Annotated in this window: 44 protein-coding genes and 3 tRNA genes (1 of these 47 running past the window's edge); 40 read left to right on the top strand and 7 right to left on the bottom strand. The window is 26.3% G+C overall.

Going from position 1 to position 57,671, the window contains the following annotated elements; translation table 4 throughout:
* The 8 genes in view from C4B24_RS01065 to C4B24_RS01030 are tightly spaced (at most 9 nt apart) and all read left to right on the top strand, a layout consistent with a single transcriptional unit that may run on beyond the window.
* Nucleotides 1-515, top strand: partial view of a PDxFFG protein gene (locus C4B24_RS01065; protein WP_131598503.1) — the 3' portion only. 1,540 nt of this gene lie to the left of the window's left edge; 515 of the gene's 2,055 nt are visible here — the last part of the coding sequence; its start codon lies off the left edge, out of view; it ends in the stop codon at nucleotides 513-515.
* Nucleotides 515-1,510, top strand: a complete 996-nt coding sequence (locus C4B24_RS01060) for a hypothetical protein (protein WP_131598501.1) — start codon at nucleotides 515-517, stop codon at nucleotides 1,508-1,510. Before C4B24_RS01065 ends, C4B24_RS01060 begins: the two co-directional genes overlap by 1 nt.
* A gap of 9 nt (nucleotides 1,511-1,519) precedes the next feature.
* Nucleotides 1,520-3,895 carry an ABC transporter substrate-binding protein gene (locus C4B24_RS05200; protein ID WP_246005065.1) on the top strand — a complete coding sequence of 792 codons (2,376 nt, stop codon included), beginning with the start codon at nucleotides 1,520-1,522 and terminating at the stop codon, nucleotides 3,893-3,895.
* Nucleotides 3,896-3,898: 3 nt separating this feature from the next.
* Nucleotides 3,899-4,918 carry an ABC transporter permease gene (locus C4B24_RS01050; protein WP_246005064.1) on the top strand — a complete coding sequence of 340 codons (1,020 nt, stop codon included), beginning with the start codon at nucleotides 3,899-3,901 and terminating at the stop codon, nucleotides 4,916-4,918.
* Between the two features lie 2 nt (nucleotides 4,919-4,920).
* The gene (locus C4B24_RS01045) at nucleotides 4,921-5,874 is read left to right on the top strand and encodes an ABC transporter permease (RefSeq protein ID WP_131598499.1); all 954 of its coding nucleotides are present in this window, start codon (nucleotides 4,921-4,923) and stop codon (nucleotides 5,872-5,874) included.
* The gene (locus tag C4B24_RS01040) at nucleotides 5,874-6,959 is read left to right on the top strand and encodes an ABC transporter ATP-binding protein (RefSeq protein WP_131598497.1); all 1,086 of its coding nucleotides are present in this window, start codon (nucleotides 5,874-5,876) and stop codon (nucleotides 6,957-6,959) included. Before C4B24_RS01045 ends, C4B24_RS01040 begins: the two co-directional genes overlap by 1 nt.
* Nucleotides 6,937-8,211: an ABC transporter ATP-binding protein gene (locus C4B24_RS01035; RefSeq protein WP_131598495.1), complete on the top strand. Its 1,275-nt coding sequence runs from the start codon at nucleotides 6,937-6,939 to the stop codon at nucleotides 8,209-8,211. The genes C4B24_RS01040 and C4B24_RS01035 overlap by 23 nt, the downstream gene beginning before the upstream one ends.
* Nucleotides 8,212-8,769 (top strand): hypothetical protein, encoded by a 558-nt coding sequence (locus C4B24_RS01030; RefSeq protein ID WP_131598493.1) that lies wholly within the window; start codon nucleotides 8,212-8,214, stop codon nucleotides 8,767-8,769.
* 508 nt (nucleotides 8,770-9,277) lie between these two features.
* Here the strand turns inward: C4B24_RS01030 and C4B24_RS01025 are convergent.
* The 3 genes from C4B24_RS01025 to C4B24_RS01015 form a co-directional block, all read right to left on the bottom strand.
* Nucleotides 9,278-9,661, bottom strand: coding sequence for a hypothetical protein (locus C4B24_RS01025; protein WP_131598491.1), 384 nt, complete (start codon nucleotides 9,659-9,661; stop codon nucleotides 9,278-9,280).
* A 385-nt stretch (nucleotides 9,662-10,046) separates the two neighbouring features.
* Nucleotides 10,047-11,192, bottom strand: coding sequence for a hypothetical protein (locus C4B24_RS01020; protein WP_131598489.1), 1,146 nt, complete (start codon nucleotides 11,190-11,192; stop codon nucleotides 10,047-10,049).
* 13 nt (nucleotides 11,193-11,205) lie between these two features.
* Nucleotides 11,206-11,583, bottom strand: a complete 378-nt coding sequence (locus tag C4B24_RS01015) for a hypothetical protein (RefSeq protein WP_131598487.1) — start codon at nucleotides 11,581-11,583, stop codon at nucleotides 11,206-11,208.
* A 507-nt stretch (nucleotides 11,584-12,090) separates the two neighbouring features.
* Here C4B24_RS01015 and mnmA point away from each other — a divergent pair.
* Complete coding sequence (gene mnmA, locus C4B24_RS01010; protein ID WP_131598485.1) at nucleotides 12,091-13,200, top strand: tRNA 2-thiouridine(34) synthase MnmA; 1,110 nt, start codon at nucleotides 12,091-12,093, stop codon at nucleotides 13,198-13,200.
* 210 nt (nucleotides 13,201-13,410) lie between these two features.
* Nucleotides 13,411-13,614, top strand: coding sequence for a hypothetical protein (locus tag C4B24_RS01005; protein WP_131598483.1), 204 nt, complete (start codon nucleotides 13,411-13,413; stop codon nucleotides 13,612-13,614).
* A 584-nt stretch (nucleotides 13,615-14,198) separates the two neighbouring features.
* On the opposite strand, the gene C4B24_RS01000 is transcribed toward C4B24_RS01005, so the two are convergent.
* The gene (locus C4B24_RS01000; protein WP_131598481.1) at nucleotides 14,199-14,825 is read right to left on the bottom strand and encodes a histidine phosphatase family protein; all 627 of its coding nucleotides are present in this window, start codon (nucleotides 14,823-14,825) and stop codon (nucleotides 14,199-14,201) included.
* A gap of 41 nt (nucleotides 14,826-14,866) precedes the next feature.
* On the opposite strand from C4B24_RS01000, the gene C4B24_RS00995 reads away from it, so the two are divergent.
* Nucleotides 14,867-16,249 carry a Sapep family Mn(2+)-dependent dipeptidase gene (locus C4B24_RS00995; RefSeq protein ID WP_131598479.1) on the top strand — a complete coding sequence of 461 codons (1,383 nt, stop codon included), beginning with the start codon at nucleotides 14,867-14,869 and terminating at the stop codon, nucleotides 16,247-16,249.
* A gap of 7 nt (nucleotides 16,250-16,256) precedes the next feature.
* Here C4B24_RS00995 and C4B24_RS00990 read toward each other — a convergent pair whose 3' ends face one another.
* The gene (locus C4B24_RS00990; RefSeq protein ID WP_131598477.1) at nucleotides 16,257-17,123 is read right to left on the bottom strand and encodes an Abi family protein; all 867 of its coding nucleotides are present in this window, start codon (nucleotides 17,121-17,123) and stop codon (nucleotides 16,257-16,259) included.
* A gap of 815 nt (nucleotides 17,124-17,938) precedes the next feature.
* Here C4B24_RS00990 and C4B24_RS00985 point away from each other — a divergent pair.
* The 27 genes from C4B24_RS00985 (at nucleotide 17,939) to C4B24_RS00855 (ending at nucleotide 52,916) form a co-directional block, all read left to right on the top strand.
* Nucleotides 17,939-18,274, top strand: a complete 336-nt coding sequence (locus C4B24_RS00985) for a hypothetical protein (protein WP_131598475.1) — start codon at nucleotides 17,939-17,941, stop codon at nucleotides 18,272-18,274.
* A gap of 478 nt (nucleotides 18,275-18,752) precedes the next feature.
* On the top strand, nucleotides 18,753-21,365 hold the full coding sequence (gene alaS / locus C4B24_RS00980; protein WP_131598473.1) for an alanine--tRNA ligase: 2,613 nt from the start codon (nucleotides 18,753-18,755) through the stop codon (nucleotides 21,363-21,365).
* A complete protein-coding gene (ruvX, locus tag C4B24_RS00975; RefSeq protein WP_131598471.1) occupies nucleotides 21,358-21,774 on the top strand; it encodes a Holliday junction resolvase RuvX in 417 nt (138 codons plus the stop codon). The genes alaS and ruvX overlap by 8 nt, the downstream gene beginning before the upstream one ends.
* A gap of 36 nt (nucleotides 21,775-21,810) precedes the next feature.
* Complete coding sequence (locus tag C4B24_RS00970; protein ID WP_131598469.1) at nucleotides 21,811-22,080, top strand: DUF1292 domain-containing protein; 270 nt, start codon at nucleotides 21,811-21,813, stop codon at nucleotides 22,078-22,080.
* On the top strand, nucleotides 22,073-22,753 hold the full coding sequence (locus tag C4B24_RS00965) for a BC85_0335 family putative methyltransferase (RefSeq protein ID WP_131598467.1): 681 nt from the start codon (nucleotides 22,073-22,075) through the stop codon (nucleotides 22,751-22,753). The genes C4B24_RS00970 and C4B24_RS00965 overlap by 8 nt, the downstream gene beginning before the upstream one ends.
* 52 nt (nucleotides 22,754-22,805) lie before the next feature.
* Nucleotides 22,806-23,276: a transcription elongation factor GreA gene (gene greA / locus C4B24_RS00960; protein ID WP_131598465.1), complete on the top strand. Its 471-nt coding sequence runs from the start codon at nucleotides 22,806-22,808 to the stop codon at nucleotides 23,274-23,276.
* A 56-nt stretch (nucleotides 23,277-23,332) separates the two neighbouring features.
* On the top strand, nucleotides 23,333-23,878 hold the full coding sequence (gene hpt, locus C4B24_RS00955) for a hypoxanthine phosphoribosyltransferase (RefSeq protein ID WP_131598463.1): 546 nt from the start codon (nucleotides 23,333-23,335) through the stop codon (nucleotides 23,876-23,878).
* A 39-nt stretch (nucleotides 23,879-23,917) separates the two neighbouring features.
* The gene (locus tag C4B24_RS00950) at nucleotides 23,918-24,715 is read left to right on the top strand and encodes an energy-coupling factor transporter ATPase (protein ID WP_131598461.1); all 798 of its coding nucleotides are present in this window, start codon (nucleotides 23,918-23,920) and stop codon (nucleotides 24,713-24,715) included.
* Nucleotides 24,706-25,611: an energy-coupling factor transporter ATPase gene (locus C4B24_RS00945; protein WP_131598459.1), complete on the top strand. Its 906-nt coding sequence runs from the start codon at nucleotides 24,706-24,708 to the stop codon at nucleotides 25,609-25,611. The genes C4B24_RS00950 and C4B24_RS00945 overlap by 10 nt, the downstream gene beginning before the upstream one ends.
* A 9-nt stretch (nucleotides 25,612-25,620) precedes the next feature.
* Complete coding sequence (locus C4B24_RS00940; RefSeq protein WP_131598457.1) at nucleotides 25,621-26,451, top strand: energy-coupling factor transporter transmembrane component T family protein; 831 nt, start codon at nucleotides 25,621-25,623, stop codon at nucleotides 26,449-26,451.
* A 49-nt stretch (nucleotides 26,452-26,500) separates the two neighbouring features.
* On the top strand, nucleotides 26,501-27,166 hold the full coding sequence (locus tag C4B24_RS00935; RefSeq protein ID WP_131598455.1) for a 16S rRNA (uracil(1498)-N(3))-methyltransferase: 666 nt from the start codon (nucleotides 26,501-26,503) through the stop codon (nucleotides 27,164-27,166).
* A 160-nt stretch (nucleotides 27,167-27,326) separates the two neighbouring features.
* On the top strand, nucleotides 27,327-27,761 hold the full coding sequence (rplM, locus tag C4B24_RS00930; RefSeq protein ID WP_131598453.1) for a 50S ribosomal protein L13: 435 nt from the start codon (nucleotides 27,327-27,329) through the stop codon (nucleotides 27,759-27,761).
* Nucleotides 27,761-28,153 (top strand): 30S ribosomal protein S9, encoded by a 393-nt coding sequence (rpsI, locus tag C4B24_RS00925; protein WP_131598451.1) that lies wholly within the window; start codon nucleotides 27,761-27,763, stop codon nucleotides 28,151-28,153. The genes rplM and rpsI overlap by 1 nt, the downstream gene beginning before the upstream one ends.
* Nucleotides 28,154-28,429: 276 nt before the next feature.
* Nucleotides 28,430-28,506: transfer RNA gene (locus tag C4B24_RS00920), tRNA-Ile, on the top strand.
* Nucleotides 28,507-28,532: 26 nt separating this feature from the next.
* Nucleotides 28,533-28,609: transfer RNA gene (locus C4B24_RS00915), tRNA-Ala, on the top strand.
* 749 nt (nucleotides 28,610-29,358) lie between these two features.
* A tRNA-Ser gene (locus tag C4B24_RS00910) sits at nucleotides 29,359-29,451 on the top strand.
* 69 nt (nucleotides 29,452-29,520) lie between these two features.
* On the top strand, nucleotides 29,521-38,325 hold the full coding sequence (locus C4B24_RS00905; protein ID WP_131598449.1) for a hypothetical protein: 8,805 nt from the start codon (nucleotides 29,521-29,523) through the stop codon (nucleotides 38,323-38,325).
* A 20-nt stretch (nucleotides 38,326-38,345) separates the two neighbouring features.
* Nucleotides 38,346-39,125, top strand: coding sequence for a hypothetical protein (locus tag C4B24_RS00900; protein ID WP_131598447.1), 780 nt, complete (start codon nucleotides 38,346-38,348; stop codon nucleotides 39,123-39,125).
* Between the two features lie 20 nt (nucleotides 39,126-39,145).
* Nucleotides 39,146-42,118, top strand: a complete 2,973-nt coding sequence (locus C4B24_RS00895; protein WP_131598444.1) for a hypothetical protein — start codon at nucleotides 39,146-39,148, stop codon at nucleotides 42,116-42,118.
* Nucleotide 42,119: 1 nt separating this feature from the next.
* A complete protein-coding gene (locus C4B24_RS00890; RefSeq protein WP_131598442.1) occupies nucleotides 42,120-45,755 on the top strand; it encodes a hypothetical protein in 3,636 nt (1,211 codons plus the stop codon).
* A 304-nt stretch (nucleotides 45,756-46,059) separates the two neighbouring features.
* Nucleotides 46,060-46,851 (top strand): hypothetical protein, encoded by a 792-nt coding sequence (locus tag C4B24_RS00885; protein WP_131598441.1) that lies wholly within the window; start codon nucleotides 46,060-46,062, stop codon nucleotides 46,849-46,851.
* A 361-nt stretch (nucleotides 46,852-47,212) separates the two neighbouring features.
* Nucleotides 47,213-48,046 (top strand): hypothetical protein, encoded by an 834-nt coding sequence (locus tag C4B24_RS00880; RefSeq protein WP_131598438.1) that lies wholly within the window; start codon nucleotides 47,213-47,215, stop codon nucleotides 48,044-48,046.
* Nucleotides 48,039-48,611, top strand: coding sequence for a hypothetical protein (locus C4B24_RS00875; protein ID WP_131598436.1), 573 nt, complete (start codon nucleotides 48,039-48,041; stop codon nucleotides 48,609-48,611). Before C4B24_RS00880 ends, C4B24_RS00875 begins: the two co-directional genes overlap by 8 nt.
* A gap of 2 nt (nucleotides 48,612-48,613) precedes the next feature.
* Nucleotides 48,614-49,525: a hypothetical protein gene (locus C4B24_RS00870; RefSeq protein WP_131598434.1), complete on the top strand. Its 912-nt coding sequence runs from the start codon at nucleotides 48,614-48,616 to the stop codon at nucleotides 49,523-49,525.
* Nucleotides 49,516-49,836, top strand: a complete 321-nt coding sequence (locus tag C4B24_RS00865) for a hypothetical protein (RefSeq protein ID WP_131598432.1) — start codon at nucleotides 49,516-49,518, stop codon at nucleotides 49,834-49,836. The genes C4B24_RS00870 and C4B24_RS00865 overlap by 10 nt, the downstream gene beginning before the upstream one ends.
* A gap of 94 nt (nucleotides 49,837-49,930) precedes the next feature.
* Entirely contained in the window at nucleotides 49,931-51,475 is a 1,545-nt protein-coding gene (locus C4B24_RS00860) for a F0F1 ATP synthase subunit alpha (protein WP_131598430.1), read from the top strand.
* Nucleotides 51,476-51,494: 19 nt separating this feature from the next.
* Nucleotides 51,495-52,916 (top strand): ATP synthase beta subunit C-terminal domain-containing protein, encoded by a 1,422-nt coding sequence (locus C4B24_RS00855; protein WP_131598428.1) that lies wholly within the window; start codon nucleotides 51,495-51,497, stop codon nucleotides 52,914-52,916.
* A gap of 220 nt (nucleotides 52,917-53,136) precedes the next feature.
* On the opposite strand, the gene C4B24_RS00850 is transcribed toward C4B24_RS00855, so the two are convergent.
* Both C4B24_RS00850 and C4B24_RS00845 read right to left on the bottom strand, forming a co-directional pair.
* A complete protein-coding gene (locus C4B24_RS00850; RefSeq protein WP_131598426.1) occupies nucleotides 53,137-54,027 on the bottom strand; it encodes a hypothetical protein in 891 nt (296 codons plus the stop codon).
* A gap of 877 nt (nucleotides 54,028-54,904) precedes the next feature.
* Nucleotides 54,905-56,257, bottom strand: a complete 1,353-nt coding sequence (locus C4B24_RS00845) for a M17 family metallopeptidase (RefSeq protein ID WP_131598424.1) — start codon at nucleotides 56,255-56,257, stop codon at nucleotides 54,905-54,907.
* Nucleotides 56,258-56,341: 84 nt separating this feature from the next.
* Here C4B24_RS00845 and C4B24_RS00840 point away from each other — a divergent pair, with 84 nt between their 5' ends.
* Nucleotides 56,342-57,211, top strand: a complete 870-nt coding sequence (locus tag C4B24_RS00840; RefSeq protein ID WP_317133706.1) for a UTP--glucose-1-phosphate uridylyltransferase — start codon at nucleotides 56,342-56,344, stop codon at nucleotides 57,209-57,211.
* 100 nt (nucleotides 57,212-57,311) lie between these two features.
* A complete protein-coding gene (locus C4B24_RS00835) occupies nucleotides 57,312-57,530 on the top strand; it encodes a hypothetical protein (RefSeq protein WP_131598422.1) in 219 nt (72 codons plus the stop codon).
* Nucleotides 57,531-57,671 lie beyond the last annotated feature (141 nt).

Genomic DNA, 57,671 nt, shown 5'->3' with positions numbered 1-57,671 from the left:
CCTCTGATTGAGACAAATATCCAAGTTTATTAGATTTAATTTCTAATTCTTCAAATATGCCAATTATATTAAATAACATTACACTTCCTCCTAAGACGCCAAGTAAAAAAAATATAGACACGAGAGCACTAGTTACAAAAAAAGTTTTAGGTAAAATATATAATGGACAACCATACAAAGGATACTTATTAAATGCTTTTGATAATAACTCAGGAACATTATCAGAAGATATTGATGCTCCAGCGGAAGTATTATCAAATGGACATTATATAAAAGCTAATGACCTTCCAATAAATCCTAATTGAAATAAAGAAGAGCTGAAAATATGAAATGATATGCCCTTAGACTATAATTTAAGTGGATATAATTATATAAATCTTGATGGTAAAAAAACCATTGACTCCGCTATTGCAAAACAAGGAAGAGGTAAATTTACTTCTGATGATATTAAAAGTATTTTTACAGATTACACAATGACTTTTCCGTTACATATTTACCAAGTAAAGAACCATTAATGCCAGGATTTACAAAACATAAAAATTCTGAGGAAAATATTTCTGAATCCAATACTGGGTTTGAATACTATATTCCAAAAGAATTTAATTCGAAATGAGTTAGATATAGAAAATTATTTTATGGGGATGCTATTAGAGAATTTGGTGAGGATGAACATTCATCTAGGTTCTGAGAGCAATTTAAAGGTAAATATGCGGTTAATAAATTGTTAGCGGGTAATGAAATAGATTCAAAAACTAAAGAATCATTAAAAAATATGTCATTTTCAATTACAACTCCCAAATATACAGATACACACTATCTAACACCTTTTTCTGAATTTGAAAAATCAAGTCATACATATATTGGACAAAATTTATCTATGGCAAATGGATACTTTAAAGATAGATTTATACGTAAATCAATGAAATGAAGTATTTACAAAGATGACGGTTCTCAAGAACCATATGTTGGTGATATGACTGATTTAAATGGTAAAAAACCAACAGGGATTGCAGATGCTTATTGATATTATTTATTAAAATCTAGAGGTATTGGTGATAGAACAATTACAGGTATTTGAAGATCACAATCGCGTGATGCAATTTATGCTTATGGTTATGTACCAACATCTTTATCTAAAAAAATTAAGTATTTAGCTATGAAAAATAGAACAACTGGCAAAGTTGAATATATTCAAATAAATACAAATCAAGATAATCTTCATTATTATACAAATCAAGCAAATGCAAAAATTAAAACGTTGGCTGATGAGGGTTATACTTCATGAACTTCAAATTTCTTTTCTTCAGGTTCTTATTCAGATGCTATTGCAAAACCAGGTGAATATACACTATATTTTACAGATAGTTCAAAAAATAAAGTTGATGGATTAACATTAGGTTCAAAACCATTAATTACTGAAAATGGGAAGTTAAGCAGTGAGGCTGCAACAAAAATTACAGAAAGTAAAAATGGGCTTTTATTTAAAGTATATAGTCAATTTAAGAAATAGGAGGAAAATATGAAAAAAATATTTACAAAAGTTATAATACCCATAACGGGTGCAGCAGCAGCAATATCTGTTCTTCCATTAACTTTATTTATTTCTAATAAATATTCACATAAGGAAAAATATGATTTTGGTTTAGCGGTTCCCACTATAAATTCGCTTAATTATATTAAATATGATGGGCCTACAAGTACTGTTGCTAGTTCATTAATGGACGGATTATTTTCTCATGGTCCATCTGGTGATTTAAAATCTCAACTTAGACTTGATCCTTTATCTGTGGAACTTTATCATGTTGATGATGGAGATGGAAGTGTAGTAAGTAGTAGTCAATCTTATGAAATTTCAGATTCTGGTTATACATCTAGTTCAGTATTTTTAGGTAAAAATTCAAAATCTTTCATCATTATTGTAAACGGCCAAGGGTTAATCTTAGACATGTTTTTCCGTTTAAATGGAAAATCAAAATGAAGAAGTGGTGATAAAAAATGAGATGAAAAAAATGCAAGAGTGGTGCAAGGTTCTGATTATGTGGATTCAGCAAAAGCAATACTTAATTTAAAAAATGGTTCCCAAAAAATTGCAAAAATCAGAAATTTAAATATTAGAGGTGTAAATGACGTTTATAATGCGCAATACGAGTATTATAAAAAGAACAAGAAAATATATCCATCTCCATTTGACGGCAAATTAAGAAAAGACGGAACAATTGGGAAAAGTGATTTTAAACTGGGTGTTTCTTCAGGGATGAAAAGTTTAAAAAATGAAATTGTTTATAATTCTAAAGAAACTTCATTGGATTTTGTTAAAAGTCTTGTTCCTGAAAATGAAAGAGATGCCAAAGGAGAATGGGCTAATTCCATAGTTCATTATTCTTTTGCACAACCTATAGACATTAATACTGCTATAGGTGAATTTGAAAGACCAGGATTTTTACCAATTAATAAAAAATTTATTGAAGATCATGGTGGAATTATGCATTTTGGAGATTCAGCAAAAAACTTCATTTGAAATGGTCCATTTGATATCAATTCATTAATTTTAGGACAACGAGGTTCTCTTACACTTAAAAAATCTGAAAAGTATTTTGATGAAAAACATGTTATACCTAATAAAATTAAACTTTATTTTCAAGAAGATGAAGTTATAAAAGGTACTTTATTTGATGATGGTAAAATTTCTCGTACAAAAGTTCCTAGTATTTATCAAATGAAATTTTGGTCTGACCTTAAAAAACGTAGATATATGAAGAAAAAGTCAGGATATGGAACAATTGCACTTTCATTAAATTTAGATAAAAGTACAAATTCTAATTCACCTTTGCAAGATGAAAATTTAAGAAAAGCTATTTCATATGCAATAAATAGAGAACAAATGCTTAGATATGCAGGATGACAAACATCATTTCCGGTTGTAAAATGAACTTCATTTAATTCAGCTAAGGATACAAAGTCAAGAAATGTAGAGACTCATTGAGATGTTTATAAAAATTCTCATAATATTTGAGAAGGAGAAGTTTATAAAGCTGGAAATGGTAAAAAATTCCCAATTGAAAATATTGATTGACAAGGGCATTTATCTGGAACACATATGTTTGAACACTCAAATAGGGTAGATAGTGGATATGATCCAGAGACTGCAAAATATTATATTGATCAATATAAGAAAGCACATCCAAATCAAAAACAAGTTACTTTAAAATTCGTTGATCCAAGTACTCCTGAGACTAGAAAAATATTTATTGGTCTTTCAAATTTCTTTAGAAGACAATTTGGTGATTATGTTAAATTAGAAGAAAAATCGTTGCCTCAGAATGTTTTTGTACAACAACAATTAACTGGTAATTTCGATATAATTTATGGGAATTATGATAAATACGATACAACTTCTGGTTCTGCATATATTAAAAGATTCTTACTTCCTGATGGTATAAATAAAGAGCAATTTAAGACAACTGGATTTAGAAATAATCCTGCAGGTTCTTGAACGTATACTACTTTTAAAAACAAAAGGAAAAAACAAAAAACTTGAGATATGCTTAAAGATCAATTGGAAATTTCTTCAAAAGTTTGAGATAAAATTAATGAGTTAATACCAAATGCGATACCTAAAAATCAAGATGAAAGACAGAAAATTATGGATAAATTTGAGAATTTCTTTATTGGAGAAGGTGGCAATTTTAGTGATAGTTTTGTTGCACAAACATTAGCAGGATTTGAAAAATTAATTCGTGAATCTGTGCCGATAATACCTTTGATGGAAGTTGATAAAGAATGAGATATTAGTAGATTAATGGGTGCTAGTTTTGGTAAATCAATGAGTTTGAAATTTGCTTACGACGTTGATAATAAACCAAGACCTAATTTACCAGGATTGGAGGAAGACTAAAATATGACAAAACAAGTAAAAAATAAACAAAATCCAAAAGAAAAAACAAATATTTTTCATAATATTTATTCCAAATATTTTTTAATAACTAGGAATAAATACATGTATCCAATTTATTTCCTTTTAAAACTTATTGCTGAATTCTTAGTAATATCATTTTTGGTTATAACAATCGTTTTCTTCTTAATTGATAGTATGCCAGGAGAAAATGGCTTATTGAAAGGTCTTGATGATGCTCAAAGGCAAATTGTTATAGTTAAGTATCACTTGGACTACCCAAGTATAAAAAGATTTATCATGTATATTGGTAATCTTATTCACGGAGATTTTGGTGTTTCATCAACGTTATTTCCGGAAAAACCAATAAATGCATTTGTTTGAGGAAGATTTGGAACATCATTTGTAATAGGTTCTATATCTGTGATTCTAACATTGCTTATTGGTATTCCATTAGGAATCGTTGTTGGTAAAAGACCCGGGAAAATTGTAGACTCATTTGCTACAATTATTATCGCAATATTAATCTCAATTCCTTCAATGGTTTTAGGATTATTTATGTTATTATTAGCGAAATCTGTTAGTTTGCCTTATATCTATGATGCAACTAATATAGCTTCATGATTTATGCCAGCTATTTCACTTTCGCTTGTTGGATCTATAACTTATGTTAGATTCATCAGAACTGAATTAAATTCTGAATTAAATTCAGTTCATGCTAAATTCGCTTACTTAAAAGGAGTAAGTAGAAATAGATTTGTTTGAAGACATGCTTTAAAACCTTCATTGTTCCCAATTGCAACTTTCTTCCCAATTGTTGTTCTTAGTTCATTTATTGGTTCAATTTTCATTGAGAAAATATTCCAAATTCCAGGTTCAGGAGCAATGTTTATTAATGCAATTCAATCAAAAGATCAGAATATTATTTTATTCTTAGTAACAATATTCTCGCTATTGACAATTGTTTCATTTATTTTACGTGATGCATTATACGCAATAATGGATCCAAGAATTAGGAGGAGGTAAATATGACTAAAATTAAAGATGAATTTGTAAGTTCGGCACCAAATAAATATTTACAGCCTTTTGCTTATAAACAATGGGAAGCTATTGGTAATGTTTTTGAATTACGTGATGAAAAAACACTTAAACCAAAAGGAAATCCATTTGTTGAATTTGTACATAGATTTTCTAAAAATTTCGGAGGATTAGTAGGGTTCTTTATATTAATTTTACTTATTGCACTTGCACTAATAATTCCGTTTACATCACAAGATCCTAAAACAACAGATATTTCAAATGCATATGCAAATATGTTTAGTAAAGGTCATATATTTGGAACTGATGATTTAGGTAGAGATGTATGAGCTAGATTATGAACTGGATTAAGATTCTCACTAGGAATTGCTGTTATGGCAACATTAATCGATGTTTTTATTGGTTTAACAATTGGTGTTTTAATGGGATATTTTGAAAAATTCGATATTGTTATGCAATTTATAATAAAAGTTATTTCAAATATTCCTACAATTATTATCATGATTATTGCTATGGTTGCAATTAAACCATCATTTTGAATCATGGTTATGGCATTGTGTTTAACAGGATGAATTGGAATGTCCCAACAAATTCGTGCTCAAGTTAAGCGTGCTAAAAACTATGAATGAGTTACTGCTTCAAGAGTTCTTGGTACACCTGCTTGAAAAATTGTTCTTAACTTTATCCCTGTTACGGTTCCTATTTTAATAACACAGTTAGTGTTTACAATTCCGGGGGCAATTTTAGCTGAAGCTGGATTAGCTTTCGTTGGTCTTTCTATTCCAAATGAAGCAACACTGGGTAATTTATTAACTGATGGTTCCACTATGATTACTTTATTCCCAAGATATACATTAATTCCAGCTTTCCTTTTAATTTCATTAACAACTTCAGTTCAATTAATTGGTAATGCAACTCAGGATGCTTTAAGGAGGCAAAGATAATGGAAAAACAAAAAAATGTAGTGGAAATTCATGATTTATGATTATCCTTCAAAAATCCTGCTAACCCAAAAGAAATCAATAAAGTTATTAGGGGGGCTTCTTTAAAATTAAAACAAGGTGAAATCCTTGCTTTAATTGGAGAATCAGGTTCTGGTAAATCTGTTATTACATCAACTTTATATGGTTTAACAGGTGATAATTCAATTATTGAAAAAGGAACAATCATTGTTGATGGCCATGAAGTTCAAGATTTTAGTAATAAAAAATGAGAACTTTCTAAATTGAGGGGTACTACTATTTCAGCAGTTTTCCAAAATCCTATGACTACATTAACTCCTACTATGAAAGTTGGAAAACAGATTATGGAAGGCATGTTAGTTAATAAATTAGTAAAAAATAAAAAGGAAGCAAAAGCAAAAGCAATTGAGTATCTTAAAAAGACAAAAATTAATAATCCTGAATTGGTAATGGATATGTATCCGCATCAAATGTCTGGTGGTATGAAGCAACGTGTTGTTATTGCATCTATTATTGCTTGTCAACCAAAAATATTGATACTTGATGAACCAACAACCGCACTTGATCCAACAGTTCAAGCACAGATACTTGATATTATTAATGACTTAACAAAAGAATATAATATTTCTGTTATTTTCATTACTCATGATTTAGGTGTTGTTGCATCAATTGCAGATAGAATTGCAATTATGTATGCAGGTCAAATTGTTGAATATGGTACTTCTGATGAAGTTCTATGAAATTCACAACATCCATATACTTGAGGACTATTATTATCTACACCAGATATTAACCAAGGTGAAAGACTTGAAACAATTCCTGGTTCTGCACCTGCTAATTTAAATAATATTGTTGGTGATGCATTTGCGCCTCGTAATGAGTGAGCAATTGGTATTGATTTTGAAAAAGAACCACCATTATTTAAGATTTCTGAAACACACTATGCAAAAACATGGTTACTTGATAAAAGAGCTCCAAAAATAAATGTTCCGAAAATAATTTTGGAAAGAAGGGCTGCATTTAAAAAAGAGAAAAGAGGAAAAGATGGCAACAACAATAAAAAATAAATATATACCAACTATTTCTCCTGTAACTCTTGAAGAAAGATTGGATAATGATGGAAGAGAAATAATTTCATATCTAAGGAATGTTTCTGTTACCTTTGGTAAAGGTATTAGGGCAATTCAAGCAGTAAAAGGTATTTCCTTCAATATTTATGAAGGTGAGGTGCTTGGTCTTGTTGGTGAATCGGGTTCTGGTAAATCAACTACCGGAAATGCAATTATGGGTTTGGTAAGCAGAAAAGAAGGTCAAATTAATATTCTTGGTAGAAATTTACCTAAGAATATTAATAAACTTAAAGGTGAATTAAATAAATTTATTGTTAATAAAACACAAATGATTTTTCAGGATCCTGCTAACTCACTTAATCCTCATAAAAATATTTATAAAGTTATTTCTGAAGGGTTAGATAATATTGATGTTAAAAGTGCTTATATGAAAATATTTGACAATAAAACTCTTGTTAATGTCCTTAAAATTATTAAAAAAGAAAAGTATAAAATTGATTATTTCAATACTTTTGATAAAATTAAATATAATGAATACCAAAATAATAAGGAATATTTGAAAATTAAGGAATTACTTTATGTAAATCCTCTTGGATCGATAGAACCTATTAATAAAATGGTAATTACATATTTAAAATTAAGAATGGAAGAAAGAAACATCTTTACACTTGGTAAACTTGGTACAAAAGCAATTAAGAGAAAATTAGTAATTGATATTTTGGGATCAGTTGGTTTATCTGAGAGAATTTTAAATAGATTTCCTTTAGAATTCTCAGGTGGTCAACAACAACGTATTGGTATCTCAAGAGCAGTTGTACTTAGACCAAAATTATTAGTTGCCGATGAACCTATTTCAGCACTTGATGTTTCAATTCAAGCACAAGTTATTAATATTTTCAACGATTTGAAAAAAAACTTTAATCTTTCGATTTTATTAATTGCTCATGATTTACGTATGGTTGAATATATTTCTGATAGAATTGCAGTTATGTATAAGGGTGTTGTAGTAGAAATTGGTACAACTGATGAAATTTCTAAGCACCCTATTCATCCGTATACTAAATCATTATTAGCTGCGGTTCCATCAATTGATTCTCATAAAAAGTCTCTTTCTGATGTACAATATGACTCAACACAACATAATTATGATGAAAAAACACAACCTTCATGATTTAAAGTTGGATCTACTGGAAAACGTTTTGTACTTGGTACAAAAAAAGAGATTGAAAAATGAGCGAAGGAGGCTTAAATGTTTAAAAAAGAAACAATGCACTTAAGTGTAAGTATATTTTCAGCTATTTCATCAGCATTCACACTACTTTGGTTATCATTTGCCCTTGCTCATTTACGTTTAGGATTACATATTTTTGCGATACTTTGATTAGTCGCTTGTTGAATAATAACATCCATTTTAGCGATTAAAGCATATAGGGTCACACCTGCAAAATATAAAAAATTAAATTGATTTGGAATATTAATTGCACCTTTATTCATTCCTATTTTTACCTCTTTTAATTTATATAAAAATTCAGGTGTTGATAAAAAAATAGTTGATAAAACAATAGAAGAATGGGAAACAAAACATATTTTTGATTATCTTAAATATTACGACACAATAAATGGGGTTAATTTTTCTAAAGATTTTATAGAGGAGATTTCAATTACAAAAAATCTGTATAAAAATAAAATTATCGATAAAAAATCTATGAGACAATATATTAGAAGAATACTTATGGAAGAGCTAAAGATAGAAAAACTTCCAATTATATATACCAATGAACAAATTAAAGTGGAATTACCTGAATAAGGTTTTGAATTTTGGTAAATATTAATTATTTTATATTTTAATTGAAAAATAAATAATTTATAATTCAGGCTATAATGCCTGTTTTTTAATCAATGCTAATTTTCGGAGAGATACAAGAACTTGTTAATATGGGAATTGTTATAATTTAGACTTGTTTTTTTAATGTCATCGCTTGTTGCGATAATTTCAAAACTATTATCAATATATAAGATTCCATATAATTTATTAATTAATTGATTTAAACTATAGATTCCAATTATTATATATATGACATTTTCATTTTAAAAAACAATCTCTTTTAGCACTTTAAATGTCATTTATGCATATAAAAAATTAGTTTCAATAGAATTTATAATATTTTTGAAAATTATATCTTTAAAAATTCAATATTATTCAACCACTTATATTAATTACAGAAGGTGTTCCTTATTTTTTTAATGCTAAAAAAGGTTTTTCTTTTATAGATAATTATAAAAATAAAAAAAGGGTCTCCCCCTTAAGTTTTATATTAAATGAAAGCAAAAATTAAAGAAATACTAAAACAAACTAGTGTAGGTAAAATAATTATTGTTAAAAATCTTATTGCTTGCCTTGTTTTTGCTTGTCTAAAAGAATCCATATTATATTTTTGAGAAAAAGTATAATGTTCTATAATTCTCTTATCACTATCTGTGATCTTTTTATTACCTTTTTTATATATTGCATTATCCTTTTTACGCGATATTCATGAAAATAGTATTCCACAAAATCCAACTATTGTTAATCCAAAATAGACATGTGAAATCAATTTATAAGAGCAATGTGCAAGCATCATTGACATTAATGTTATGGAAATAGCTAAGAATAGCACTATAAACCATCCAAGGTCATATTTATTAAATAATTTCTTCATAAAAATATTATACTAAATATACCCTTTATAATACTAATGAATGTATTAAAAATGTTTTACGAAAAGGTGGAGATAAAATAAAACTAGAAAATAATTGATTATTAATAATCATCTATTTCAAAAATATTTTTTATACACTATTAATTTTATTGATTTAAGATTCATTATTTCTTTTAGTTATTGTCCACATAAAAAAAACATACCACCCATTATTTTTTTGGAGATATGTTTTAAGTTTTGATATTGGGTACAAATTAAATGCATTAACATTACAATTTATTTCGAATTATACTTGCGATATCTAATGAAGGATATGAATCAGTTTTTGTTCAAACACTTCCATCCATATTAAATTCTTTATTCCAATGTTTAACTTTTAAATATATTAAATAGGACTATTTTTATTGTTAGTGTTTTTCCCAAATAAGATTTCTCATCCACTTGGAAGATTGGCATATATATCTTGTAAATTTGTCTTAAGAACTGTATTTATCAAGTCTTTATTTTTATTATCATATTTTGTATAATATGATATATTTTTTGATACAAAATTATAATAATATACTGATGTATTTCCGGTATTTTCAATTTTATTTATAATTTGTGCAAATATATCTTTAGCAACTTCTTTTTCCGACATAAATTTAATATTAATCATTACTTTTGTCTTATATCCTGCAATGTTTTCTGCTGTTAATGTAATAGTTTGAATTGAATTTATATCACTTGAATCTACTGGATTAGTTGTAAAATTAGATGAAATTGTTATTCCAGAAGGAATTATGAATAAATCTTTAAGCATTTGCTCATTAATATTTTCATCTTTATATAAACTAATATTAAACGAGTTGGATTTTGAATCATGACTTAATGTTCTAGATCCTATTTTGGCATCGTCTTTCATTTTTATCATTGGTCCAGTACCATTTATTCCTGTTGCATTAACTTTTACTGATTTAGTTACAGAAGTTCCAAATCCTTTTGAAATTGTCAATGTAACTACTAATTCACCATTGGCATCGATTCCGTCATGAGAATATGTTATATTTGTGCCTTTTAAATCGTTAGGAAGTGTTATTCCAAGGTTGCCGCTAACTAATTTCACATCTTTTGCAGAAGTTATAGCTCCGAATGTTGAATTATAATTAGCTCCTAAATTTATTGAGTTCACTATTTTATTTATATCTAATGAATCAGTTTTGTTTCTCTCTCTATTTGTTATTATGCTTGCAATATTGATATCTTGCGCTCCACTTCTATCATTTTTATCTCAAATAACACCATTAAGGTCATATCAATCAGAACGTTTATATATAAGCTTAATTCAAAGTAAAACAGGAGTACCACCAGTAACTGTTCGTTTTCCTAATTGAATTTCTCAACCTGGATCTAAGTTGTTATATATATTCATAAAACTTGTTCCAATTATAGCATCCAATGACTTACTGTTGGAACTTTGATATGTAGTATAGTATGGTATTGCGCCACTTTTATTGTAATCTTCCACTTTTGTAAAACTTATATTTTTCAATGCGTCCGATATTTTATTGAAAGTCTGTTTTAGCTTCTTCTTTAATTTTATTTTTTTGAGCAACATCCATACCTGTAACTGTTAATTTAACAACAACTGAATCGGTCGCACCGTTCTTACTAAAGCTTAATGTAACATCATAAGTTCCATTGTGGTCAATCTTTTTGTGTGTATATTTAACATCAACACCTTCTAAATCATCAAGAATATCAATGCCAAGAGTTTTATCGACAAATGCAATATTTTTTACCGCTGCAATTGCTTTATTTGAATTATAATTTGCCGTCTTCGAAATTTGCTTAGAAATATTTTTTATTGTCTCAGGAACTTTTGCTTTATTAATACCTTTAATGTGAACAATAATCTTATGTTCTACAATTTTTTCAGACACTTTGCTTATTTTGAGGATAACTTCTAATTTTCCATCTTTTTCAATTTAAGGGCGTGAATAAGTAACTTTAGTTCCCGATAGGTCTTTTGGTAATGTAATTCCTAATGTCCCATTTTTAAGTTCTTCATTTTCTATTTTTTCAATTTTAACTAAAGTTGTATTGTAAAAATAATTATCCTTAAATTGCTCAGAAATTTTATTTGAGTTAGTCTTATGATTTTCAATTTTTGTAATTATGCTAACTGTTGACTAATAATCGTTGCTCCTGCCACCGCAACTGCTGTCCCTCCTAAAATATAAGTAAAGTATTTTGATTTTATTTTCTTCATTTTACCCCCTATCATTGCTTATTTAAATTTATATTTTGTATTTTAACCATATTTATTACTAATTAATTAGATGTATTAATCTAAGGGTATTTTTCTTGTTTTTTTGTACTTATTTTTTAAATAGTTTATAATTTACACATTAAAATACTAAAGTGTATTTCACTCAAGGAGTAATAAAATGGCAAAAGTAATTATAGGTATGTCAGGTGGAGTTGATTCATCTGTAGCTGCATTTTTATTAAAGGAACAAGGGCATGAAGTTGTTGGTGCTTTTATGCGTAATTGAGATTCGGTTGCAAATAACGATATTTTAGGTAATAAAAACGCAACTAATCAAGAAAAATGTCCTGAAGAAAAAGATTGAGCAGATGCTCAAGAAGTTGCGAAAAAGTTAGGTATTGAAATTCATAGAGTTGATTTTGTCAAGGAATATTGAGATTATGTTTTTGCTTATTTTATTAAAGAATATAAAATGGGTAGAACTCCAAATCCGGATATTTTATGTAATAAATATATTAAGTTTGATAAATTTATGGAATACGCATTCAATGAATTGGGTGCTGATTATATTGCAATGGGTCACTATGCAAAACAAAAGGATGGAGAATTATTTAGGGCTAAAGATATGAATAAAGATCAAACTTATTTTCTTTCACAACTTTCAAAAGAACAAATATCTAAATCTCTTTTCCCCTTATCTGATTTAACTAAACCAGAGATTAGAAAAATTGCTGTAGAACAAGGTCTTGTAACTGCTAATAAACCTGATTCAACTGGTATTTGTTTTATTGGTGAGAGAAATTTTACACAATTTTTACAAAACTATATTGCAACGCAACCTGGTGAAATTAGAGATATTACAACCGGAGAGATAATTGGTAATCATATTGGGGTTATGTATTATACTATTGGTCAAAGAAAAGGTCTTAATTTAGGAGGGATGAATGAGCCTTATTTTGTTGCTGGACATGATATGGATAAAAAAATTATCTGAGCTGCTCCAGCGTCTAAAAATGAATATCTACTTTCAGATAAATTAGAAGCAGTTGATGTAAATTTTAATACTGATAATTTTAATATCGATAACATCACTGTTAAATTTAGATATAGACAAACTGATGTTAAGGCTAAATTAGAAATTCATGAAGATAAAATAATATTGTCTTATGATTTATTTGAAGCAGTTACACCGGGTCAACAAGTAGTTCTCTATGATGGTGAAAAATGCATTGGTGGTGCTACAATTGACAAGATATTTAGAAATGGCAAAAAAATAGAATATGTTTAGTTAAATAAAAAATAGAATAAAATTTATACCTTCATTAAAGGTAGAAAGATAATGTGAGTTCCATAATAAGGAGTTCACTTTTTATTTTTGAATAATTAATAGTGAAACAATGAACAATAATTTTTAAGGAGTGTGAAAGTTTTAGAATATATGCATCTTGATACACCATGCCAAAATTAAAGGTGAGACAATCTCCAACGAGCAAAAGGGGTGATTTGGTCAAGAACTTATGTTATAAAAAATGGCGATACTGATATAGTTGGAAGTATAACGGGCAAAAAAGCAATGGAAAAACCAAAAAAAGCTATAGATTGAGATGAATTTACAAAAAATCTTATTAGAATCACTAAAAGATATAAAAGGATGCAAAAAAATAAGAATACTACTTATAAGTTGCAAAGAAATCCAATTTAAAAAAAGTTACTACTCAATCTTTCTTAATGAATAAAAAACATTGTATAAGGAAAGACAAGTAGTGTTCATTAATAAAATACGCAATAAATGCTTGGCATAGGGAATAGGTACCTAGTTAAAGGCCTTGGGGTGCTTGTTCATATAATAAGGCAAATCAAAAAACATTATTATTGAATAAAAAAATTAATTAAAAGGGAATACGATGATAACAACCTGGTTTTGGAATATATTAGAAACACAGATTTAAAACGAAAGATTATTTACTCAGATCATGAGAGTTAATAATCTTCTAATGATTTTGATTAATGATACACAAATTAGGTGAGGCTATTTCAATGTCTAGAATTGGAACTCTTTAGATAGTGGGGAAGTTGATTTTCTTTAATGTCAAATCAGAATGTTTGAACATATTCAAAAAGATATTATCATTTGACTAAGTTGAAGCATATATTCAGGAATGCTTAAAATTATATAATTACAAAATAGATTAACATTAAAAACTCTTGCAGAAGCAAGAGTTCAAAAAGTCCACTTTATCTTTCGCCTTTACAAAGTATGCGAGTTTTACTCTTTTTTTAAATCTACTAAACAAATGTCTCTAAATTAAAATCCTTTAAATGATCAATATTAGAGAAATCCTCAATTGTAAACTTACCTTTTTCATAATTAATTGTTGTTATGCTTGTATTGTGTAAGAAGGCTTCTTTTTCCATATCTTTTCAAGATTTATTTTTAATTATTTTAAACAACACCTTTAAAATAACTCCGTGAGTAACTATCAATGAATTTTTATTTTCTTTTATTATTAAATCAAGCGCTCTTCTTGCCCTTATTTCCAGTTCTTCATAAGTTTCTCCGTTAAAGTATGAAGGATTATATTCAAGAGTATTGTTTCAAAGATTATTTAAAAGTTTTGGATATTTTATCTGTATATCATCTTTTTTCATGCCTTCAATATCACCAAAACTCATTTCCTTTAAATCATCTACTAAAATTAGGTTAGTTGTTTCTTTTTTTAATAAATTTGATGTTTCAACAGCTCTACCTAATGGACTTGAAAATATTTGGGAAAAATCATATTTATACATTTCATTTTTAAGTGAAATTGTCTGTTTTATACCTTCTTCTGTAAGTCGTGAATCTAGTTGCCCTTGAAATTTCTTAATTTTATTTCATTCTGTTTGTGCGTGCCTCACAAAAAATAATTTCATTTTAGCTCCTTTATTTGTATAAATTATACTAAAATTATTTTATGGAAAAACAAATAAAACAGAAATTAGAATTCTATAATGATGAGATGAAAAAATCATTAAAAGAATTGGTAAAAATAAATTCTACTAGGGATTATAAAACTGCTGGAAAAAATAAACCTTTTGGAGATGGTGTTAAATCAGCAATGGAATATATGATTAATAAATCAAAAAAAGAAGGGATGTTGGTTAAGGAATACGAAGGATATGCTCTAGATATTAGAACAAAAAAAAGCGATGATGATTACATAGGGGTAATTTGCCATATTGATACAGTACCTGCAAATCCTGAAAAGTGAATCCAAAACCCATGAGATCCACTAGAAAAAGATGGATTTATATATGGTAGAGGTACACAAGATGACAAAGGTCCTTTAATTGCAGTTTACTATGCTCTTAAAGTTATAAAAGACTTAAAAATCAAATTAGCAAAACCAATTAGATTAATAATAGGAGGTTCAGAGGAGACAAATTATGAAGGAATTAAAAAATATTTTTCATTGAATAAGCAACCTTTAGCAGCCTTCACTGCTGACAATGCATTTCCAGGTATAAATAATGAAAAAGGTGGTGCGAAAGGGAAACTAACATTAAATTTCGATAGTGAAATTATCAAAAAATTTAATGGGGGTAAGACAATTAATATTGTTCCTGATTATGCAGAGGCTGAGATAACTTTAGATTTAATGGAGGTATCTACACCATTTTTTGAATTTTTAGAAAAGAATAAATTAGAAGGTAGTGTAGATTCTCAAGGTGAAAATACATTAATTTCAATTAAAGGTATACCAGCACATGGGTCAACTCCAAAAAAAGGTGTTAATGCAGTGTTATTCTTAGCAAAATTTCTTTATGAATTAACTAATGATAATGTAATGAAAATAATTACAGAAAACTTTTTCAATGAAACTGACGGGACAAAAATTGGGATTAATCCAAAAACTTTAGAATTTGGAGATGTTAGTATCAATGCTTCTATAGCTAAAATGGTTGAAAATAATTTTGAACTACAAATGGATATTCGCTTCCCATATGGTATGACTTCAAGTGAAATAGAAGAAAAAGTATCCGAACATTTTTGTTGTTTTGATTTTAATATAATTAATGCTAACGAGCCTCTTTATTATGCGCCTGATAGTAAGATAGTTTCCACTTTATATTCAACATATCAAGAGTTAACAGGTGATTATAAGTCTGAATTAATTACATCTGGTGGCGGTACATATGCAAAAGTTACTAATAATTGTATAGCTTTTGGAGGATTGTTCCCTGGTTCTGAATGAAGAATGCATGCTATTGATGAGAGAGTTAAGTGAGATGAAATAGTTAAGCAAGCAGAAATATATATTCATGCATTGATAAAAATGGGAAATCAAGAGTGATAAAAAAACACTATAGTTCACTAAAATCTGTAGTGTTTTTTATTTTTTTATAAGGCGAATTAGCTTGTAGGAATTTATTCAGACTAAACTTATCAGTTTTTTTATTGGAGTATTTATTCCAATCAAAACTATATGGCGTATTTGATCCAATATACCTTTTGCATATTAAAACATTTAATTCATTTGTAGAAAAAGGTCTATTCTCAAAAATGTCAATTAAATTTTCTTTAAAATCCAATACAGAACCCCTTGTTGAACCATTTAAAAGTTGCAAAAGATCATATTTAAAGTAATATTTTCCAACACTTCTATAAGTTCCTTGAGAATAATCTGAATTCCAATTGTAATATTTAGCTTTGTTGAATCCATGTGCACAAAAATTTCTTATCCTCTTTACAGACTTTAAGAAATTTTGAAAATCTTTCACCGTTTTAAAATCAGTGTTAACAATTTTTACAAAGTGATTCATTATTTTATAACGCTGAGAATCATCAAGATGTTTCTTGCTATAAAATTCAACCTTCGATCCAAGAGTTTTAGACTTTTCCTTTAAGAATATACTCGGAATTTCTTCCAACATAGAAACTTTTAAATACCTTTCTATTTTTTGACACATAACTAGCAAATCATTTTTAATTATGAAATCAATATAATATATGTTGAATAAATCATAAATCGTTACATTTTTAAAGAATTTTTTATTTTCATCATCCAATAATAGTGGTCCTAAAAAATTTATAATGTAATTAATTTCATGTTTTTCACTTATTCACTTTCAATATTCACTTGTTTTAATTTTTTTCTTTATTTTTTTTGAGGCTTCTTTAATAGTTAAATTGCTTAATGTGAAATTCTCTTGTTTATATTTAATTTTCATAAGATAATTTTACCATTTATATTTTTTAATTTATTGAAGTATCCATATTTTTTTAATTAGAGATACTCTCGATATTTTTTTATTTTATCCAATAAATTTTTATAGAGGATTAAATTTTCATAAGATATTAGAATAGATGTAATAATGGTGAAAATTCTCTTGAATGCAGTCCGTTTATTAGTTAAAATTTAAATAAAAGAAAACAATAATTATAAGTACTTTTAAAATGATGATATTGATAAAGAGATGTTCCCTTTCTTAATTATAATAAGCTATTTTATATAATTGAAAATTAGTAGTTCTTTCTGATGTTGTATCTATTTTTTTTATAACTCATAATGTACAATGTTTGTTACTACTATATGTTTATTATTTTGAAAATTTTGCAGAAAACGATTGAATGTTTAGGGAAAATTCTTTGAATAAATAGAAACTATTATTTTCTAACTTAATATCCTATATAGATAAAATTATTTTCAATAAATATCTTAAATAGATATTATTTGTGATAAATTCAGACAATGCCAAGAATATACTAGATTACGTTAAAAGATTCTTTCATATATTTTTAAAGGTTCGAGGAAAAGGATTTCATAAAATTTATATATTTGACACAGTTACGCAATACCTTTTTATGGCCAATATTCATACAATAAAGAATGTAAATAAGATTTTTAAAAAGTAATATTGTTGAAAATAATGCTTTATAGATGCTATCTTACTAAAAATCAAAGTAAAAAGTGATAAAAATGAGTTGATTTTACATTAAATGTTATAATTTTTTTTGCATATATAAAAATGAAAGAGGTAATATTATGGATAAAATTCAAAAAAACATAGCAAAAGTAGAAATGACAATGGGGAAAAGATTTTTAGCGGGGCTTATTAACTTAGTTCTAGCTTTTACAATCGTATTCCCAATTTTAAACTTGTATTTCATGCTTACAAGAAATTGAACAATTGGTTCAAAATTAATGGGATATTCATTTAAAATTAGAGAAGATCAAAAAATTGTATACATTTTACTAGCAACTATTTCAGTAGCATTTTTCTTCCCTATTATATTAATTCTAAATCTTGTGTTTTTATCACAAGGTTCAAAATTAATGACTGAAAAATTCTCAAATGTTAAATTTATAAAAGCTATTTAATCATTAATATGACAATATAATTTTAAAAATAAAAACCTTCGCTTTTTAAATAAAAGGCGAGGTTTTTTAAATAAAATACAGGAGTTTTTGATGGTGTATGTTCCTTATAAATTTTAATTTTATAAAAACAAAATAAAACCACTAAATTAATTTAATATAAAAATATTAGGTGTTGTTATGAAAATTCAAAAATAATTTATTAATATTAAATGCCAAAATATAGGTTTTACCAAAATGTGCACTAATTTAAATAACAAAAATTTATGACGATATTTAGAATTTCTATTTGTTTTAAATAGATTTTTAATTTATTATTTTTAATATATAATTATTTTATTAAATGAATATATGTCTTTGATAAGGAAGTGCAAACCTTTGAGACACTAAAAAGCGAATAACTCACGTTACGAGTAAAGAGTCCGGATAAGGGTGGTACGTTGGCCCCTTATCAGGGCTTTTTATTATCAAAGGAGATAAAATGAAGAAATTAACATCAATGGAATTAAGGGAAGAATGATTGAAATTCTTTGAATCAAAAGGGCATTTAAGAGTTGAATCTAAATCGCTTATACCTGTAAATGATCCATCATTACTATGAATAAATTCAGGAGTTGCCACACTTAAGGATTTCTTTTCTGGAAAAAAACAACCACCAAGAAAAAGGTTGACTAACTCTCAAAAGTCTATTAGAACTAACGATATAGAAAATGTTGGCGTTACATCAAGACATCATACACTTTTTGAGATGCTTGGTAATTTTTCTATTGGAGATTATTTTAAAGAAGAAGCAATTGAATTTGGTTGAGAATTTTTAACTAAAGTTTTACAAATTGAAAAAAATAAACTTTATATAACATATTATGAAGAAGATAAAAAAACATATGATACATGAGTTTCAATGGGAGTGGACCCTTCTCATTTGGTTTCTGGTAATAGAGAAATGAACTTTTGAGATATGGGTATGGGACCATGTGGCCCTGATACTGAAATCTTTTTTGATAGAGGTGATGTTTATGATAAAAGGGGTATTGAATTAATAGAACAGGACTTAGATAATGATAGATATATTGAAATATGAAATATAGTTTTTTCAGAATTCAATAATGATGGAGAAGGTAATTATAATGAATTAGCTCAGAAAAATATTGATACTGGTGCTGGTTTAGAAAGAATTGCTTCTATATTACAAGGTGGGCATACTAATTTTGATACTGATTTATTTATACCTATAATCCGTCAAGTTGAACAATTAACAGGTAAAAAGTATGATGGTGAAGCTTACTTCACTCAAGAACAAAAACAACTGAAAGTTAATAAGTCATTTAAAATTATTGCTGATCATATGAGAGCTGTTGTTAACGCAATACAAGATGGTGCAAAACCCTCTAATGTATCACGAGGATATATAATAAGACGTTTAATTCGTAGATCATATAGATCAGGACTTCAATTGGGCATTGAAGAAAAAACCTTCTTATATAAATTAGTTAACATTGTTAGAGATTCTTTACCTTTTGAAATTGATGTTAAGAATGTTTCTTCAATAATTAAAAAAGAAGAAATATCATTCGCTAAAACAATTGAAAAAGGTGAAGAATTACTTGAAAAATCAATAATTCCAGGAGAAGAATTTGATTTTGCAATTGCATTTAAACTATTTGAAACGTATGGATTTCCAATTGAATTGACACAAGAAATTTTAGAGGAAAAAGGTATTAAATTAGATATTTCAAAATTTGAAGAGTACAAAGATAGACATGCGGAGGCTTCAAGAGGGAAAGTTACACATGCTATGTCCAAACAAATTGAATCCTTGACAAAAGTTAAGGGTAAGATATCTGAGTTTATTGGTTATGGTAATGAAGAAATGGGTTCACAAAACATTGAAAAAGGGATTTCTGAAGTTGCTTTATTATTGGATGAAAATAAAATCGTTGAATCCACTAATGGTATTGGTTATGCAATTTTTGCAGAAACACCATTTTATGCAACTTCAGGTGGACAGAGACATGATAAAGGTTTTATCATACAAGGTAATAATAAAATAAAAGTTTTAGATGTTTTCAAAGATAAGTTTGGAAACCACGTTCATAAAATTGAAGGTAATTTAAAAATGGGTTCTGTAAAACTTGAAGTTGATCATGAAGTTAGAAATGGTTTAATGAGAAATCACTCTGGAACTCACTTAGTATTCAGGGCATTGCGTGAAGTTTTTGGTGCAGATGTCATTGAACAATTAGGTTCTGATAATAACGAAGAAAGATTAAGATTTGACTTTCCATGTGAAAAGAAACCAACTGAAGAAGAAATTACAAGAGTTGAAAATTTAGTTAATGAATATGTTTCTAGAAAAGTTGATAGAAATTATGTAATTACAGATTTGAAAGGTGCTGAAAAATTAGGAGCAATTATGACTATTGATGAAGATTCTTATTCTGAAAAAGTTAGAGTGGTAAAATTCGATGGCATAACTACGGATTTATGTGGGGGTACACACGTTCCTAATACTAGTTATCTTGAGAAATTCAAAATTAAAACCGTTGAAAACAAAGGTTCCGGAGTTTATAGATTAGAAGCTATAACTTCAAAAGTTACAGTAGATAAATTTGTTGAAAAAGAACTTGATAAACTTTATGGTGAGATTGAAAAACTTTTTAATAAAAATAAAATTTTAGACCCTAATTATGGAATTAAGATTTCAGCCCTAAATATTAATAAGGCTAAAAAATTGATTGAAAATTTAAGGGCGGATAACAAAAAATTATCAAAAAAATCTCAAAAGATAGAGGTTCCAGACGTTGTATTAACTAATGGTTTTTATATTGATTTAAATATTAAAAATCCTGGTCAAATAAAATCTTTAGCTATTGCTTTAAGAGATAAATACCCAAATGGTACATTTATAATTGGTTCAAAAAAAGAAAAAATGTTAATTGCTATTTCTTCTAATCAAAAAGACTCAAATATGATTTTACAAAATATATTCAAAGAAACAAATGGTAGAGGAGGGGGAATGAAAAAATTTGCACAAGGTGCATGTGATAATTCCTCAAAATTGAAGGAAGTTATTGAAAAGGTTATTAATGGCTAGGAAAATTGGTTTAGATTTAGGTTCTAAATCATTGGGCATAGCACTTAGTGATCCACTAAACTTTACAGCTCAAGGAAAAGAAAATTTTCGCTTTGAAGAAAGAGATTGAGACGCTGCCATTAATAAGTTAAAAGAATACTTTGATGAATATGATATTGATGTAATAGTTCTTGGTTATGTAACATATATTTCTGGTGATAAGTCGGAAACCACTTATATGATTGAAGAATTTAGGGAAGTGCTTGAAAAAAATTTCAATGTTCCAATAATATATATCGATGAGAAAAATACTACCAACAAAGCTCATGAAATTATGATTGGAGCAAATCTTTCTCGCAAGAAGAGAAAGAAAAATAAAGACAAGTTAGCTGCTCAATTAATACTTGAAGATTATCTAATGAGAATATAAAAGCGCTTAAATCATTTAATTTGATAAAATTAATCTATGGAAAATAATAAAAATACAAATTTAGATGAAGATAGAATTATTGAGGTTGTCTTAGAGAATGGAGAAAAGGCTGAAGGAATAATACTTTTTACTTTCGAAGCAAATGGTGATAATTTTGTTTTATATGAAATTCAAGAGCAATTATTTGCCGCTAAGGTTGATGAACAAGGTGGGCTTAAATCTGTTGAAGAAGATGAATGATCGCTTATTGAAAAGGTTTATGAAGAATATCAGGAAACATATGTAGAAGAAGGGGAAGATGAGTAATACTACAAGGTACATACTGATTGCGTCAGTATTCATTGTTTTAGCAATTGGATTCACTGTATTTTTGGTATTGTTCTTAAAAGCTAGAAAGTTGAAAAAAATAATTCTTAAAGATGCAATTAAATTGGATGCTTTAGATGAAAAAAATAAAGCTGTTTTTGAAAGAAAAGATATTGGAGAAATGATTTGGGAATTAAAGGATAAAATAAACAATCCTTTAGATGATATTTCTATGGAATATTTCATTACTACAATTATAAGAAATGGTTTTAAAACTGTTTGAATTGAAAACGAAACAGAGGGTTATGAAATAATTACTTTAGCGCTTAAGACAAAGACTAAAATTTCAACTCTTAAGTCATCAATTATTGATTTGAATAAATTCAAGGAATTATTAGCTGAATTTAATGTTCCCGAAGATAGGGTAGAATTAATAGAAAAGAAAAATTTAAAGGATAAATTTGATTTTGTAATTCTTTCTAATAGAACAAAAGAGTATAACACTTCATTTGATAATACATGAGTAAATGTCGATAAAAATGGAATGTTAATAATTACAGATTGCAGAAAATTAACAAGAGATCAAAAAGATCTGATAAGGTATTTAAAATTAATTGGTATTCGTTTTGAACATCAAAAAATTCATGAAGGTTTTATTATAGCTGCTAAATAATAATAAAATTTGATAAAATAATACTATTACAAAGTAACACAAGGAGAAACTTATGGAAAAAAACTTACACATGCTTACAAAAGAAGGTAAAGCGAAACTTGAAGAAGAAATTAAATTACTAGTTGAGATTGAAAGACCAAAGGTTATTGAAGAACTTGCGGAAGCTAGAGCACAAGGGGATCTTTCAGAGAATGCTGAATTTGATGCCGCTAGAGAAAAACAAGGTCAAATAGAAGATCGTATTAGACAAATCGAAGCGATTCTTGAAAACTCTGAAATAATTAAATCAAATTCTAAAACAGATAAAGTTAGAATTGGATCAGAAGTAGAATTACAAGACCAAAGAACTAAAAATATTAAAGCATTTTCAATTGTTGGTAGACAAGAAGCTAATCCATTTGTTGGTAAAATTTCTAATGAATCACCTTTAGCAAAAGCTATTTTAGGTTCATCAAAAGGTGATATCGTAAATGTTGAAGTTGAAGAAAAATATAAAGTTAAAATTGTAAGTATTAATAAATAATACGCTAGTTTAGTATGCTAGCTTTTTTAGCAAAATAAAATTAAGGAGAAAATAATATGGATTCAAGAATAAAAGAAGTTATTTATACAAGAGAAGAAATTGAGAATAAAATAAAAGAATTAGCTGGATGAGTTAATGAAGAATATAAGGATTCAAAAGATTTGGTTGTTGTAGGTTTATTAAAAGGATCAGTTCCATTCTTATCAAGATTAATTATGGATGTTACAGTTGATTTATCAATTGATTTCATGACCGTATCTTCTTATGGTGGTTCAACAGAATCAACTGGTAATGTTAAGATTGTTATGGATCTTAAAAAAGATATTAAAGGAAAAGACATTCTTATTGCTGAAGACATTATAGATTCTGGTATTACTTTGAAGGCAGTAGTGGATACTTTATCTTCAAGAAATCCAAATTCATTAAAAATAATAACATTAATGGATAAACCAACTGGAAGAAAAGTAGATTTACATGCTGATAAAGTTGGTTTAATTGTTCCAGATGCATTTTTAGTTGGATATGGTTTAGATGTTAAGGAAAAAATGAGAAATTTGCCGGTTATAGCTATTTTTGACCAAGATAAGATAGACGAAGTCTAATATCTTATTTTTTTTACGCATTTTTGATACAATTTATATATGATAAAAGTTAAAAATCTTTCATTTAAATATTCTGATGCAAATTCTAATGCTTTAACAAACATTAATTTTACTATGCCAAGAGGAAAGTATATTGCTATTGTTGGTCATAATGGTTCTGGTAAATCAACTTTGTCTAAAATTTTAGTGGGTCTTTATAAACCAACAGAAGGCAGCGTAATCATTGATGATATCGTTATGTCTAAGAAAACTTTAAGAGAAATTAGAAGTAAAATAGGAATTGTATTTCAAAATCCTGATAATCAATTTATCGGGTCTACTGTTGAAGATGATATTGCTTTTGGTCTTGAAAATAAAAGATTAAGAAGAGAAGAGATGAAGAAAGTGGTTGCAGAACTTTCTGAAAAAGTGGGGATGGGATCATTTTTAGAACGAGAACCACAAACATTATCTGGTGGTCAAAAACAAAGAGTTGCTATTGCATCTACACTGGCGTTGGATCCTGAAGTTATTATTTTTGATGAAGTTACTTCAATGTTAGATCCTAAAGGCAAGAGAGAAGTTCTAGAGTTAATAAGAGAAATCCAATCTACACGTCAAAAAACACTAATTTCCATTACTCATAATATGGATGAAGCGATCATGGCTGATGAAATACTTGTTTTTTCACAAGGAGAATTAATAGCATCTGGGAAACCTAGCGAGATTTTAAATAACAAAGAGATTGTTAATTTAGCTAAAATTGATGCGCCATTCATTTATAAAATATCTTCACAAATTAAAAACATAAAACCAACCTATAATGAGAAAGAATTAATTGGTGAATTATGCAAATAAAAACTATTAAATTATCACATACTTTTGACAAAGGTCAACCTCAAGAGTTTCAAGCTTTGAAAAGTGTAACATCAATTATAGAACAAGGTCAATCAATTTCTATTATTGGTCATACAGGTTCAGGTAAAACAACTTACATTGAACATCTTAATGCACTTTTATTACCAACAGAAGGTAATATTAACTTAAAGTATAAAGCTGAAAATCAAAGTAAAAAAACTAGGGAACTTGAACCTTTTGTTATCATAGAAAAAGATATCAAAGCATCAAAAAGAAAAATAAAAAATATTAAGGAAATTAGAAAAAGAATAGGTATTGTTTTCCAATTTGCTGAATACCAATTATTTGAAGAAACAATTGAAAAAGATATTATGTTTGGTCCAATAACAATGGGGATTAAAAAAGAAGAAGCTAAGCAACTTGCTGCAAAGTATTTGAAAATAGTTGGTCTAGATAGTGAATATCTTGAAAAATCACCATTTGCATTATCAGGCGGTCAAAAAAGACGTGTCGCCTTGGCTGGTATTTTAGCAATGGAACCAGAAGTATTAGTTTTTGATGAACCAACAGCCGGTTTAGACCCACAAGGATCGCAAGAAATATTAGGTATTTTCGATAAACTCCATAAAGATGGTAAAACTATAATAATTGTTACGCATAATTTAGATGATGCACTAGCACACACAGATTACACAATGATGTTTGCAAAAGGAGAATTAATTAAATTTGATGATTCTTACACGGTTTTGAAGGATGTTGATTGCTTACTTAAAAATGATTTAGAACCACCTAAATTATTGGATTTTGTCAATAAATTAGAGAGTAAGGGTATGAAAATACCAAAAGTAAAAACACTTGAAGATTTAGTCCAAGTGTTAAATTCGAATAATGAATAAAGGAGTAAAATGGAATTAACAGTAGGGAAATATATACCAAATAATACAGTCATACATAGACTTGATCCAAGGATTAAGTTATTTTGTAATGTTGTTTTGATAGTTATTATATTTCTAACAAGAAGCTATGTTGCATTTGGAATTGCTTTTGCTCCAATATTATTAACGTATGTATTAGCAAAATTACCACTTAAAAAATTAATTTCTATGCTTAAACCTGTTGTGGTGATTATGGTATTTTTATTCATTATTAATATTTTTATTATTGATAAACCAACATATCAATGGTTTCAAACTATAAATTACTGGAAAATTCACATATCAGGTGAGGCACTTGATAGAACATTAATAATTGCTGTAAGGGTTTATTTCATGATTGTAGTTACTACTATATTAACCTCTACAACTAAACCAATTGATTTAACAAGGGGCTTGGAAGATTTAATGCTACCACTTAAGATTGTTAAATTTCCTGTTCATATAATTGCTATGATAATTGCTATAGCACTTAGATTTATACCTACATTATTAGAAGAGTCACAAAGGATTATGAAAGCACAAGCATCGCGTGGTGTTGATTTCAAAAATGGCGGATTTAAATCTAAGGTCAAATCAACAGTGACATTAATAATCCCTTTATTTGTTACTTCCTTCTCAAAAGCTGAAGATTTAGGAAATGCTATGGAAACAAGGGGTTATGATCCTTATGCAAAGAGAACACGTTATAGAAAATATTCTATAAAATGATTTGATGTTTCAACTTTTTTAGCAGTTTTACTATTATTAACGTGAGTAATTCTGGGGAGATGTGGCATTAATCCAATACCATTACCATATTAATAATAATTAAATGAATTATTTCATTTTTTTTATTTATAATTTTTTTAATATGTTTAGATTTTTTGTTAATAATAAAATTGAAGAGACTCACTTTGAAATAAGTTCTGAAACACTAAAGCATATGAAGGTTGCTCGTATATCAAGAGAAAAATTCATTTGCATTTTTGAAGGCAAGTTTTACATATGCGAACTTGAAAATGACATGGCTAAGATTTTGGAAAAATTAGAAGAAGACCATGAACATGATGGTGAAGTGGTAATAGCTGCTGCTATTATTAATACAAAAAGATTTGAATGGATGATTCAAAAAGCAGCTGAACTAGGAGCCACAAAGATTATTCCTGTTTTAACAAAAAGAGTAGAACAAAAACTAGGTAATAATATTTCAAAAAAGATCGAAAGATGAAATCAAATTGCTAAAAATGCATGTGAGCAGTCTTTTAGGAATGTTCCCTTAACAGTAACTGAACCAATCAGTTTTAAAGAGGTTTTAACTATTAAAATTGAAAATAAATATATTGCTCATGAAAAGACAAAAACTGCAATTAAGACATCTTTTAAGCCAAAATCTTTATTTTTAATTGGTCCAGAAGGTGGATTTACCGATGAAGAAGTTCAGTTGGCTGAAAATGCTAAATTCGAAAATATTTCTTTAGGAAAAAGAATATTAAGAGCAGAAACTGCAAGTATTTATATACTTAGTAGAATTAATTAGTTTAAAAAGTATCTTTTTTGTTATAATACATAAGCGTATTACATAGTTGAGTTGCGGTTCACAACATCGCAAATAAAATATTAAAAGTTGACAAAATATTAAAACTAAATATTATCAAAACACAAATTATTAAGAAATATAGAAAAAATAGGAGATCGATATGAGACAAACAACAATCGTTAAACATCAAGAAGTTAAAAAAGACTGATTCGTAATTGACGCTGAAGGTCAAACACTTGGTAGATTAGCAACACTTGCTGCTACATATTTACGTGGAAAAAATAAACCTACATTTACACCTAATGTAGATTGTGGAGATTACATTATTGTTATCAATGCTGAAAAAGTAGTTCTTACTGCTAATAAAGAAGAAGATAAAATTTACTACTCACACTCAATGTATCCAGGTGGATTAAAAACAATTAATGCAGCTGAACTTAGAAAGAAAAAACCTACTGCAATGGTAGAAAAAGCTATTCAAGGTATGCTTCCACATACTAAACTTGGAGATAAACAAAGAAGAAACTTATTTGTTTATGCAGGACCAAAACACAAACAAGAAGCACAACAACCTAAAACATTGGAGGTAAAATAATGGCAAACGTAGAATATAGAGGACTAGGAAGACGTAAATCTTCAACAGCAAGAGTTATTATTAAACCAGGTAAAGGTGAATTCAAAATTAATGGTAGAGATTCATTAGATTACTTGATGTCAACAATTCTTTTACAAGATGCTGAACAAGCGCTTGTAACAACTGAAACAAAAGGTACTTTTGATATTAGAGTTAATGTTAAAGGTGGAGGACTTTCAGGACAAGCTTCAGCTATTAGATTAGGTATTGCAAGAGCTTTACTTGAAGCTTCAGCAGATTATAGACCAACTCTTAAAAAAGCTGGATTATTAACAAGAGATGCACGTATTAAAGAACGTAAAAAACCAGGTCTTAGAAAAGCTCGTAGAGCAAGACAATTCTCAAAACGTTAATATATTTATATATAAAAATAATTATATTGAATTTAAAAATACTCTCTAATAAAAGAGTATTTTTTTTATTGAAAAAAAGTTTGAATATTTGATATTTATTTGTATATTTTACTTTGTTTGAAATGCCTTATAAGCTACTAATTACCCATTTTTTAGCGTGTAATTGCGTTTTTTTGTATCGAAAGAAAAAAACTTTTAAATAAAACAAAAAAAGTAGGATAATTTTGCCTAATATATGTTATTATATTTAAGCACACATTGTTGCAAATAATATTTGCGAGCGTAGCTCAGCTGGTTAGAGCACACGACTGATAATCGTGAGGTCGATGGTTCGATTCCATTCGTTCGCACCATATCATCCATCAGGATGTTTTTTTATGGGGGGGTAGCTCATCTGGCTAGAGCGCCTGCCTTGCACGCAGGAGGTAGTGGGTTCGATCCCCATCCTCTCCACCATATGTTTAAGTTAACTTAAAGGTTAACTTTTTCTTTCCTTTTTTAAAGTATTAAATAGATCAAAAGCAATTGAAACATTTCCTGTTAATAAAATGTATTGAAAAGTTATCACTACGTATTTTGAATGAGAAGATTTATAATTTATGCAAGCATATAAAAATCAACAAACAAATTTCCAGATTACATAATAAAAACATATCAATTCACTTTTTAGAGACTTGTAATCTACGTAATACATAGAATAAAGTATAATATTCATTTTGTCGATAATAATTGTTAAAATAGCTTAAATGGTTCAAATTTATTGGAATGCACAATGGCATGAATTATATAAAGTGTAATAATCTGAATTTATTTAAAATACTAGATAAAATCTATTGAGTTATAGTATGTTGGGTTTTGCATTGGTTAAAGTCGGGAATGAGTATTTACGCTATTTAGATTAGAATTATAAAACAATATCTTGATTATTGATATATGCTAATAATTGGGTACAACTTGAAAGGTTTTGGACTGAAATTAAAATATTTTTTCAAATAGTGTTATTTCTTTTATTAATAACCGAATACTTATTTAATAATATAAAATACTTTTAAGTAAATTAACTTTGTTTTCTTTTTAAATAATTGATTTGAATGTATTTCTTTTATATATAATAAAATAGAATATTATGTTGATTCAAATTTTAGAGATAATTTAATTTTAATATTTAATTAATTAGTAATTGAATAAATTACTAGATATATCGTGGGCAAATACCCAAGTTCGGCTGAAGGGACTGGTCTCGAAAACCAGCAGGGGTTTAACGATCCGCGGGGGTTCGAATCCCTCTTTGCCCGCCATTTGTTAAATACAACCTTAAAGGTTGTATTTTTCATAAAAATATAAATATTTAGTATTATAATTTATATATGATATTTAAAAGAATTTCAATAATTTTAAAGAAAATTTTTACAAAATTTTCCTTTGTATCGATAGTAGTTTTACTATCGCTCTTTTCTTTAATATTGCAAGGCCCAAATTACTCGAAAATTTTGCATCCTGATATTAATTACTCTAAAACTTCCTCAATGTCAAAATTAGTTAATAAGGATTTTATTGATGGAAATCAAAATAATACGCCATTTAAATATAAGGAAATCCCTCAAAATATTAATAATATAAATTCTGAAAGTGACTTAGTACAAAATCATAATAGAAACCTCCAAACTATTTCACTTAATAATCTAGGTAAAATTTCAGAAATATATTTTGAAGGTATAAATAATAATTCTTCAAAATATTTAAATATTTCAGAGATTTCTCTTTTAAATGCAAAAAATGAGAATATATCTTATGTAGTTAAAAAACAAGGTGGTTCAATTGATAATAACAAAATTACAAAAGAAACAAACTCGTGAAAAAATTTAAACAATGTCTTAAGGGATGGAAAAACAGGGAAAATAAATTTTGAAAATAATTTAAATGATAAAACTTCAATTATATTTTCTAAAAATTCAGATGTTTATCAAGACCTTGGACTAAAATTGTACAATCCAGAGTACATATCTTCCATTGCACTATATTCTAGTTCTTTAAAAGATTTAAACTTTTCTATTAGAGTTATAAATGATCAAGGTCAGGAATGAGTTTCTAAAAAACCACAATTTAAAGAAAATTCAATTGTAAGCAATATGCTAACTATTGGTACTATTGATAATCAACCTACAGAATGATTCTTAACTTCTAAAACATCTAATAAATATTGATTTAAAGAATGGAATTACTCAAAAGCAGAATTACAAAAAGGTTATACAACAATTTTTTATAAAGGTCAATGAAATAATATTTTGAATGGAATCGAAACCTTCAAAGAAAATAAAATTAGTGTTGGTAGTGCTAATGGTTCGTATGATGGTATATATAATATATTAGTCTTGTCCGATAATATTAACATCAAGGATTTAAATAATAAACCTTCTACCTTTTTTAATGAATTATTATCCAATAATTTTATTAGAAAAATTGGAGAAGTAAAATTAAAAGAAGATACTTTTGCTTTTTCAAAAAAAGAACCAAATTATAAAATGGTAAACTTCATTTTTCCTATTAATTCTCCTTTTGAAGGTATCAAAAATCAAAATATTGCCTATTTAAACTATGAAAAATTATTTGAAAATGGAGTAAATATTATAAATCAAATTGATTATCAAAATATAATATTCGAATATAAGTATCAAGTTGAAGTAGATGGTATAGCTTCTTGAAATAATCATAAAATAAATAATGATTGAATTCAATTTAATCCTTATGATTATTTCAATAAAAAAATTAAGAAAATTTCAATTAATCTGAATAATATAAGTAGTAATAACGATGTTAATTTTGCTTTAAGAGTTAGAACTAAAAATGGTTATTGATTGAATAAAATAAATAATACACAACAACAAAATATATATAGTGATTATAATTTTAGGAAAAAAATAATGAAATTTTCTTTTAATAAAGGTGATATTGGATTATCCACAACTAAAGCTGAATCTCACACTTCTCTTGAATTTATGGGTGATGTTGAGTATATAAAATTAACTATACCTTCTTGGAAATATGCAAAAGGTAAAGCTTTATCCGAATTTAAAATAACTGATAAAAATAATAAGAATGTTGATTATAGTGTTGTTTCTTCAGTTTATTCTGGTAATCGTTGAAGGGCAAATAAACAAGATTTAAAAGATATTCATGAAATTTTAACTGATGGAATTTGAGATATGAAGCTTTCAATGGATAAGATGAATAATGATAAAGACCCTGATAACGACATTGTAACATACGATAAATATTGAAGAGCCCCACATGGAGCATTCGCATCAAAAAAATCTGATAATAGATTTTTATCAACTGGATATTGATATAGAAATGGAATTATCCCCTCTCTATTAATTAAATTAAATAGCCCAACAGTTATCAAAAATATTTCATGAATGACATGAGGGCAAGAAAAAACAAATCCAAAATTTAAATTTATAAACTACAAAGGTATTGAATTTACAAGCAAAACTAGTAATTTCACTACTTCTCATGATGGATTAGGTGATGCAGATAAAATTACATATAGGTGACCCCCTAATGGAGGTACGTATAAAGATTTTAAATATAAGGATCAGTGAATTTATCTAGGAAAAGATAAAGCTAACTTTTGGACAACTAGTTTAAATAATAGTCAATCAAATATTATAAATGCAAAAACTTTAAAGGAACTTGGGGAAATATATAATGGTAATATTAATTTGCCTATTTTTGCTAACAATCGTTGAAATAAAAATGCACTTGGTTCAATTGTTTTTATTGATGAAAATGATAAAGAAATACCATGAGAAATTAATCAAAATGGGGTCCATGAATTTAATAGGGAAAATTCTAACTATGATAATAATTATCTAGAAACAATTTTAGGTGATGACGGATTAAATGACCGTGGATTGTCTTCTTTAGGTCTTCATAACACCCCCACAAAATATGGATCAAATAATTCATTTGATGCCGCACGTGTAGAAGGTTTTATTCAATTTAAGTTCAAATTCAAAGATGGCAAACCACATTTCATAAAATTCATAAAAATTAAAACAGGTCCTAATTACTATGAATATAATAATAATTTTGCAAAACAAAATGGAAAATTTATTGGCGAATTTATACTGAATGGTAAAAATCAATTTTATTCATTAGAAAAATTCAACCCTTCTAAAACTGGAGCTATTAAAAAAGAAGCTGAAAAAAGAATTGCCTTTAATTTAGGGGAGAATTACTCTTCCGATTGGAGAAGGTATGAATATAAAAATGCGAATTTTATTTTAAACCAACAAACATTTAGTTGAAAAACACATTCAGGAGAGTATAAATTACAAATTTATGATGAATTAAATAAAGTATGACTACCAAGTTCAAATCTAAAATTCTCTGAAATTAGAGATACTAAAAATATAAAATTTAGAGTTATAAGAAGTGATAATGGAATTTTCGAAAATGGAAAATATTCAATACCTATAAATTTAGATATGAGTATATTTAACAATGGTGTTGGTGATAATATATCAGCTGATAATATATACCTACCCATAAATAGAGTTAAAATTTTAGGTATTAATAAACATGGTATTTTAAAATTGCCTGATATAAAATATAGCGATAAATTAACTATTAGGTATCAAGTGGTAAAAAAAGATGGGAAAAAGTATTTTTTCATTAGTGAACCAAAAAATTTAGAAAATGGGGATAAAATATTTGTAATTTTTAATACAAAATCACCTATTGATAATATAGTAAAAACAAATATAAATAATCAGTTAATTGATTATGGAAATAGTTTTTCAATACCAATGAATGTAGTTAGTGGTCTTGTTGATACCAAAGATTTAAGTTTATTAAAACAAATACCAAATATTAGTAATTACATTAATAATTATTCAACTTGAAATATAAACTTTTTAGGAACTGATTTTCTAGCAAAACCATCAAATGATTTTATGTCAACTTTAAAAATGATTGACAATACATCTAGTAATATTGAAATAATTATCAGCGTTAATGTTAATAATAAAATCACTTTTTACAATTTGGAAGAGTTTCAAAAAATAAACTCCATATCAAATAAAAGTATTATAACAATATACGCAAAAGGTATTGGTTATCAAACTATTAGCTACGGACAAAATACTAAAGTTGAGAAGCTACCGCTATTATCTTTCACCGTATCCGATGTGGTTCAAATTGGTAAATCTACTCCGATTGGTATTTACGCAAACCAAATTAAGAATAAGATTCAAAAGGCTATATCTGAAAAGACTCAATTTGATTCACAATTGGGTAAAAATTTCTATTCGTTTGATAAAACTGATTTAATTAAATTACAAAGTCAATATAATTTTAAAATAAGCCTTACTTTAAAATCATTTAATAACTCAAATGAAAAAGAGGTTATTTTTGGGAATCTTTCTAATATGCCAGATAAATTATATGTAGGATCTTTTGCGATATTTAAAATTGATCCTGAAAATGGTTTTGCATTTGGTAATATTAATGACTATTATAAGCAAGCTCAACACGAATTCTTTTCAAAGGAATTAATATATAATAAAGATAACAATAAAGATAAATTAGTATCTATAAATATTGACTCTAAAACAATAAATGTGATTCCAAGAATAGAATGATTTGCAAATGAATTTGGTATAGTTAATATTGACAATAATAATCTGCAAAATATTATAAAACAAGGCTATGATTTGAAAATTATGATTGCCGGAAATATTTACGAAATTATTGATGGTAAGTTAAGTTATCAAAATAATGAAATTGGTTCTTTTGAGATTGAAAATGGTCAAAAATATGAGATTTTAATAAAACCCAACAAGCAACATTATTGAAATACAAGTGAAAATGGGTTTTCTATACCTTTTAATTTATCTAAAAGTGGTGTTGTTTCAGGAGTTATTAATAAAAATAACATTGAAAACATAACACCTATTACAAACATTTCATTAATTGGTTATAATGGTAAAATAGTTTTTGCAAACGGGAAAATTATTGATAATTTACCTATTTTGAAAAATGCAAATATAAAAATAGCGCATATTGAGAAAAATTATAACTTTGATGGTAATATTGATTCGTTAAAACCATATAGTTTAAAAAATAAAACTGGGTTGATTGATTACACAAATTTAACAAGTAATTATTTTGACTTCAAAGAAGGTGATTATTTAGTTATCAAAATTTTAGAAAAATCTAAAAACAAATTATTCTCAAATTTCTCAAATAAATATATTAGATATTTCAAAATTGATACTTTACCAACTAAAGTTAATATTCCGATTTTGCCAGAAGTTGAGCATGCTTTCATAGAAGACAGCAATAATTTAAAGCATGAAATATTTGGTACAAAAATTAATTGAAGAGAACTTACTAAAATGGGCGAACAAATAACTATTGAAGTGGAAAGAAAAAATAAAAAAATAAAATCCTTGAAAGTCAATTCTTCCAATAGTAGTAATTTTAAAATTTATGACTTAATACCTAATGATGTTGTTAAAGTTAAAATAACTAGAAATAATCTTATTTGATGAAATGATGATATTTTTGATAGCGGTCCAAAAAGTGTGTCTAAAACATATGTTGCTCCAAAAATTACTCCAAAAATTTATATTAGCAATATTGATGCTGGCACTAAAATAAAGTTCAACTCTAGTTTATTTGGAATTGAAAACAATGGTAATCTTAAAATAAAAAATATATATGTAGATTCTTCGCTTTTACCTAGAAATTTTGATTTTAAAACTTCACATCAACCTTGAGCAATGCGCTTAAATATTTATGATCAGAATAATAAAAAGTTAACATTTTTTAATTTAAAGACGAAGTTTAAAAGTAACAATGAATTAAATGATATATTAGTTAAAAATTTAAAAATAATAAATGGCTATTATTATTCAATAGATTTGGTTAGTTTGTTTGGGGTTAATTTTGGAAATAGCACTTCTCCTGTTGACTTTGTAAATATTAGGTCGAAAACACCAATAACAACATTGTATACTGATTTCTTTGATAGCAATAATATCATAAGACCTATAATTCCAATAGTTGAAGGTATATCTGGTATTCATACAATTATTGATAATGTTTTTCAAATTTTTGAAAATAAGAAAGCATTATTAGGCCCTAATGGTATAAGAATTATTGTGGAACACAAAGGTGGTTTTATTGAAACACTTGATTTTAATAATAGAATTTTGCAAACTCCGATTTCAAATGGCGAAAAAGTTAAGTTTATAATTGATCCAGATCATAACAAATATATAATTGATCCATCAACAATGTTATTGGATAGTAACGGTATTTTAGTAACAAACCCAAATGATGTTTATTCAAAATCAATAATTGTTAATGATTTGCCTAATGGTATTTCTCAAAATATTTATAATAAATACATTACTCAAAAAGAATTGATTAGCAAAGTTATTTTTAAAGACAAAGTTTTATTGAAAGAAACATCAGAATTAGATTCAATGATTAGCAATTTAAAAAATGATAAACTTATCATGACAATATTTATAAAAAATACCTTTACGGGTAAAGTGTTTAAATACAGTGTGGGCGAATTAAAAAAAGGTGTATTATTTTCTAGAAATCCTTTAGATATAAATTACTTAAATATTGGAGATACAATTCAAATTGTATTAACTCCAAAAGATGAAAATAATTACAAATTATATGATGATTCAGATCCCTTGAATATTTTATTTCCAAATAAAATAATAATTAATAAAGAAGCCATAAGTAAATTCCCAACAATTTATAGTGATACAGATTTTGGGAATCTAGAAGTGTCTAATAAATTTAATGTTTTAAAGCATTATGAATTAAAAAATACCCTACAAAACCAAACTGATGAATTTATTAATTTAATTAGAAAAGGATTTATAAGTACTTCCTTCAATTTTATTGATGATAAAGGTAATATTCTTGATAATATGAAATTATCATATGTTGCCGATGCAAATAAAAAAGGCTTCTATTTAACAAAAGAGAATGGAGTTTGAATCTTAAATTATAATTTTGGAGATATAAGCATCTTAGATGCTCAAAAAATATCTAAAATTGAACAAGAAGTAATATCTAATACAAAAAATGTAGAATTTATTGTAGAAGATGATAAATTGATAAATTCAATAAATTCAAATAAAATTACAAGAGATATAGACTTTAATTTTGCACTGAAAAAAATTAATCCTCCAAGTATTTGAAATGCCTCTGGTAGTGATGTAATAGTTAGTTCTCAATCATTTAAAGGCTCTATTTCAGCTGATTTCAAAAATGCTGAAAAATACTTTCCACTTTCTCCTCAAAAAGATTTTTATTATTCAATTAATATTTATGACTCTGACAATAAATTAATTAGAAGTATTGACGATATTTTTGGATGAAAAAAATCTAGTATTCAAACAATTAATTGAAAATTATTACGTGATGAGATTAATGGTTTATCCAAATATTATAATGTAGTTATATATGCATCAATTTGAGAGGAAAATAATAAGAACGGTGAAAAAATATTTGATTTAAGTAATGTTAATAATTCTAAGAAACCTAAATATTTCCAAAATACCACAAAACAATTATTTATCGAAAATATATCATTAGAGAATATTAGGGAAACAATAAATTTCCCGAATTGAATATTAAAAACATTAGTTTCTTCTTCAATAAGGGGTGTTGATAAAAACATAGATTTATCATCTATTAGTTCATTAAAAAATCTTCCAAAGAATTTATTGGTTAGCATTTCTATCGTTGATTCTCAGGGACACGTTATCCTTAAAAAAGAAAAAGAAAATGGTGCTAAAGCATTTGAGTGATTGGAAAATAATTCTTTCAATATTGAAAATGGGCAAAACATTATTTTTAACTTTATAACTAATGTGCCAAATAATATAATTAGGGATGAAAATAATGCCATTTATGAAAAAGGTTTGAATACATCATTCAAAATAAAAAATATTTCAAAATCAATCAGCGCTAAAGAGTTATCTTCGAGGGATTTCTCATATAAAAAGAGCAAAAATACTTTCTTTATACTATTTAATATCAATAATATATTAGGTTCTGACTGAAAAAGAGATGAGAGTAATTTATTGTTTACAATAACATTTTATGACTCAAATAATATTTTAGAAAGTGGGACTAACCTTACATACGATGAATTTATTAATCTATTAAAAAAAGTTGGTAAAACAGGTAAATTTAACATAGGTGATAAAATTAAACTAAAAATAAATACTAAGTCAGGATTTGTATTTAATATCAATAACCAGAATAAAAATTATGTAAATGAATTGAGTAGGGATTATATTTTTACTGCATCAAATATAAATAAAACAGAAATAAAATTAAATAAAATTGATAAATTAATATTATCAAAAACACCAATTTTAAATTCAAAAATTCCATTTTCTATATCAGGTATAGATTGTATTTTATTACCACATACAGTTGATTACTATAATAAACTTGGAATTGATGTACACGTTTATATTGATGGTAAAGAATATGTTAACCCGGCTACTAAACTTATCGTTAAAAATAATCAGCGTATAACTATTTCTTTACTTCTTAGAGACACACAAAATAAAATTATCCTATTGCCTAACGGAACACTAACACAGAATATTACAACTTCTTTTGTTATTTCTGGAATGCATGAAATAGTTGGTATTCAAGTTCCTAATAAAATACAAATAGAAGGAAAAACAAACGGAACTGCTTCAATTGTTATGAATTGATTGCATGATATCAATAAGATTGATGTGACTTATTTTGTAAAAAGACAAGGAGCAAATTCGTGAAGTAACCAAAAATACTTACCAAAAAATCTTTCGAATGGTGATGTTGTTTACCTAAAAATAAGGGCAAAAAATGGTTACATTATTTCATTCATGGATTCATCTTCACACAGGGAATTTACTAATGAAATTTCTACTAATGAAATTAAAGCTTCTAATTTATTGAATAAAATAGATGGGATAATTTTTAGCGATAGAGTAATATTAAAGATTGATAAAAATGGTTTAATATTTGATCCAGAAATAGTGAAAAACGATAAATTCAAGGAAGAAATTAAATTAACATATGCGGATGGTTCAATTAAATTAATTCTAATTTATTTAACGAAAATAAATTCATAAATGATTCTGGTTCTGCATTGATGAAGATTCAGATTATTATAACATCGATAAATTCAAATTATTTTGATGTTGATAATAACATTAAGGTGATCAAGTCACCTGAATACAATATTTTGAATAAAATTATTGATGCCAAGGATATGATTAATATTAATAATTTCAAACAAAATTCAACTGGTAATTTTACTTTTGTGGAAAATCAAGATATGAAATTATTAAGAAAATATATAAAATTTAACTTCTCTGTAAATGGTTCTGATTTTTCTCCTGTTTTATTGCAAAATATTTTACCGGGATCAAAAATAAGCATTAAATTAAGTAGTTTATTTAATAAAGCTATCATCGTTAAGGATTCTGATATGGCTTCTGTTAAAGTATTTAATAGCGAGCAAATAATTAAAGATTCAGTTATTGAAAGTATTGTGGAGAGAAAATTTGAATTATTAGGTTTTAATAGTAATGCAACATTATCAATCCCTGAAGATGAATGAAATTATATTAATAAAAACCACATCAAAGTCTTCATTACTGTAAATGGTCGTTTAGCAAATACGGAAATAATTAATGATATGAAAACATCATTGAATATTTCCAACGGAGATAAAATTCAAATAACATTTAAACCAGATTCACATTTCTTCTTTGAAGATGGATCAAAACAACTATTAAAAAATATAACAGTTAAAGATTTGGAAAGTAAAGATATATCAATTGTTTACTATGCAATAATCTCATTTATAGCTGTATTTGTAGTTGCATTATTATCGTGAATCTTAGCAAAAAAAATAAGAGGTAAATAAAATTAAGGAAGGGGATTATTATGAAAAAAATATTAAAATACATATCAACACTATTTTTACTATGTGTTCCCTTCTTTATTTTTGGGTATTTCTATAGTATTGGAAATAGTAGCAAGGATAAAATAACAACTTTTAATAGTGAAATGCGTTCTTTATCTAGCAAAAATATTTCTTCTTCCTCATATGCATCTTCATTTAAAACTTTTATGGAAAAAACAAGGAAAAATGGTGGTCATGCTCTATATAGCATATACAAAGCAATTGGCGATAATTCAGTTTTAAATGAAAATGATGCCCTAAAATTAAATGAGGGCGATAAAAAAGATTTACTTATTAAATTAAAATATAAAAATAAAGAATATGTGAATAAAAATCTTGTTGGTTTAAAAAACTCATTGAATCTTTCATCAAGTAATTTTGATGGTATTAATTTAATGGATTTAGATTTTATGAGCATTTTAAAAAACTTGCAAAGCTTAACAATAAAAGATAATTCAACAAATTCAAATGATTCTCTACAAATTATGGATAAAAATGATTTTACATGAATAAATAATTTGTCAGATTTAGAATATATAAAAATTATTAATTATCCAAAAAATTCATTATCAAAACCAATTTCAATGAGTGAAAATATTTTTACTTCAAGAAAGCTTATAAATATAGATTTATCAAAAGTTCTCTATTTTGATGGAGTTATAAAATCAATGTTTAATGGATTTAATGAAGATCAATTTTGATATGCAAATAAGCCAAAAGGGTTTGAATTAAAATTATCAAGAAATAATATTTCTCAAGGTAAATTAATTAATACGGATGTTAAAATAGAGCAAAATGGCGGCATTATTTTAACTAAAAAGATTGGCTCACAAATTCATTTTTTGAATTTGAAAAACAATGATCAAAAGTATATTTCAATAGATGATATTAAATACCCTAAAGTTTTATACGAGAATTCTTTCATGTGAGATGTTCCGCTAAATATCTTATCAAAAGTTAAATACTGCAATCCTGTAAATGGTGGTTATTATACAATACTTAAGCCAAACAATGTAAGGGTATCTAAAACAATTATTCCTGATTTATACATTAAAACGAAGCAACAAGCTAATTTATTATTTAATAAATCGATTAATCTTGAAACTGATATTTCTAAGATGAATTCTGAAGAAAGTTTTAAACTTTTAGGGGATGTTATTTACCTAGATGGTTTATCAAAATCAAGATTTTTACAAAATAATATGCTATATTGAGATATTGATCCAAAAGAGATAAAATTTGCTAGTAGTGATTTGAAACACTTTTGGACAAATTCCAAGTTATTAACAAAGGAAGATTTTGAAAAATACAATATTTCTTATTATAGAAATATTTCTTCATTAAAAAATTGACACAAATTACTGATCAATAATAATTCCTTTGCTTCAAATCCAAATCAAAAGGTATTTTATAATAATGCAATAGAACTAAAACCTTATTTTAATAATAATATATCTAAATATATGTTCCCCTTAAGTGTATATAAAGAAATAATGCCAAATAGTATTGATAAATTTAAATATTATTCACAAAAAGATGGTGTAATATTTTCTAGCCTTAATTTATTAAAGAAATCCGGATTAGATATTAAAGATTTCATCGAACTTCCCGAAGTACCTATGACACAAAATTTAAATATCGACAAAGATATCAAAAATAGGCTATATAACATCGTTAAACATAAAGATGTGATTGATTTTATTAGCAAAAATATTAATTCCAGTGATTACATAAAAAAAATGATTCAACACCCCTTTGTGAATATTGATGGGAAAAATATTGGTTTATTTTTAAGAGAGAATAAATTTTACTTCCAATTTCCAATTTCGAAAATTAAATATATAATTAGCGAAAATGGCGTTAAAAAATATTACACTAACTGAGAATTAATACCTTCGAACCTTAAGGACAAATCAAAAATATATATATCGCACAGATCTTTTTTACCAAGAATCAAAAAAATTATACATCCATCAATTGTGGATGCTTCTCATTATACAATTAGTATAATGAGTAATAATCAATCATTTGTTATAAATGTTGGTCTAAATAATGGTAAGTTAATATGAGATTTTAGAGATAAAAATATTTCTATTGAAGATATTAAATTTGTTGATGCAGACGGCAATTATTATGCGATGTCAATTGATGAAATAATGAAAAAATATAATGTTCTACCTACTGGATTATCAACCGTTATTAAAGAGAAGAACATACAAATATCAAATTTAGAGAAATCATCTTTGTTAAAACCATTCTTCAATAAGGGTAATTTTGATTTAATAATGTCAAACGAGTATATAGTTGTTGATAATGTTAAGTATTTCAGGAAAATTAATGACTCTAATATACATTGATTATCCAAAAATGGTGTTTTAATGGATATTTCTAAAATTCATTACCAATTTATTACAACAAGTATTAAAGGAAAAACGGAAACAAATCAATTTTATACTTCAATCAAAAATGCAAAATATTTCTCTAATAATTTTCCGCTTAACTTAAGGGAGATACAAAGCTATACTGAGACTTTATTTAAACCTGATATTAAGAAAATTAATCCGCCAACTTCAATAAACCAAAAATTGAAAATACATGATGGATTAAAGAAAATAATTTTCAATGCAATAAACGATAAAGATTCAAATAGTGGATTAGTTTGAAGTATTTCTAATGATGATTTGGTAAAAAGAATAAAATTTATGAGCAAAAACATAAATAATGAAGTTGAATACTACACAACCATACCTAAAGTAAATTTCGATGAAAATAAAGAATGGTCTGATGTGAAGGCAGACATAAGCAATTTAGGTGCCAAAAAAAGAGAAGAGAAAAAGGATTTAATATTAGATAATAATTTACCTATCAAAATATTTGCTTTTATATTTATAGGTCTTATTTCTATTTTAGCTTTAGCTAGTATCTATATTTTAATTAAAAAGAAAAGAGGGTAATATGAAAAAAATATTTTACACATTTTTTGGAGTAATAATAACAATATTAGCAATGTTTTTTTGCATATCTTCTAATGCTACAAAACAGCAACAAATTAATTTATCCTCTCATTATTTAAAGAATGGAGTTAACCACTATTCCAGCACTAATTCAATTACAGAATCTGATATGGAAAAATTATACAAGGATGATTCTTCTATAAATACAATTGATTCCTTAGTTTCACTGGGGAAAATTTCAAGAGTATCAGTTACAGGTTTTTCCAATTTAGACAGTAAAGAACTTATTATTAAAGAATTACAAATTATTGATGCCTCAAATAAAAATGTCCCATATAAATTAAAAAGTATAAATTATGACAATCCTTATAATGAGAATGATAAAATAGAATCTTCACAAACTAATAATTACGGTATTTCTGATAATAATTTTGATGAAAATAAAGATCATTCATTAATTATTAAAAACAATTTTTCCAACAAGAATATTGGTTTGGAAATTGTTTTAGACAAACCCTCACTTATCAAAGACATAAAAATTTCTCAAAAAGTTAAAGATAGTATTAGATACATTGGTCAAGTTAAGTTAATTTCTGACGATTATAAAAAAATTTTTAGAACGAAACAACTTTCCAATAAAATAGTTCAAAAGTCAAAAAGTAATTTCAATTTAGAAATAGGTGCAGGAAAAATAATTTGAGATTATTTTTCATCAAATTCAAATAAAGATAATAGCTTTCTGTATGTTCCGAATTTAAATTCTATCCAACTAAAGTATCCATTATCCAATTGAAATTTAGAATGATGAGTAAATGATGATAATGAACAATTCAAAGATTTTATTCCTGATGTTCACGGCGGCTTCCAAAAAACTAATTTTATACTAACAAATAAACAAAGCATTGCAAATACAAAAGAATTTCAAATCACAAATGACGAGAAGGTAAATCTCAATCAAGCATTAAGTTTTTTAAAAGAGACTAATGATTTGGGTATTGAACAATCTTTTATAACTCTATTTGATTTGAGCAAGATTAGTCCACCATCTTCTATTAAAGGGTTGACCGTTTCAAAATTCCAAGACTTAATCGCATCTTTTAGGAATAGAATAAATCCCACTATAAGTATTAATTTATTTGGTGATCAATGAGAGGGACAAAGAAACTCTATTTCCAATCTTGTCATAATTAGCTTCCTATCAAATACAAGCAAACTTAATTTTGGTTCAACAACATTTGACAGAAATGACTATAACTATTATTCAAATATATTTTATCTATCATGAATTGGTGATTTATCCAGCTTAAAGACTATAAAAGTATATGGTGACACCTCCTTGAGTTTTAAAGGACATATAATATTAACAGGAGATCCAAATGACGGACAATATATTTCTAATTTGGATTCTTTGCAAAGTATTGATATTGCAAGTTATTACACATCAAGCAATTTAAAATTGCTTGATAAAATAGCGCATTCAAAATTATGAATGGATTTTTATAAAAAGAAAAGTACCATGAAAAAGAATGTATCTGTAATTGTTGATGCTAAAAATTACACATTATCAAAATTTCCAACTAAATTTTTATATGGTCAGATTGATAAAAGTAATAATAAAGTAATATTATCCCCAAATTTTAGTCAGGTTTTCAAGAAGATTATCTCTCCACGTTATGATCAAATTCTCAATGATTTTACAATGTTGCATGTTGATAACAAATTTATTAAATCATTTTATTTGGAAGGTAAATTATATTGAGATTATTTTACAGCAGGCATTAGTCCAAAAGATATTTTTGCGTATTACAAGGATAAAAATAAATATATAACGCATAAGTATCAAAGTGATAACTCAATTTCTAATGATGATTTAATCACCTTAGACCAAATTGCTTATACCCCTAAAATTATGGGATCTTTCCCAAAAATAAATACACAATTTTCCATTAATAACAAAATAGCTCCAAAAATATTCATTGATGGGGACCCTTCAAATGTAATAATATTCAAATCAAAATATATTATTGATAATCCAAAATACTACCAATCTAAGTATTATTATATTAAAAATGGAATTTATCATTTGTTCACTTCATTTAAAAATGTTATGCAGAAAATGAATTTAAGTCAAATTCAAACTAATAAAGTAAGTGAATTTGATAATTCGCACGTTGATAAGTCGGATTATAATGAATTAAAGAAAACAACATTACCTTCTATCCAACAACCAGTTATAAATAATGAAGGTAAATTAATTGGCGATAAATTTGTCAGTGTTGATTCAAAAAATTATGGTGGTTTTTTCATATATAAAGGAAAACCACATTGAAATTTCGAAGGAAATCTTAAGGAATCGGATATAAAATATTATTCATTGGGTAAATACTATACTTCAATAAATAATATACCTCCAAAAGATTTTGCATTTGTTTCTGAGGTGAGTAAAATTTCTGAGATAACTCCAACTGATACAAATTATTATTTACCAGTTCCACCAACTCATAATGATTTCATAAAACATAAAAATCTAAAAATTATTGTTGATGATGTAGAATATGGAATCGCATTAAAGAATGGTGAAACTATTTGAAATTATGATTTGAGCAATATTAAGTATGTCACTGTGGATAATGGTATTAAATACTATACAAAGTGAGAATATGTTTTAAATAAAGCAAAAACATTTTCAGTGCATCCCACTTCATTTATTTTGGAAAAAAATAAATTCTTAGAAATTAATAGACCATGAGAATCTAGGTTTTTATTAGTTAATGATGATGGAGTAATTAGAAAAATACCGTCAATATTAATTAAAGGTAAATGATATTGAAAACTAAGTTCCGATGATGCTAAAAAAATAAAATATGTTTCAAATAATGGTACATATTTTACTAATGAGAATCTAACAAAAGATATTATCCAGAATAATTATTTAACTTCTGTTAAGATTTTGGATAATATTTGAACTTCTAAAAACCCCATTCAAGTTGACCAATTCAAAAAGTTAACTTCTAAAAATATCGATAATTCAACTTCTTTTATGTTTAATTCAAAAATATATAATTTTATATTTAAGGATGGTAATTATTATATTCCGAATGATATTTATGATGAAATCCAATATACAACATTTGTTGGTGGAATTACTAAATTCTACAACTCATATGTTTTAATACCACCAAAAGAGTATTCTAATGCCAATAGTGCTATTTTATCTGGTTCTAAATTAGGTGATTTTAATGGGGTTTCAATTTTAGATATTTTTGATAATAAAAAAACTAAGGTTGTTAAGGTTCAAACTAAAAATAATATTTTTGTAAATATTGAAATATCAACTAGAGATAATGTTATTTTTTCAAAAGATTTATCTATTTTAAAAGATGTTAATTATATTGGTAAAAGCGGCACTTTATATCAAAAAGTATCTAATGTAGCAGCGGATGATTATATAAGTAACCTACATTTTTCACTGCAAACACTAAATTCTTGAAACGATGCAATAACTTTCAACCAAAACCAATTACAAGCTAAAAATAGATATGTTTCTTATACAATTATTGGATTTGCTTCATGTATTTTATTTTTAATAATGATTGTTGCCATTAGCATTAAATTATCAAGGAGGAAACATGTTTAATTATTTTAATAAAATATCCATAAATAGAAAAGCATATAACTCTTTTATTGGTATATTAATTATGATTTGGGTATTAATTTGTGAAATATTTTTAATATTTAAAAATATTCATTATGATAACTACTTTCTAGTACCTCAAAACTATATTTCGTATATATTAATCGCATTGTCAATTATAATTATTTTAATTTCTTTGATAATTTTAACTAGAGCCTTCAAGAATAAGGGTGCAAATATTTTATATTTATTTTTAAAATTAATATCGATCCCAATGTTATTTCTGGCGTTTATCATAATTTATGATTTGATTAAAAATAATAGACAATATAACTATAATTATTCTCCGCAATTAAGTGTTTGTATTTCTATTACAATAATTATTTATTCTTGTTACTTCGGACTTATTGATTTAAGCAAAAATAAAAACAAAGCAGAACATGATTTTAGTGAAAAATATGATGGTAATGAATTCTACAAATTAAAGTTAAACTACAGCAAAATTGAAATTACTAACAATATTTTATTTTTAAAGGGTAAAGTGCTAAAAAAAGATGTTTATAAAAAAGTTTGCAAAGTTGAAAATATCAATCTATCTTTACCTTGTCTAATCATTAATGTATTTTTATATGCATCATCAATTATCATTTTAATCTTTATTAACACCTTGCCAAGTGAAGGTAATGAGCACTTGTATCCAATTCTTGTTCTAACTGCATTGTGATCACTTACAACGATAATTTTTATGCTTTTAAGTTTTAAATCAGCTTATTTCTTGCCTGTTTATTTCACATTCAAAAAAAGAGGTGGTTTATGACTAGTTTTAAACTTTTTCAGTAAAAATAATTTACCAATATTTAAAAGTTTAAATAATACTCTATATGACATTCACAATAAAACAGAATTTAAAGTTAAAAATAATAAAGAGTTATTAGTTAAATTTAGCAACAAAGATCAAATTGGCATAATTTCTAAAAACAATAATATTGATTGACAATTAATTGGTCAAAACACTTATATTATTAAATATGAGGACACTATGGATGTTTTTAAAATTATTTCAATAATTACATTATCTATATTTAAAGGAGGTGTGTAAAATGAAGAGTAGAAGTAGCAATTTATTTGTAAAAAATATAGCCTTTAATACTATTACGTTTTTAATTATGTTGGTCATTTTTACAACTTATTCATTTTTTGGATATAAATCAATTTCTATTACAAAATTTGAGCATTATTCATTGACAATTTCAGCAACATTAATATTCCAAGTTATTATAACTGTGATTATTTTGAATGTTTTTGGAATGGGTAAGTATTCATATAGGTTGACATTGAATCTATTTTTCTTAATTTTGTGATCAACAACTTTTATATTGCTTTATTTTGTGAAACCAAATATATTTTTGATTGTTGATAATATAATTTGGAGTTTGTGCATAATAATATACTGTTTATTCATGATTTTTGTTAGCGGTGTTAAATTAAGGAGTTTGTTATTTATCATTCCGCTGATATTTCTGCCTTATACAAGTTTTCTTATTTCTAAATTTGAACATGGATATATTTATTTTTCAGCTATTATTATCATTTTATTATTGATTTCATCATTTTTAAATAGTAGTTTCATTAATAAAATATCTAATTTTGGATTGGAAGAAATAAAAAATTCAATTTATAGTCATAAAAAAATAAATCCAAATGTTTGAATATCAATATTTTTCATAATAAATATTGGTTTGCAATATATAACAGCGATTAATATTTTGGGTTATATAAAGATTAATTGACTTGAATTATGAGTTGTTATTACAGGTGGCTTATTAATGTTGCTATTGGGCATACTAGTTAAAATGAATAAAATCAACTCAAGTATTTTTGAAATTACTAGTGGAATTATAATGCTAATCACATTGGGTATTTCTACTTTGTTCTTAAATCACAACAAATTTGTTGATAGAAGTTCTGATTTATTCTTTGTGGTAATTCTAATTCTAATTTTTATTATTGTAAATATTATATTTGCATCTAATAGCGGATTCAATACTATGTCTTATATAGTCTTCTTAATTTCACTCTCTATAATGGCTACTTCTCAATTTGTTATTACATATGTTATTTCATCAAAAAACTTTAATATTTTTGCCTCTAACTTCTTATCGGTTGATATGTTCTCAATCTTAATATTTTCATTTTGTTTGGGAATAAATATTATATTTAATATAATTATATTATTAAAATCAAGTAACAACATTAATAACTTTGTTAAAAGAAAGGTAAAAAATAATGAATAAAAAAATAAAGAAAGAATTAGAAAGAGTCAAGCTTATTTTAAAGAGTCAGAATATATTTTCTTCAGAAATAGCTTTTACTTCATCATTATTTGATAATCTTTTATATAGTAAAAAAGATATGCAAGCAGCTATGGAAGAACACAATAAATTAATATTTGATGTAAGAAAAAAATTCATAGAGGAGTCTCAAATCACATTTCTGGATAAAACAATTTTAATTAATAAAAAGCATTTTTTATTAAAGGACAAGAAAAAAAAGATTATATTTAACGAAAAATGAAATAATTTTGAAAAATCAATTTACAAAATTCTTTGTAATAAACAAAATGTTATATTTTTTGATTATTTCTTAATTATTCCTAGCGATTTTACTAACGGTGAGTTAACTATTGAAATTTTGAATTTAGATAGTGGTTTAGAAAAAATAATGGAAATGATTAAATTTAAGAATAGTAAAATTTCCAAGTACTCTGAAACCAATAATGAGCTAACCCAAAATTTAAAATTATTTAATAAGGAAAGTAAAAATACAAAAATAAATAAAAAATCTCTCAGTAAGGAATAATCATGAACAAAAAAGATATAGAAGAATCAATATTGAAAAATCAAATTGCGATTGAATATACCGCTAAACAAAAACTCTTAAAAATCAAGGAAATTGAGAATATTAATTTGTCTATTTCCAATAATAAGATGATGATAAATTCAATAGAAACTATTTTAGGTAATAATTTTCCAAGAATACAAAAAAATAGAAATAAAGGTGATATGTACTTTATTTTGCCAGTTTTTTCAGGAGGTAAGGTGATATTTCCTAATTCACTGATAAAACAATTAGAGGACAAAGTAAAGAAAAAAGATTTTGTAAACATCATTAGTTTCAATACAACAACTGAAAATAATGATGTTGAATATAAAAGCATTATTCAATTTCTTAAAAGTAGAAAAATAAAATATTCTTTTTTAAGATTTGAAAATACTACAGATTTCGCTGACGAAAGATCGATTATATTTTATATGATTAACAACAGTTTTAACCTTTCTATAGTTTTATGTAAAGAAGGTTTGAAAAAAATTAATTTCCTTAAAGACAATATGTTCTTTGTAAATTCTATGTTTATAGGTCAAGAAAAAGCATTTTTAATAATTAATAAAAGTTTACAAGTTGAGATGGAAAAAAATGACTTTAAAAAAGCTAATAATAAAATATTTTTAGATAACGAAAAGTCTAATAATAAAATTGGTTTAATGAGTGAATTTGATTTCTTTTTAAGGATACTTGTGTATAAAATTCAAAATATATTCATTGATACATTGAAAAACTTTCTTCTTAAAGATTTATTGAAAATAGAAGAAAAAGAGAAGAAACAAGAATTGATTTTATTCAAAAACAAAATAAAATTAAGGAATATGAAGTATCAATTGGAAGCAGAAGAAAAAGCAATAATCAATAATGAGGACGGCAAAATATGAGAATAATTTTAAAATCTACACTTGTAAGTGAACCGAAAATAATCTCTAAGTCTAGTTTTGTTGGTTTAGCATCAGATAAATTTGATTTTAAGAAAATCGAAGAATTTAAAATGCTTAACTTAGAAAATGTAATTTTATATTTTAAGGATAATAATAACTTAATAAAAAAACACTTCATAATATCGTTATTTCTATATAAAAATTTGGATGGTGATTGAGTGATTTATTCTGATGGACAAATGATTGAATTAAAAGATTTTGAAAATAAAATAATTAATTTTAAGAAAAATAGTTTTTATCAAAGTCGGATTATTTAATTAGTAATTATAAAAGCGAATATTTTAATATTTCAAAATATATAGATGCAAATTTAATAAAGGGATATAACAAAAATAAAAAAAGGATTGAAAAATGATCAAAATAACAAAAATAAAAAAAGATATTGTAATTATTCAAGACAAAGAAAAAAAGATAATAGATTTTATCCAAGATGAAGTCGTAATCTTCCAATCAGGAGCAAAAGGTATCATTTTACTTGCTGAAAATAATTTCGCTATTGTTGGTATGTTGTCATCAACGGGTGAATTTGATATATCAGTTGGAATGACTGCTAAAAAAACTGGCGAGCAATTTAAAATTTATCCCTCAAATTCATTGCTGGGTATGGTAGTTAATTATTTAGGGGAACCGATAACTCCAATAAAGTATGATTCAAAAGGCACTTTTACAAAGGGTAAAAAGGGCTTTCCTGTAGATGTTAATGATGTAAAAATGACAAAAAGAGACAATATAAATGAAGCATTTATGTCTGGTATGTTTGGTATTGATGTTTTCATACCTTTCGGAAAGGGGCAAAGAGAACTTGTTATTGGTGATAAAAATACCGGTAAAACTACAATAGCCTTAAGTTTCATTAAACAAAATTACTCAGATCCAAAAGCTATTTTTATTTACAATGCCATTGGTAAAACTAAGGGAGAAGTATACAGGGTAATTGATTTTTTAAATAAAAATAACTTAACAAAAAAAACAATTATCGTTGCAACATTTATTGAAGATAGTGAAATTGCACAATATTATTCACCTTATTTAGCAACTGCAATTGCTGAATATTATAGAGTTAATAGCAAAAAAGATGCATTTATTATTTATGATGACTTAATCAAACAAGCAGATGCATATAGGTCTTTATGTATACAAATGGGAATTACTCCTGGTAGGGAATCTTTCCCTGGGGATATATTTTATGCACATTCAAGACTTTTGGAAAGATCTGGAAAATTCAAGGATGGAACATCAATTTCTTCAATATGTATTTGTGAAACTATTGAAGAAGATACTTCTTCATATATACCAACCAATATAATTTCTATAACTGATGGACAAATTGTTACAAGTAAAGAAAAATTTAATCTAAATATATTCCCTGCTATTAATTATGGAAAATCAGTCTCTCGTGTGGGTAGATCTGCACAATTTGAGATTGTGAGAAAATCACAAAATAATTTACAATTTTTATTAGCTAATTACTATACATTGGAAGAAAAATTTATTTTTGCTGAATCACAAACAGAATTACAACAGTCTAGTGCATACAAAGGGTTTATATTATCTTCAATATTACAACAGGGAAAAGATGTTTTATATAACGCTAAAGACGTTTTCTTATTAATATTATTAATTAATGAAGGTGTATTTAAAACAATTTATGACAAGAATAATTTACAAGAACTGGTAGTATATTTATTTAATAAAGTCAAGACTGACGATCGTTTTATAAAAGCGTTTGAAAGTTTGGATGTGAATGATTCAAATAATCTTGATGGCTTTAAAAAAATAATTTCAATTGAAATCAAAACATTAATTTCATTGTGATTAAGAAACAAACATAAAAATAATGAAAATAAATATAATGAAATTATTGAGGCATATCAAGGGTTTAATTTCTTAAAATAAACAATAAAAGGAGCAAGGCATGATTAAAAAAACAGGTGAAATATATTCAATCAACAAACAAGTAATTTTTGTAAATTTTAAAAACAAAGTTCCTGATAAAAATACTTTTTTAAGAACTATTGTCGGTGAAAAGGAAAATGTTTTTCTTGTTGCTGATCATTTGGGAGATGGTAATATTTCCGCAATTGCAATTAAATTACAATTAAGTTTAAAATTAAAGGATAAAGTCGTTATAGGTGAAAAAATTTCAGTTCCCTTAACAAAGGAAATATTTGGAAGGGTTTTCAATGTTTTATATGAACCAATTGACGATAAGAAAGAAGTAAAATCAAAAGATAATATCGAAGTTTTTAGTAAGTCTGGTTCATATGAAGATTTTGAAATGAAAAACAAGACTATATTCACTGGTATTAGAATGATAGATTTATTATTTCCAATACACGAAGGAAGTAGTACAGGTATTTTTGGTTCGGCCGGTGTAGGTAAATCAGTACTTATCCAAGAATTGATAAATAATGTAACAAAGAAGATATTAATTAAAAAAGATGATTCAAATAAAAAAGAAACGAAAGCATTATTTGTGGGTATTGGGGAAAGAACTAGAGAAGGTATTGAACTTATTGAAGAGCTGGAAAATAAAGAATTAATTGATAGAATGGTTGTCTTTATGGCGCAAATGAATGAACTTCCAGGCGCAAGATACTTAATGCCTCATGTTGCACTTGCAACTTCTGAATATATAAGAGATGATTTAAAAAATGATGTAGTTATTTTTATGGATAATACCTTCCGTTATATTCAAGCTGCAAATGAGATATCATCCCTTTTAAAAAATAAGACATCACAGAGAGGATATCAACCAACACTAACAAAAGATATTGCTGACATACAAGAACGTATATATTCTAATAAAAATGGTGTTATCTCCAGTTTTCAATGTATCTATATACCAGCTGATGATGAAACTGATCCATCAATCATAGCTGTTTACCAACATCTTGCTACTAAACTTTTCCTTTCTGTTAAACGTGCATCTGAATCTTTATATCCAGCAATTGATCCGGTTACATCATCAACTATTTACTTGAATAAAGATTTTGTTTCCGAAAAACACTTTGAAGTAGCTACCAAAACTAAAAAGATGATTTCACAATATGAAACATTAAAAAGAACTGTTGAAGTTATTGGTTTTCAAGCATTAAATTTAAATGAAAAAGAAATTTTTAATAGAGGAGAAAAACTTAATTATTACCTTACTCAGAATTTTCATGTTGTTGAGAAATTCACAGGTAAATCAGGTGCAAAAATAGATCTTGAAAAAACTATTTTGGAATTTGAAAGAATTTTAAATGGTGAATTAGATCATGTTCCTTCACAATTATTTCTATATAAAAATTCTTTAGAAGAAGTTTTAAATGATTTTAAGAATGTATCTAATTAGATTTTTTATTTTATAGCAAAATACAACAATTACCTTTTGGGGTAAAAATGTTGTATTTTTTATAACGAAGTACATATTTAATACTTTGTAAGAATTGTAGAGGCCCTCTAATTAAAATTTCATAAGTCAAACTCCAAAACATTTTAAGAATTGGATCTAACAATGTTCTAAACACAGAACCAAGAGCATTTACTATAAAGCCCATGTATTCCTTATTATTTTATTTATGTAACATATAATAATCGTATAAATCAGTTCAATTAACTAAAGCATCCTTCTTGTAATCAATGCTCGCACCATTTCAATATTGTTTTTTTCCTCAATATTGGTCTAAAGATAAATTTCATTTATTACAAAATTTGCTAAATTCTTTTTTTGCTTTAAATGCATCAAATGCTAGACTTTCATAAATATCAAAAGTCCCACCACTAATTGTTGTATCTTTGATTGTTTGCATATTGCTAGCTTCTCATAAATGATGTGTATCACCCATACCAATACCACTAACAAAATCTAAAGTATTATCCTTTATAGAAGTTCCAAACGACCCAAAATGATTAATCGTTATTTCACTACCATTACCTCAACCACCGGTAAAGTATGTTCACTCTTTATGAAATTCTTTATTTTCTTTATCTAATTTTGCAACTTTATTCGCTGTACTTTGGTGATCTTTATCCCAAAAGAACAGGTCTTTAAATTGCTTAAATCACTTATCTCAAGTTTTTTTGTTTTCATACTCCTGTAAAACTTGTTTCTTAAGATTATCTTTCAATTCAACATCAAATGAATTCTTAGGTCCAAAAACAGATGTTTTGTTATCGATATATTTCTTAGCTTCTGATGCTATAAAAGGATTAATTCATTTGTTAACAATTTCTCTAGAACCTTGATCAGTTATTTTTGGATAAACCCAAGTTTTTTTAACTTCAGGAACTTTGATTGGTTTTTTAGGATTCTCTTTTGGTGCTTGTTTTTTAGGAATCTCTTTTGGAGTTGTTTGATTATGATTAGTGCTATCTTTTGTAGTATCTCCACAAGATGTTATCGCAACCAATGGTAATACAACACTTACTAAAACTCCAAATGATTTGATTATTATTTTTTTCATACTTTAATTATATATTACTTGCTTAATCAAACGTACAGCATTGATGCTGGATTATTTAATTGTTTTGTGTTTAGAACAAAGGCATGATTTAATATTGAATTGAGCCTTTAAATATTTTATAATTTAACTTATTTAGGTCTTTTAACAAAGAAAATTCTTGGCATCAAAAATACTTTATAAGACTGTCTAATTATTAATAATTAGACGGTTAATTCGAGTCTTGATATTATTTTCTTTATTTTTATTTATTAATAAAGTTATTAATAATTTTTTATAAAAGTTGTGGTTTATATTAATCAATTTATAGTTGAATAAATTTTCTTTTTCTTCAAATTATAATTTGTGAGTATCCATATGATTCAAGTATTATTCCGTTAAATGGTCAAAGAAATATTACATTTTCCTATTATTCAGAGAATTGTTAACTCCTCTAATACAAGTTTTATTATCTACACTTTTCAACTATTTTTAACCGAATATATTGAATATAAAGAGATATCGTTGCTATTAAGGAATGGGATTATCTTTAAATTATTTGGTGCATTAAAAACCAATTTAATACTATCGCATTTAAAAAAATGGGATTTAATTAAATGTCTTGTTACTTATTACAATAGATTGGTAAAAATGATCGTTTTCATTTTAGCTATTATTTCTCTTTGATAGGATCTACATAATATACATTTATTTTTTTGAATTTGTTCTTTCTTTTTGCAACACTCTTTCAGTATCTTGAAGGTCATTTTACATACCGCGATAATTTTATTCATTCTTTTTTGTTTTTGATTTTTATATTAAAACCACACCCCCTTAAGGAAGTGTGAAATTTATTTATTTTAGTTTATTAAAATTTATTGTATATATAGTAGTATCTTTATTATTTTTCTAAATGTGAAAGTGTTTTTAAAAGTATTGAAGTAGGTTTTCCGTCAACATCAGCAGTTCCTGCAATATCTAAGTGTATGTATGGAACTTTATTTGTGAATTCCTTTAAAAACATTGCTGCTTGTGAAGAATCGACTTTGCATTTTTTTGAGTAGTTCATAAGATCTGCAACTTCAGATGATTTTATACCAATTGAGTAATCTTCATTAAAGGGTAACCTTCAAAGAGCCTCATCATGTTTTTTGGATTCCCTATTAATTTCTTTGAATAGTTTATCATTAGTCGCCCACACTCCGGTATATGAATGACCTAACTGATACAAAACAGTACCTGTAAGTGTTGCAACATCAATTAGTTTAGTTGCTTTTAAATCTTTAACTGCGTAAGTAAGTCCATCAGCAAGAACTAATCTACCTTCTGCATCAGTATCGGTAATCTCTACTGTCTTTCCATTATAAGATTTAATAACTGAATCAGGAGTTATAGCGTTAACTGAAATTTTATTATCTGTTATACACATTATTGCTGAAATATTTGCATTTGGTTTTAATTCTGAAATAACTTTCATTGCTCCTGCAACTATTGCTGCACCAGACATATCGTACTTCATATCAATTAATCCACCATTTATTTTAATATCATAACCACCAGCATCAAAAGTAATACCTTTACCAACCATTACGGTTTTTTCTTCTGAATTTGGATTCCCTTTATACTCTAAGACAACAATTCTTGCGTCATATTTTGAGCCGGCATTTACTGCTAGTAATAGATTCATCCCCATTTTCTTAAGTTCAGGCTTTTCAATAACCTTAACATCAATATTTTTATGTTTTAGTTCAAATTCTTCTTTTACAATTTCAGCTAATTTAACTGAGTGTAGTATATTTGCTGGTTGTTTTTGTAAATCTCTAACTCACGTCATTGCTTTAGCTGTTGCTTCTGAATCTGAAATTTTAGATTCAGAAGCATTTATAAGATTAATATCTTTTGTTTCTTTTGGGATATTATCTCCTGTTTTAGCATTATAAATATTTGCTGTTTCATAATAGCAATCCTCAATAAAGAATTTAGTAATTTCCTGGATTGTAATTTTTTCTGTTGTAAAAGTATTTAAGTCAATATTTAGTCCTCTCTTATTTGAATTTACAATACTTTTAATTGCTTTTCTTAAAGATTTTATTGTAAATTTATCTTTTTTTCCTAGATAAATCATTGAATATTTTTTTTCAACAAACTCTGTTATATAGTTTGCTTCCTTAATTAAAACTTCTGGCATCTCTTTTGAATCAAAAACACCTTTTAGTGTAAATAATTCTTTATTATTCTCGTTAATTCTTATCATATAACTCCTTTTTCTTTCTTTGATTTACTAACATTATAAAATAAATTCTTGAATAACAGTTCAATGTTATATAATTTATTCATTATGAAACAAGTAAAAAAAGTTATTATTCCAGCCGCTGGCTGAGGAACAAGATTTCTACCACTTACAAAGGTAGTGCATAAAGAATTGGTTCCAGTTCTTAACAAACCCATCATTCATTATTTAGTTGAGGAGGCTGCAGCTTCGGGTATTGAAGAAGTTATTTTAGTAATTTCTCCAAGAAAAATGGAAATTATGAAGTACTTTCAAGAAAATGTTGCACTAGAACATATGTTAAAAGAAAAAGGGAAATTAGAAATGCTTTACGAAGTGGAACAAACAAGGAGAATTATAAAAGTTACGTTTGCAATACAAAACGAACAATTAGGATTGGGGCATGCCATCTTTATGGCTGCAGATCATACAAATGATGAGCCTTTTGCAGTTATCCTTGGAGATGATTTAATTAAATCGAAAACACCAGCAATTAAACAATTGATTGATGCTTATGAAAAAACTGGTAGTTCAATTCTCGGTGTTCAAGATATCCCTGAAGATAGTATTCATAAATATGGTGTTGTTACACCAAGAAATGATCTTGAAAAAGAGAATGAATTATTCGCCATTAGTGGTGCGGTTGAAAAACCAGCTGCTAGTGAGGCACCTTCTAATAAGGCAATTTTAGGTAGATATATTTTTACACCTAAGTTAATGAAATTATTAAGAGATTTAAAACCGGGTGTTGGTAATGAAATAAATGTCGTTGATGCTTTTGCTGAATTGATGGAAACTGAGGAAATGCATGCTTTTACATTTGAAGGTCAAAGATATGACTTGGGTTCAATTGAGGGATTTGTTAAAGCTACAATTGATTACTCACTAGAAAATGAAGAAATTAAAGATTCTATTCAAGAATTTATAAAAAATAAATAATAAATCAAATACATTAGTAATGTATTTTTTTATTCAATTATCATAATGTAGGTTTCAAATATAAGCAATTAAGTTTTATAATGTATATGGAGGTAGTATTATGAAAAAAATTAAAAAGCACATCAAAGAACATATGGGGTATGATGTTTACGAAACTGAAGATGGTCAAAAAGGTATTATTGATAAAAAGGAGAAACTATATCCTGGAGATAAGGTTGATTTGAAAAATATACCCTCATCACACCCTATTTTTAAAGATTTAGAAAGCAAGGCTGAAACAGCAGTTCTTGAAATTAGCTGAATATTATCTAAGATATAAAAATACTTCAAAAGAAGTATTTTCTTCATTGTAATTTAAAGCGCAACACTTTTACAGTTATAAATAAATTATACAAAAATTGTATATTAAAGATTCGGACTTGAAATGAGTTCGAGTTTTTTATTGGAAATTTTTAATATA

It is taken from the genome of Mycoplasma marinum (genome assembly GCF_004335975.1).
In the GTDB taxonomy this organism is placed as follows: domain Bacteria; phylum Bacillota_I; class Bacilli_A; order Mycoplasmatales; family Metamycoplasmataceae; genus Mycoplasma_K; species Mycoplasma_K marinum.
The sequence above is the reverse complement of the archived record's forward strand: the minus strand, read 5'-3'. Positions and strand labels throughout refer to the sequence as shown.